42 protein-coding genes are annotated in these 56,064 nt (G+C 44.9%); 31 read left to right on the forward strand and 11 right to left on the reverse strand.

Annotated elements, in window-relative coordinates:
- Window positions 1–227: 227 nt before the first annotated feature.
- Together JGK11_RS08855 and JGK11_RS08860 are read left to right on the forward strand one after the other, a co-directional pair.
- Window positions 228–1,355: an ADP-ribosylglycohydrolase family protein gene (locus JGK11_RS08855; protein WP_293211294.1), complete on the forward strand. Its 1,128-nt coding sequence runs from the start codon at window positions 228–230 to the stop codon at window positions 1,353–1,355.
- A 436-nt stretch (window positions 1,356–1,791) separates the two neighbouring features.
- Window positions 1,792–4,344 (forward strand): HDIG domain-containing metalloprotein, encoded by a 2,553-nt coding sequence (locus JGK11_RS08860; protein WP_293211296.1) that lies wholly within the window; start codon window positions 1,792–1,794, stop codon window positions 4,342–4,344.
- 159 nt (window positions 4,345–4,503) lie between these two features.
- Here JGK11_RS08860 and JGK11_RS08865 read toward each other — a convergent pair whose 3' ends face one another.
- Window positions 4,504–4,854, reverse strand: a complete 351-nt coding sequence (locus JGK11_RS08865; RefSeq protein ID WP_366053535.1) for a hypothetical protein — start codon at window positions 4,852–4,854, stop codon at window positions 4,504–4,506.
- A 272-nt stretch (window positions 4,855–5,126) separates the two neighbouring features.
- Window positions 5,127–5,993 (reverse strand): carbohydrate ABC transporter permease, encoded by an 867-nt coding sequence (locus JGK11_RS08870; RefSeq protein ID WP_293205843.1) that lies wholly within the window; start codon window positions 5,991–5,993, stop codon window positions 5,127–5,129.
- Window positions 5,994–6,059: 66 nt separating this feature from the next.
- Here JGK11_RS08870 and rpsF point away from each other — a divergent pair, with 66 nt between their 5' ends.
- A complete protein-coding gene (rpsF, locus tag JGK11_RS08875; protein ID WP_293146945.1) occupies window positions 6,060–6,395 on the forward strand; it encodes a 30S ribosomal protein S6 in 336 nt (111 codons plus the stop codon).
- Window positions 6,396–6,614: 219 nt separating this feature from the next.
- On the opposite strand, the gene JGK11_RS08880 is transcribed toward rpsF, so the two are convergent.
- Window positions 6,615–7,361: a creatininase family protein gene (locus JGK11_RS08880; protein ID WP_293211299.1), complete on the reverse strand. Its 747-nt coding sequence runs from the start codon at window positions 7,359–7,361 to the stop codon at window positions 6,615–6,617.
- Window positions 7,362–7,786: 425 nt separating this feature from the next.
- Between JGK11_RS08880 and JGK11_RS08885 the strand changes: the two genes are divergently transcribed.
- The 8 genes from JGK11_RS08885 to JGK11_RS08920 all read left to right on the forward strand — a co-directional run bounded on the left by JGK11_RS08885 (window position 7,787) and on the right by JGK11_RS08920 (window position 19,074).
- Window positions 7,787–7,951, forward strand: coding sequence for a hypothetical protein (locus tag JGK11_RS08885; protein WP_293196678.1), 165 nt, complete (start codon window positions 7,787–7,789; stop codon window positions 7,949–7,951).
- 112 nt (window positions 7,952–8,063) lie between these two features.
- Complete coding sequence (locus JGK11_RS08890; RefSeq protein WP_293178035.1) at window positions 8,064–8,804, forward strand: response regulator transcription factor; 741 nt, start codon at window positions 8,064–8,066, stop codon at window positions 8,802–8,804.
- Window positions 8,805–9,190: 386 nt separating this feature from the next.
- On the forward strand, window positions 9,191–11,449 hold the full coding sequence (locus tag JGK11_RS08895; RefSeq protein ID WP_293178038.1) for an alkaline phosphatase PhoX: 2,259 nt from the start codon (window positions 9,191–9,193) through the stop codon (window positions 11,447–11,449).
- Between the two features lie 440 nt (window positions 11,450–11,889).
- The gene (locus JGK11_RS08900; RefSeq protein ID WP_293211302.1) at window positions 11,890–14,823 is read left to right on the forward strand and encodes an ATP-binding protein; all 2,934 of its coding nucleotides are present in this window, start codon (window positions 11,890–11,892) and stop codon (window positions 14,821–14,823) included.
- Window positions 14,824–14,843: 20 nt separating this feature from the next.
- The gene (locus JGK11_RS08905) at window positions 14,844–15,236 is read left to right on the forward strand and encodes a response regulator (protein WP_293146959.1); all 393 of its coding nucleotides are present in this window, start codon (window positions 14,844–14,846) and stop codon (window positions 15,234–15,236) included.
- Window positions 15,233–16,564, forward strand: coding sequence for an adenylate/guanylate cyclase domain-containing protein (locus JGK11_RS08910; protein ID WP_293178044.1), 1,332 nt, complete (start codon window positions 15,233–15,235; stop codon window positions 16,562–16,564). Before JGK11_RS08905 ends, JGK11_RS08910 begins: the two co-directional genes overlap by 4 nt.
- A gap of 440 nt (window positions 16,565–17,004) precedes the next feature.
- Window positions 17,005–18,450 carry a response regulator gene (locus JGK11_RS08915; protein ID WP_293178047.1) on the forward strand — a complete coding sequence of 482 codons (1,446 nt, stop codon included), beginning with the start codon at window positions 17,005–17,007 and terminating at the stop codon, window positions 18,448–18,450.
- Window positions 18,451–18,678: 228 nt separating this feature from the next.
- Window positions 18,679–19,074 carry a response regulator gene (locus JGK11_RS08920; protein WP_293178050.1) on the forward strand — a complete coding sequence of 132 codons (396 nt, stop codon included), beginning with the start codon at window positions 18,679–18,681 and terminating at the stop codon, window positions 19,072–19,074.
- A gap of 248 nt (window positions 19,075–19,322) precedes the next feature.
- Here the strand turns inward: JGK11_RS08920 and JGK11_RS08925 are convergent, their stop codons facing one another.
- On the reverse strand, window positions 19,323–20,078 hold the full coding sequence (locus JGK11_RS08925) for a 4'-phosphopantetheinyl transferase superfamily protein (protein ID WP_293211305.1): 756 nt from the start codon (window positions 20,076–20,078) through the stop codon (window positions 19,323–19,325).
- Between JGK11_RS08925 and JGK11_RS08930 the strand changes: the two genes are divergently transcribed.
- The 4 genes from JGK11_RS08930 to JGK11_RS08945 all read left to right on the forward strand — a co-directional run bounded on the left by JGK11_RS08930 (window position 20,077) and on the right by JGK11_RS08945 (window position 25,879).
- Window positions 20,077–20,310, forward strand: coding sequence for a hypothetical protein (locus JGK11_RS08930; protein WP_293211308.1), 234 nt, complete (start codon window positions 20,077–20,079; stop codon window positions 20,308–20,310). The genes JGK11_RS08925 and JGK11_RS08930 overlap by 2 nt on opposite strands.
- 932 nt (window positions 20,311–21,242) lie before the next feature.
- Window positions 21,243–24,020: an ATP-binding protein gene (locus JGK11_RS08935; protein ID WP_293178056.1), complete on the forward strand. Its 2,778-nt coding sequence runs from the start codon at window positions 21,243–21,245 to the stop codon at window positions 24,018–24,020.
- A gap of 132 nt (window positions 24,021–24,152) precedes the next feature.
- Window positions 24,153–24,545 carry a response regulator gene (locus JGK11_RS08940; protein WP_293178059.1) on the forward strand — a complete coding sequence of 131 codons (393 nt, stop codon included), beginning with the start codon at window positions 24,153–24,155 and terminating at the stop codon, window positions 24,543–24,545.
- Complete coding sequence (locus JGK11_RS08945) at window positions 24,542–25,879, forward strand: adenylate/guanylate cyclase domain-containing protein (protein ID WP_293178061.1); 1,338 nt, start codon at window positions 24,542–24,544, stop codon at window positions 25,877–25,879. Before JGK11_RS08940 ends, JGK11_RS08945 begins: the two co-directional genes overlap by 4 nt.
- A 167-nt stretch (window positions 25,880–26,046) precedes the next feature.
- Here JGK11_RS08945 and JGK11_RS08950 read toward each other — a convergent pair whose 3' ends face one another.
- Both JGK11_RS08950 and JGK11_RS08955 read right to left on the reverse strand, forming a co-directional pair.
- A complete protein-coding gene (locus JGK11_RS08950) occupies window positions 26,047–27,357 on the reverse strand; it encodes a dihydroorotase (protein WP_293196683.1) in 1,311 nt (436 codons plus the stop codon).
- A gap of 679 nt (window positions 27,358–28,036) precedes the next feature.
- Window positions 28,037–29,386, reverse strand: a complete 1,350-nt coding sequence (locus JGK11_RS08955) for a histidine phosphatase family protein (protein ID WP_293178066.1) — start codon at window positions 29,384–29,386, stop codon at window positions 28,037–28,039.
- 215 nt (window positions 29,387–29,601) lie between these two features.
- Here JGK11_RS08955 and JGK11_RS08960 point away from each other — a divergent pair, with 215 nt between their 5' ends.
- The 7 genes from JGK11_RS08960 to JGK11_RS08990 all read left to right on the forward strand — a co-directional run bounded on the left by JGK11_RS08960 (window position 29,602) and on the right by JGK11_RS08990 (window position 37,830).
- Complete coding sequence (locus JGK11_RS08960; protein ID WP_293191001.1) at window positions 29,602–31,194, forward strand: type II CAAX endopeptidase family protein; 1,593 nt, start codon at window positions 29,602–29,604, stop codon at window positions 31,192–31,194.
- Window positions 31,195–31,437: 243 nt separating this feature from the next.
- Window positions 31,438–31,650: a hypothetical protein gene (locus JGK11_RS08965; RefSeq protein WP_293178072.1), complete on the forward strand. Its 213-nt coding sequence runs from the start codon at window positions 31,438–31,440 to the stop codon at window positions 31,648–31,650.
- 89 nt (window positions 31,651–31,739) lie between these two features.
- On the forward strand, window positions 31,740–32,087 hold the full coding sequence (locus JGK11_RS08970) for an NINE protein (RefSeq protein WP_293178075.1): 348 nt from the start codon (window positions 31,740–31,742) through the stop codon (window positions 32,085–32,087).
- A 256-nt stretch (window positions 32,088–32,343) separates the two neighbouring features.
- On the forward strand, window positions 32,344–33,048 hold the full coding sequence (locus JGK11_RS08975) for a helix-hairpin-helix domain-containing protein (RefSeq protein WP_293211311.1): 705 nt from the start codon (window positions 32,344–32,346) through the stop codon (window positions 33,046–33,048).
- 217 nt (window positions 33,049–33,265) lie between these two features.
- On the forward strand, window positions 33,266–33,736 hold the full coding sequence (locus JGK11_RS08980; RefSeq protein ID WP_293211313.1) for a DUF29 domain-containing protein: 471 nt from the start codon (window positions 33,266–33,268) through the stop codon (window positions 33,734–33,736).
- Between the two features lie 197 nt (window positions 33,737–33,933).
- On the forward strand, window positions 33,934–34,944 hold the full coding sequence (gene chlG, locus JGK11_RS08985; protein WP_293211316.1) for a chlorophyll synthase ChlG: 1,011 nt from the start codon (window positions 33,934–33,936) through the stop codon (window positions 34,942–34,944).
- 156 nt (window positions 34,945–35,100) lie between these two features.
- The gene (locus JGK11_RS08990) at window positions 35,101–37,830 is read left to right on the forward strand and encodes a penicillin-binding protein 1A (protein ID WP_293211318.1); all 2,730 of its coding nucleotides are present in this window, start codon (window positions 35,101–35,103) and stop codon (window positions 37,828–37,830) included.
- A 217-nt stretch (window positions 37,831–38,047) separates the two neighbouring features.
- On the opposite strand, the gene JGK11_RS08995 is transcribed toward JGK11_RS08990, so the two are convergent.
- Window positions 38,048–39,388 (reverse strand): 16S rRNA (cytosine(967)-C(5))-methyltransferase, encoded by a 1,341-nt coding sequence (locus JGK11_RS08995; RefSeq protein WP_293211320.1) that lies wholly within the window; start codon window positions 39,386–39,388, stop codon window positions 38,048–38,050.
- A 167-nt stretch (window positions 39,389–39,555) separates the two neighbouring features.
- On the opposite strand from JGK11_RS08995, the gene JGK11_RS09000 reads away from it, so the two are divergent.
- On the forward strand, window positions 39,556–40,299 hold the full coding sequence (locus tag JGK11_RS09000; RefSeq protein WP_293211322.1) for a Uma2 family endonuclease: 744 nt from the start codon (window positions 39,556–39,558) through the stop codon (window positions 40,297–40,299).
- A gap of 32 nt (window positions 40,300–40,331) precedes the next feature.
- Here JGK11_RS09000 and JGK11_RS09005 read toward each other — a convergent pair whose 3' ends face one another.
- Both JGK11_RS09005 and JGK11_RS09010 read right to left on the reverse strand, forming a co-directional pair.
- Window positions 40,332–41,027, reverse strand: a complete 696-nt coding sequence (locus JGK11_RS09005; RefSeq protein ID WP_293211324.1) for a Uma2 family endonuclease — start codon at window positions 41,025–41,027, stop codon at window positions 40,332–40,334.
- A 234-nt stretch (window positions 41,028–41,261) separates the two neighbouring features.
- Window positions 41,262–46,562, reverse strand: coding sequence for a tetratricopeptide repeat protein (locus JGK11_RS09010; protein WP_293211326.1), 5,301 nt, complete (start codon window positions 46,560–46,562; stop codon window positions 41,262–41,264).
- Window positions 46,563–46,994: 432 nt separating this feature from the next.
- On the opposite strand from JGK11_RS09010, the gene JGK11_RS09015 reads away from it, so the two are divergent.
- Together JGK11_RS09015 and JGK11_RS09020 are read left to right on the forward strand one after the other, a co-directional pair.
- Window positions 46,995–47,264, forward strand: coding sequence for a hypothetical protein (locus tag JGK11_RS09015; RefSeq protein WP_293211328.1), 270 nt, complete (start codon window positions 46,995–46,997; stop codon window positions 47,262–47,264).
- A gap of 193 nt (window positions 47,265–47,457) precedes the next feature.
- Window positions 47,458–48,162, forward strand: a complete 705-nt coding sequence (locus JGK11_RS09020; protein ID WP_293211330.1) for a hypothetical protein — start codon at window positions 47,458–47,460, stop codon at window positions 48,160–48,162.
- A gap of 803 nt (window positions 48,163–48,965) precedes the next feature.
- On the opposite strand, the gene JGK11_RS09025 is transcribed toward JGK11_RS09020, so the two are convergent.
- Window positions 48,966–49,397, reverse strand: a complete 432-nt coding sequence (locus JGK11_RS09025) for an NADAR family protein (RefSeq protein WP_293211332.1) — start codon at window positions 49,395–49,397, stop codon at window positions 48,966–48,968.
- A 48-nt stretch (window positions 49,398–49,445) separates the two neighbouring features.
- Entirely contained in the window at window positions 49,446–50,159 is a 714-nt protein-coding gene (locus tag JGK11_RS09030) for a hypothetical protein (RefSeq protein WP_293178099.1), read from the reverse strand.
- 121 nt (window positions 50,160–50,280) lie between these two features.
- Between JGK11_RS09030 and JGK11_RS09035 the strand changes: the two genes are divergently transcribed.
- The 6 genes from JGK11_RS09035 (at window position 50,281) to JGK11_RS09060 (ending at window position 55,606) form a co-directional block, all read left to right on the forward strand.
- Window positions 50,281–51,360 carry a dipeptide epimerase gene (locus JGK11_RS09035; RefSeq protein ID WP_293211334.1) on the forward strand — a complete coding sequence of 360 codons (1,080 nt, stop codon included), beginning with the start codon at window positions 50,281–50,283 and terminating at the stop codon, window positions 51,358–51,360.
- A gap of 245 nt (window positions 51,361–51,605) precedes the next feature.
- Window positions 51,606–52,370: a Uma2 family endonuclease gene (locus JGK11_RS09040; protein WP_293192987.1), complete on the forward strand. Its 765-nt coding sequence runs from the start codon at window positions 51,606–51,608 to the stop codon at window positions 52,368–52,370.
- 485 nt (window positions 52,371–52,855) lie between these two features.
- Entirely contained in the window at window positions 52,856–53,905 is a 1,050-nt protein-coding gene (locus JGK11_RS09045) for a DUF1611 domain-containing protein (protein ID WP_293192973.1), read from the forward strand.
- 43 nt (window positions 53,906–53,948) lie between these two features.
- Window positions 53,949–54,584 carry a type I restriction endonuclease gene (locus JGK11_RS09050; protein WP_293192971.1) on the forward strand — a complete coding sequence of 212 codons (636 nt, stop codon included), beginning with the start codon at window positions 53,949–53,951 and terminating at the stop codon, window positions 54,582–54,584.
- Entirely contained in the window at window positions 54,581–55,048 is a 468-nt protein-coding gene (locus JGK11_RS09055; RefSeq protein ID WP_293192968.1) for a GNAT family N-acetyltransferase, read from the forward strand. Before JGK11_RS09050 ends, JGK11_RS09055 begins: the two co-directional genes overlap by 4 nt.
- Before the next feature lie 336 nt (window positions 55,049–55,384).
- Complete coding sequence (locus JGK11_RS09060) at window positions 55,385–55,606, forward strand: hypothetical protein (RefSeq protein WP_293178115.1); 222 nt, start codon at window positions 55,385–55,387, stop codon at window positions 55,604–55,606.
- The last annotated feature ends 458 nt before the right edge of the window (window positions 55,607–56,064 follow it).

Consider the following 56,064-nt stretch of genomic DNA (forward strand, 5'->3'; position numbering starts at 1 on the left):
CCAATAACCAATAACCAATAACCAATAACCAATAACCAATAACCAATAACCAATAACCAATAACCAATAACCAATAACCAATAACTAATAACTAATAACTAATAACTAATAACCACTGACCACTGACCACTGACCACTGACCACTGACCACTGACCACTGACCAATGACCACTGACAACTGACCAATTAGTAGCAACTTGAGTTAAATTCAAATGCGGCATTCCCTGTTGAGCAAGTTTCAAGGAACCATCCTGGGGGCAGTTTTAGGAGACTCTATAGGCCTGCAATACCAGAGGCAACTAGCGGGTATCCTCCCCCAAACCGAAGACTTGCAGCCGATTTTACAACTGACAAAACACCAACAATTTACCCTGAATGGCGCAATATTAGCCTTGAATTCTCCCAACACCAAAATACTCAGGGGCAAATATTCCGAATGCGGGAAACTTGCAGTAGCGTGCGCTCAAAGTTTAATTCGGTGTAACGGTTTAGATTTAAAAGATTGGCGCGATACTTGGGAAGTATTGGCAAAGTCGGAAATCTACCATTCTCCAAACACAGAGTTTCAAAGCCTGCTTAACCCTTGTGAAGCTGCGGTTGCTGCGCTGCCATGCGTGATGTTTTTTCACGAAAATAAGGCCAAGCTGCGAGAAAAAATCATGCTGGCGACAGATGTTTTGCCCAACGAAAATAAGGCACAGTTGCAGACAGCAGTGTTAGCTATAGGATATGCGATCGCCCGATCGCTCAAACAAAGACTTGACCCCGGGACAGCGATCGAACAAACCATTGCCTACCTAAACATAGATACTGCCTTAACCGAGTTGCTGCGGCAAGTGCAAATACTACTAGAACAGGGAGCCGATTTAGAAACAGCCACCACTCACCTGTGCAAAAGCGCCACAGCTTTGCGAGGAAAACCAGAAGAGGGCGAGAAACAATCAGAAACTCACTCAAATGTCAATCCAGGAAATTTTATTCCCATTGCCCTAGCTTTCTACTGCTTCTTGAGCACCCCAGAAGACTTACGCTTGTCAGTAGTGCGGGCCGCCCGTAGCGGGATAGCCGGACAACTCACCTGCGCTTTGACGGGAGCTTTGTCAGGAGCCTACAATGGCGCTGCTGCGATTCCTGTAGAATGGCGACAAGTATTGTCGGCGGTTGAATCGCAGCCGCTAGTCGAGGGCCGAGAACCCTCCCTGTGGGGAACGGGCAGCGATGCAAAAATTTTGGAGTTAGCAAGTAACCTGTTTGCAGTTTGGGCTGGAGTTTACAACCCTTCGGCGGGGCCCGATTCCGCAGCCCTAGCCCGCGCAGTGGCTGCACCTTATGTCATTAGACCTCGGAAAATATAAAGTTGGAAGCTTTGGAACAGGAGGGGAAACCCGAAACTAGCAATTAAGAATTAGCAGTTAACAATTAGCAATTAGCAAGTCACAAGTGACAGCGAAAGGAGAGCGACAATTAAAAATTAACAAGTAACAACTTAAATCGGAGGCGCTTGCTTCCTCAAACCCGATTTCTAGGAAAATATAGGATTGGGAAACTAGGAATCGACAGAGAAAGCGGGTTTTTAGCCACAGCGCACGAGAGCTGTTTGAGATAGACAAGGGGTAGTAACTGCTGGCGTTGTTGGCGACACTTAGGAAATCGAACGGCTGTCGAGAGTCCGGTAAATTAGCCTGCTTGTTTAGAATATTCAGGTACGGTAGTTCGGATAAACTCAATCAAGATGCACAGTCAGAATTTCTGACAAAGCTGCTGAGTAACAGTGATATATCTTCGACACAAATGAATACGCTCTCCTCATTAATGCGACAGATTGAGCAGCTAGGGGCTACGCGCTCGCTGCGCCAACACATTGCTCAAGTGCAAAATGGTGACAGTAAAACAGATGCCGATCGCCCTGGCGGGCCTCTCCTGAGCCGTTTTTTGCCCCAGAAATGGCCTGGGCCCGAGACTTTCATTAGATTGACAAGTAAAACCTCAAAATCTAGCCTCAAAAATCAGGCTCGTTCCCCGATGTTGGCCCTGGTAGCAGTAGTTTCGCTCAGCAGCACTCTTGGCCACCGCTTCTACAACCAGCCGAAATTGGATGTGGGGACGAAAGCTCCTCAGACGATTAAGGCTCCTGCTAGTGTTAGCATCCCCGATCACAAAACTACTGAAGAACACCGTTCATCAGCACGAATCGGGGCTGTACCGATATTAATGCTCGATCGCGCGGTCGATCGACAAATCGAGCGAGAATTGCAACAATTTTGGCAACAGGGGAGCCAACTCCGGCGGGCGGTAAGCCCGTTTCCATTTGCGCCGCCCTCGGCGCTCTCAAATGCGGCTCAGGTTTACTTGAGGGGGTGTCCGGAGTGGGAGTGGCGATCGATTTTGGCGCAAGCAGGGGACAACAGTGCAAATTTTGAGCGGTTGAATTTGAATTCCCCGGCAATTGCTGCACCGACGGATAACAAGTCTCAGCAAGATGCGATTGCTCAACTGCAAGCTTACAGCCGATCGGTCGGAGCAGCAGATTTTCAAAGCCTGACAGATAGTATTTCCGAGGCTCGCGGGCGCTATGCCAATGCTGTGGAGGCGCTTGAAAAACCGTCGGTTTCCGCGCTCCGACAGATTTATGATACTTCCCTGTTTGATTTGTCGGATGCAGCTTGGGAGAAAACCCAAACGGGTATGAGTCGGGTGGCAAAAATGATGCTGGCTCAAGGTATCCCGCAGGGGTTGCCAAAAGAGATTTTGAAAGAAGCTGTGAAGCTGCAAGTCGCAGACGAAGTGCCGTTAGAGTCCCAAGCTTTGGCGGTTGAGGCTTTAAGTGCGATTTTGCAGCCAAATCTGGTGAGAGATCCCGAGGAAACCAAACAGCTAGCGGAATTGGCGGCGCAAAAGGTGAAACCGGTGACGATCGCCGTAGAGAAGGGCGATATTATTGTTGCAGAAGGAAAACTTATCGCGCAGCAAGATTTTGTATTGCTGGACTATTTTGGTTTGAGCCGGCGGGGTGTAAATTGGTTGGGGCTGGCGGGTTTTGTTTGTTTAGTCGCGGGGGCTATTGCGATCGTGTTGCTGGTAGAAAGGCACTACCGCTTGCGCCGGAGAGATCATTTGCTGTTGCTGCTGCTGACTTTGAGCGCGCCGGTGCTGGTGAGTTTGGGGCTGCCTTGGACGACTTTGCCCGCGATCGGGATTTTAGCAGGCGGCTTCTACGGTTCGGCGGTGGGAGTGACTGTGGTGGGGCTGCTGTCGGCGCTGCTACCCATTGGCTTGGATGTAGAGTTGATTCATTTGGTGGCTAGCGCGGCGGGGGGATTGCTGGGCGCTTTTATGGCCGGGCGGTTGCGATCGCGCGAGGAATTGGCTCTTCTGGGCGTGGCTGTCGGCTTGACTCAGGGCAGCGTCTATCTGGTGGGGACTTTGATTGCTAGCGCTGCTGCCGGTGCGATTTGGTACGTCGTACTCGGTACGGTGGGTTGCCAAAGTTTGGCTGGTTTGGCTTGGAGCGTGGTGGCGATCGGCATCAGCCCTTATTTAGAACACGTTTTCGACTTGATTACCCCGATCCGGCTAGCGGAACTTGCCAATCCCAACCGCCCGCTGTTAAAGAGGTTGGCTGCCGAAGCTCCGGGGACTTTTCAGCACACGCTATTTGTGGCTAGTTTGGCGGAGGCTGCGGCGAGGGAACTCGGCTGCAATGTTGAGTTAGTTAGAGCTGGTACGCTATACCACGATATTGGAAAAATGCACGACCCAAGCGGATTTTGCGAAAATCAAATGGGCGGGGGCAACAAACACGATGAAATTAATAACCCTTGGGCGAGCGCCGAAATTATTAAAAAGCACGTTACTGAGGGGATGGTGATGGCGCGCAAGCATCGATTGCCGAAGGCGATTCAGGCGTTTATTCCTGAACATCAAGGCACAATGTTAATTGCTTATTTCTACCATCAAGCGCAGCAAATTGCTGCAAAAGAACCTGAAAATTTAAATATTACTTTGGCTGCTGCGGACAATTCAAAGTTAGCGATCGAAACCCGGGAAGTGAGGGAGCAGGATTTTCGCTACGACGGGCCGATTCCGCAGTCGCGGGAAACAGGAATTTTGATGTTGGCGGATTCTTGTGAAGCTGCTTTGCGATCGCTCAAGGATGCCACTCATGAGGAAGCTTTGAATATGGTTAATCGGATTTTGCGGGCGCGCTGGCAGGATAATCAGTTACTGGATTCGGGTTTGACTCGGGAGAATATGTCTTTAATTGCGGAGATTTTTGTGCGGGTTTGGGAACAGTTCAATCACAAGCGGATTGCTTATCCTAGTGCAGTTTTTACTCCGAGGTAGAGACTTGCAAGTTAGATTTTTGGAGAGATTTACTATAGTAAAAATACCGTTATTAGGTTCGTAGTGAGGACTTCAGTCCTCTGATTTTATGCGGACTGAAGTCCTCACTACGAACCTATTTAAGGTTAAATCATCCCCAAATCTAAAATCTAAAATGGTTTAATATGTAGCGCGAAGAGCACCGTGAACCTGAGGATTGCCGCTGACAATTACTACAGTTTGCTTGATTCCGTCAATCAGCCAATGTCCGTCTGTTGTTTGAATCAAAGAGTGAAAATAGTTTCCTGCTGTATCCAGCCGATTCTCTCCAGCTTGGCGACTGGGGTCAAGTCGATAAATTTGGTATGCAGACTGACATTTGGCTGTATTGTGATGAATAGTTACTTCATGATTCGTGCTGACGTGCAGCGTTAGCAAACCTGCAAGTCCCTCTACCCGCTGTTTTATATATTCTTCTGCGGTTATTCGTCTGGGATTTTCACCCCGAAAGTCAGAATAGTCGATATCTATTTCGTCCGCTAGGTGCGATCCTCTTCGAGGGCTTCGCTAACGCAATTTGTCCCAGTCTTTGGCATCGATCGCATTTGCAAAGCCTACGATCGCATCTATAACAGCAGCGCGCTCAACAATCAAGCGGATTTCAGGTAGTTCGTACATAACAAATAAATTTTGTGAGTTGTATGAAGAAGGAAGAAGGAAGAAGGAAGAAGGAAGAAGGAAGAATTTTAGACTAACAATGCCCAATGCCCAATGCCCAATGCCCAATGCCCAATTCCGTAATTCTATCCCTTGACTCCGGCGGCAGTTTCTGTCGGCACAATGTATTTTTGCAACAGCAAAAACAGTCCTAAAACAGGAATAATAGAAATAATGGAACCCGCCGCCACCAAACGCCAATCTAAAGAAAATGTCCCGGCTAAATTTGCTACGCCTAAAGGTAACGTATAATATTCCGGTCTGTCTAAAACTAGCAGCGGCCACAAAAAGTCGCTCCAAGAACCGATAAATACAAAAATTCCTAAAGTAACTAAAGCCGGCTTAATTGCCGGAATCATCACGTGCCACCAAATGCCTAATTCGGTGCAGCCGTCGATGCGGGCGGCTTCTTCTAATTCCTTGGGAACTGCTAGGAATGCTTGCCGCAATAAAAATATGCCGAAGGCTGAGGCTAGTCCGGGAAATATTACGCCTAAATAGCTATTTTTTAATCCGAGTTGTACTGTCAAAATGTACAGCGGAATCATGACTATTTGGAAGGGTATCATGATTGTGGAAATAATTGTAATTAAAATGGCTTCGCGGCCGCGAAAGTTAAGTCTGGCTAAGGGGTAAGCCGCAAGCGCGCAAAACAAAACATTGATGCTGACTGTGAGGCCTGCAATCAGGGTGCTGTTGAACAGGTAGCGCCCGAAGGGGTTGGTTTGCCACACTTTGATGAAGTTTTCGAGGGTTGGCTGTTGCGGCCACAGTTGCGGGGGATATTGAAAGATGTTTTCGCTGGGGGCTTTGAGGGATGTACTGAGCAGCCACAGCAAGGGGAAGAGCATTAAAAGTGCGATCGCACTCATCATCCCATAGATCCACAGCATCCTCCACGGCGATCGACTGCGGTTTGGGGAATTTGGTTTTTTAGTTTTGAGATTGTTCATAGTTGGGATATGATGATAAGTCCTTGCTTCATGAGAAGCCTTGTTGTCCATAAGGGAATTATTGCCATGAAACCGTTTATTTACGAAACAATGTACATTCTGCGCCCTGACTTGGGTGAAGAAATGACTGACCAGGCGATCGCGAAATATCAAACAATTTTGCGCGATCAAGGTGCTGAAAATATCGAAACTCAGCACCGCGGCAAGCGTCGCTTGGCTTACGAAATCGGCAAGCACCGCGACGGGGTATACGTTCAAATGAACTATACAGCTCCGGGCGCTGCAATTTTTCCTATGGAACGCGCGATGCGTCTGAGCGAAGAGGTGATTCGCTATTTGACGATCAAGCAAGATGTCCCAGATGCACCTGAAGCTGAAGCTGAAGAGGAAGCTGCTGCCTAGCATTCGTGTCTAAGGTATGTTGTTGGGCTTCAGCCCTCTTTAGACATATATATAAAGAGGGCTAAAGCCCAACAACGTACCTTTGGGCTAAAGCCCAACAACGTACCTTTGGGCTAAAGCCCAACAACGTACCTTCTATAAAACTGCCCTGCTTTTTAAGAGAGATTTAGGGATATCTGGCCTCGGATCGAAACCAGATTTATCAAGTTCACGCAATTGTTAATCTGAGTTCAAAAACTCCAAATAATTGTTAGTCAATTCTTTGACTGCTAAATCGTGAAATTGTTGGCCATGTTCGGGAGTTGCTAAGGCAGGATTTGAACCCATTCTCCCGTCGGGAAATCGGCGGCGGAAGTCAGCAGCACCGTAAATTTTGTGCCCAGATCCAACTTCTTCCGAAAGCGGAGCTTGCTTGATTGCTTCTGGATAAAGGTACTGGGTTAAGGCGATTTCGCTGGGGGTGGCGTGGGAACCTTCTTGGTTTCCGTACAATTCTTTGGCTAGTTTGTAGACTGAACCGCACATGAACCAGTTGCCGATTTGACACTGGATTCGATCGGCATTTGCTAGATTCAAATCAGACAAATGCGCGTATGTCTCGGAAAATGCTGCTTTCATCGTGGCAATATTGCCACCGTGACCGTTAATAAAGAAATATTTCTCAAATCCAGCTTTTGCTAAAGATGTGATATAATCTCTGATTACAAGAATTAGGGTCTGCGGTCGGAGGCTGATGCTACCGGGAAAGCTGGTGTGGTGCAAAGCCATACCGACATTAATTGTCGGGCCGACTAAGGCATTGGCAGCTTCTCCGACACTCTGGGCGATCGCACCAGCAGTAATCGCGTCAGTTCCGATTAAACCGGTGGGCCCGTGTTGTTCGGTGGAGCCGATCGGGATAATTATGCCTCGGGAGCTCTCAAGATAAGCTTCAACCTCGGGCCAGGTACTCAAATGCAGCAACATTATAGGCAATCTACAGAATTTTTACTTCGTATTGTCGATCGTAGCGGGCCTGGGTCAGTTGTAGGGCGATCTGCTTTTAGTGCGAGCGTCCCCGCTCGCGTCCAACCCACCAAGCTCGCGTCCAACCCACCAAGCTCGCGTCCAACCCACAAAACACTATTCCTCAAAAACCCGTCAGATTGCCAGATTAATCGTTAATTTAGCCCAATATTTTTCCAGTTACCAAGTTTTCGAGCGTAAATCCGATCGAGATTGTATCTTCAACCAAAGCTGTAGGGTTCGGTTAAACTTTAAGAACAACATTACTCATCTTTAATAAATTAACCATTTATTTACTAAAACTTTACCTTTTGATAACCTTTTGCCTGTACGATAAAGCCATCTCCCTATAGATTGGGTGTAACCTGGTCAATTAAAAGCGGGCAATGTTTTACCAAGTAATACCGACCCCGAACAATGACCAGGCTTCTAACGCCTGGACGGAGGCAGACAGCGCAGCTATCGCAACTGCTCAACGGCTATATTTCTTGCACGAGCAAGTAGAAATAGTCGAGCGTATGTCTGTCGGATGGACTGGCGAAAGATTATAAGTGATTGAATAGTCGATCGTTCATAAAAAGCGATCGCAGCGCTAGAGTGCCTCAGCTACTGAAGAAGGCACCTCCCGCTAGCCACATACAAACACAACTCCCACTGATATTTATGTCTTCTGCTGAATTAAGCGAAAGTCCTTCAAGGCTGGCTGTTGGACAAGCCGGCCGCATTTTGTTACTCGAAGGTGAAGACCTGTTGCGGGAAATGCTAGCTTTAGCTCTGAAAGAACAGGGCTATGAGGTGGTGGTTACTAGCGACGGGCGCAACGCTCTGCCTTCTGTGCAAGCTTCCTCGTCATACCACGGTGAATTCGGTTTCAACCTATTAATTATGGACTCAATTAATGGTTTAGATCTGTGTCGAATGTTACGACATCAAGGAAATCCCGTTCCTATTTTGATTATCGGTGCTAGAGGAAGTGCAAACAACTGCGCTTTTTATCTAGAAGCCGGATCGGATGATTATCTCACCAAGCCTTTTGGAATGCGGGAGTTTATCGCCCGGTGTCGGGCACTGATGCGGCGCCAGCGCCTCGGTCAGTTGCCACAACCGATGATGCTGCAATATAAGAACATAACTCTGTATCCTGAAGAGTGCCGCGTCTTGGTTCACGGTATTGAAGTAAAATTTTCTCCTAAACAGTTTCGCTTACTAGAACTATTTATGAGTAATCCCCGGCGAGTTTGGTCTCGCGATCAGTTGCTGGAAAAAATTTGGGGTCAAGATTTTATCGGAGACAGCAAAACAGTAGATGTTCACATCCGCTGGCTGCGCGAAAAGTTGGAAATCGATCCGGGTCAACCGGAATATATCATTACAGTACGGGGGTTCGGCTATCGATTTGGTTGATTGTTTTAATCTGTTGTATGGTTACAAGTTCGAGTTAAATATGACGTAGGTAGGGATACAACAATGTTGTGTCCTTATTTGTATGTATGGGGCAATTATTGATGAGGTACGTTGTTGGGCTTGGGCCCTCTTGAGACGTATAGATAAACGGGGCTAAAGCCCAACTACATACCTTTATTAAATTGGAATATATCCTTAAGTCCAGCAAATTGTGTTACAAAAAGCTAGAGATTAGTGTTCGAGTGCATAGGTACGTTGTTGGGCTTGGGCCCTCTTGAGACGTATAGATAAACGGGGCTAAAGCCCAACTACATACCTTTCAAAAAAATGACCGTCAATTGAGTTTATAGTCTGCGGATAATTAGTCCTTAACCATTTTTTTACCTATGACTATCAAGCGTCGAGAATTCCTACTTTTCTTGGGTGCAACGGGCGGTAGTGTTGCACTCAATTCTTGCCAACAAAAATTTGCCATGCCCTTCTCACCGCCAGTTAACTCTGCCAAGAGTGTGGATAATATGGCACGAGGCATAAACTTCCAACCAGTCAAAGGGCCGATGCCTTTACTAACCAGCAGCACCTTAACAGAAACTGGACAATTCATCCCCATTAGCAGTGCGTCCACCCAGCAGCAAATGCAAGCTTACAGCGCTTACGAAGTAGCCGACGACCTCCTGCTTCCAGAAGGCTTTACCTACGATATCGTAGCTGCTTGGGGAGACAAAGTGGGCGATTCTCACTTCGGCTACAACAATGACTATCTCTCCTTTGTAGAAACTGGCAAAAATCAGGGATTGCTAACTGTTAATTTCGAGTACATCAGTGCCAAGCCCTGGATACAAACTTATCAAAAAGTTATTGGGAAATCTCTGCCTTTTGCTAAGTTAGAAGCGGCAGCTACCTCCGCCGGAAAAGTGGGAGTCAATGCCTTTTCTGCGTCGGAAAAAGACCAGACAAAAAAAATGGTTGCGGAAGTGTCAAAAGCAGCTTTAATTGAGGTGGGAATCGGGGTAATTTCTATCAAAATAAATGATGATGGCAAATGGGTAAGAACGCATTCTCCAGCCGATCGCCGAATTACGGGTATTTCCGGCCTAGAAGACGGGCGCTACCTCAAATCCACCGGCCCGGCGGTAGCCGTGTTCAACAAAAAAGGTAAAGGCTACTCGGACAAGTTGGGCGCAAAAATCATCGGCACTTTTAATAACTGTGCGGGCGGGACTACGCCTTGGGGAACGGTTTTTAGTGCGGAAGAAAACATCCAGAATTTCGTACCGGAACCTGTGTTTGCAGACGGTACATCCTTCGATCCAAGCAATAAAAACTTCTACATCGATGCGGAAGAAATTGGCGGTTTGGGCAATGTCTTCGGCTTGGCGGGTAATAAATACGGCTGGATGGTAGAAGTAGATCCGGCTAACCCCAAGGACTACGGCACCAAACACACTTGGCTGGGACGCTGCCGCCACGAAGCTGTAGGCATTCGCGTAGTAGCCGGAAAACCATTAGCATTTTACTCGGGGTGCGATCGGCGCAGCGGACATATTTACAAATTCGTCAGCAAAAACGCAGTTAAAAACCCCAAAGATAAAGCTAATTCCCAGCTATTGACAGACGGAATGCTTTATGCTGCCAAGTTTAACGCTGACGGCACCGGTAGGTGGATTCCATTAAAAACTGACACGCCTGTCAATCCAGATTTGCCTAGCCTTCATGGAGGCGGAATGATTAATTTGCCGCTGCGTCCTGCAGGCGGTTTTGTCAAAGTCGAAAAAGATGCAGAAGCAGTTGCTTTTAAACAAAAATTCAAGACTTTAAATGACCTCTACGAAGGCACGGCTAAGGAAAAACAAGGTGCAATTTTAATTGATGCTCATTATGCCGCAAGTGCGGCAGGAGCTACTTGCACTGCTCGTCCCGAAGACACTGAAATTGCTCCTGATGGTTCTCTCTACATTACCTTTACTTCCGGTTCTGCCAGCGATAGCGACGGCGGGCCGGATTTGCGAATTTTTCAAGGGAAGGACGGCAAATCTTACGAATACGGCTGGATTATGCGCTTAGTTGAAGAGGGTAACGAGCCATCTGCAATGACTTTTCAGTGGAAAATGTTTGCGACGGGTGGCGAACCGGCTTCGGGCGGATTGGGTTTTTCTAATCCAGATAATTTACTGATTGACAAGGGTGGCAATGTTTGGATGGTAAATGATATGTCTTCTGACAAACTGAATGCACCTGTTGCTGCTGGCAGAGTTGATAAAGATGGGAAACCGATTAGCCAATCTAATTTGCGCGGTTTGTACGGTAACAATGCAATTTGGTTTTTGCCGGCTTCTGGCCCCAATGCTGGGGAGGCTTTTTTGTTTGGAATTGGGCCGATGGAGTGCGAAACTACTGGGCCGTTTTTTACTGAGGATGAAAAGACTTTGTTTTTGTCAATTCAGCATCCAGGAGAAATTAACGGAATGCGGCAGGATATGGCGGCAGACGATCGCAATTTTGCCATGAAGACTATTGATGGTAAGGAATTTTTGCAGACTCGAAAAGTGCCCGTAGGATCGAATTGGCCTCTTAAAACAGTTAATAATCCACCTAAACCTGCGGTGGTGGCAATTCGGCGGGTGAATTCGCAGCCGTTGACTTAGTTTCAATTTGAGCGCAAAGGGCGATCGTCCTTTGCGCTCAAATCCGTCAATCGAAAACCTAAGTATGTCGGGTGCTTGTGTCTGCACCTTACTGCTATTGGGCATCTTGCAGGCGATCGCTTATGGCTTATGGCTTATGGCTTCTGCTATGAATTTGTACGATCGATAAATTACCACCACAGCCCAAAGCTTGCACTCCCGGCACTTTGACTTAAAAAGTGCAACAAATGACCCAGCGCTCGCAATATTACCTCTATTTATTGTAGAATCGAAAGCAGGCGTTTGTATTTATTCATTCATGCACTAAAAAATGTTGTAGAGTCGAGCGGTGCACGCTTCTGTTCAAAAGTTGCACCTCAAAAATCAGCAGACTCTGGCAAGACGGAATAACCAGAATAAAACTTACGAAAAGAAACCGGGTTTTTACAACAAATCTTGGTTTGACAGCGACGAATCTGGTTGCTAAATCGGTTTCTCAACTCCTGTGCATCCCAAAGAGAGCGAAATACGGCATGGCGATTTGGGCGGGCCGTCAATTTTTTGCAGGTGGATGTCGCCCGCCTGCAAGTATTTCTGAACTCAAAACAATCCCGATCCTAATTAGATCCAGCACTAACGTTGTGAACAAAACCCCATCTACTGCCACCGAAGCCGCAAAAACTGCTCGCTCCCGAACCCTGCGAACAGTTCTGATAGTTCCCTTCGTCTTGCAACTGTTCGCGGCGGTGGGACTGGTAGGATATCTCTCATTTAAAAACGGACAGAAGGCAGTCAACGAAATTGCCGATCGACTAATGACAGAAGTAGGCAGCCGCGTCCAACAGAATCTCGGTGCTTACCTGACTGTACCCCATCAGGTCAACCAGATCAATGCTGTTGCGATCGAACTCGGCACCCTCAACCTGGAAGATGTACCTGTTTTACAGCGTCATTTTTGGCGGCAGCTTCAGATATTTGACACCCTCACTTTTACCGGTTTAGGATTAGAACAAAGAGACAACTTGGGGGCAGAAAGGCTCGACAATGGCTCGCTGACTTGGAGAGTATCGACAGCAGCAAGTAACTATGATTTCCGCACCTATGCCACCAATGAATCCGGCGAAATCGGCGCAGTATTAAACAACAAAATTAATTTTGACCCGCGCACTCGCCCCTGGTACAAAGCTGCGGTAGCTGCTGGTAAACCCACCTGGAGTCAGATTTATCCCAATACGGCTGGCATTACTGCCTATCTCGGCGCATCTATGCCTTTCTACGACAAACAAGGCAAATTGCAAGGGGTATTGCTAACTAATATTAATTTGTCCACCATTGGTAAGTTTTTGCAAAGCTTAAAAATCGGCGAAACTGGACAGGTTTTTATTGTCGAGCGATCCGGAATGTTAGTCGCAACTTCGACAGGAGAAAGACCGTTTCATACCATCAACAAAGAATACGGAGCCGAACGAGTTAAAGCAATTGACAGTAAAAATACTTTCACTCAAACCACGGCTAAATATTTACGAGCTAATTTTAACGAGTTTCAATCTCTGAAAACGGCGCAGTCACTAGAATTTGATGTTGAGGGGAAAAAACAATTTTTACAAGTTCTGCCTTGGCAAGATGACAAAGGATTGGATTGGTTAATTGTGGTGGTGGTTCCCGAAGCGGATTTTATGGCACAAATTAATGCCAACAATACTGCGACTATTTTGTTGTGCGCTGCTGCTTTTGTCATCGCGATAATTGTTGGCGTTGTTACGGCTAGATGGGTGACAAAACCAATTTTATCTTTGAACGAGGCTGCCAAAAATATTGCTAAAGGTGAATGGGGCAAAAGTGTAACGCTCAACCGATCCGATGAAGTCGGGGAACTTGCCAATTCATTTAATAGTATGGCGGCGCAACTTCAAGTATCTTTCACAGAAATGCAAGCTTTGAATGCCGAATTGTCTGAGAGTGAAAGTCGATTAAACCAAATTTTGGAAGCAGTGCCGGTGGGTATATTTGTCGCCGAGTCTAGTGGCAAACCTTACTATGTTAATTCTCGCGCTCAGGATTTATTAGGTACAGGCATCATCGCTAATACTGAGTCAGAACTTCGAGAGATTTATCAAGCTTATCTGGCAGGTACCAACGAACTTTATCCAGCAGACAAAGAACCCCTTGCTAATGCTTTTAAGAGAGCCAGCGTTAACGTTGATGATATGGAAATTCGCCAGTCTGACAGGATTATTCCGATCGAGGTTTGGGGAACGCCCATTTATGATGATAAAGGAAAGGTGAGTTATGCGATCGCAGCTTTTGCCGATATCACCCAGCGCAAACAAGCCGAGAAATTGGTAGCGGAATACAACCGCACTCTCGAAGTCCAAGTCACCGAAAGAACCCAAGAGCTCAAAACAGCCTTAGACAACCTGCAAACCACTCAAGAAGAGCTGATTCAATCGGAAAAAATGGCAGCTTTAGGTCAATTAGTCGCCGGAGTTGCCCACGAATTGAATACTCCTCTGGGCGCAATTCGATCGAGTGCCGGAAGTATGACTACTTTTTTAGAGCAAACCATCACCAATTTGCCCTCACTGTTTCAGTCGCTTTCCCCCGCAGAATCTGAAAGTTTTAACACACTACTGTATCGCTCGCTACAAAAAGATCTGACTTTAACAGCTAAAGAAGAAAGGAAGTTAAAGCGGACTTTGATTCGTCAACTCGAAGACGAAAATATTGACGAAGGGAATGCGATCGCCGACACTTTGGTAGATATGGGGATTTACGAGGCTGACGACTTTCTGTCTCTGCTGCAAAAGGTCGATCGCGATCGCATCTTAGAAATGGCTTACAAACTCTCCGAAATCCAGCGAGGAACCCAAACAATCAATACCGCAGCCGATCGCGCTTCTAAAGTCGTATTCGCCTTGAAAACCTATGGCCGTTACGACTCATCAGAAACGATGGCTGCATCTAATATAACCGAAGGCATAGAAACCGTACTCACCCTGTATCAAAATAACCTCAAACACAACGTCGAAGTCATCCGCAATTTCCAAACAATACCGCCCGTAATGTGCTATGCAGACCAACTCAATCAAGTATGGACAAATCTGATTCACAACGCCCTGCAAGCGATGGACAATCAAGGCACATTAACTCTGGATATCCTTCAGGAAGGCAACAATATCAAAGTCGGTGTTACAGATAGCGGCGCCGGAATTCCATCCGAAGTAATGCCCAAAATATTCGCTCCATTCTTCACCACAAAACCCCCCGGAGAAGGCAGCGGTCTGGGTCTCGATATAGTCAGAAAAATTATTGACAAACATCGCGGTAAAATAGAAGTTGAATCTGTTCCAGGCCAAACTACTTTTACAGTTGTTCTACCTGTCAATCTCTCCTAAAACTTAGTTAATTAGCAAAAATGTCTAAACCAATTATCCTGTGTGTTGATGACGAAAAAGTAGTTTTAAAAAGTCTGAAAACGCAACTAAAATCTGCCTTTGGGAATGCTTATCTTTACGAGATAGCAGAAAGTCCCGCCGATGCTCTAGAGTTAATTGATGAATTCACTGACGACGAAATCTCAGTTATCTTGATTGTATCGGATTGGTTAATGCCAGGAATGAAAGGAGATGAATTTCTGATTCGAGTTCATCAAAAATTTCCAAAAACAGTAAAAATTATGCTGACCGGTCAAGCCGATGAAGAGGCAGTCAAGAGGGCTTTTGACGAAGCCAACCTCCATCGGTGTTTGCAGAAACCTTGGTCGGAATCAGAGTTGATCGAAACCATTAAAACAGCCTTATCATTATGACCAAACAAGTCATTATTTGCGTTGACGATGAAAAAACAATTCTGAAAAGTCTTAAAACAGAATTAAAAGAAGCTTTAGGCAATACTTATGAGATTGAAATTGCCGAAGGAGGTAAAGATGCCCTAGAGTTAATTGCTGAATTGCTCGAAGACGGCTATGAAATCCCTTTGATTATCTCGGACTACGTGATGCCTGACATGAAAGGCGATGAATTGTTGCGGCTAGTTCACGAAATTTCCCCCAAAACTCTCAAGGTGATGCTGACCGGTCAGGCGACTATTGAAGCGGTAGGAAATGCCATCAAACAGGCAAAACTCTACCGCTACATCGGCAAACCTTGGCAAACTGAAGACTTAAGATTGACTGTGACAGAAGCCGTCCACAGCTACAGTCAGGATAAAAAACTAGCAGAACAAAATGCCGAACTTCGGAAAATCAATCAGGAGTTAGAAGTTGCTCTGTCACAGCAATTAAAATTAACAGAAGCTGCTAAACGCTTTGTGCCGAATGAATTTGTCTCGCTGCTAAGCCACGATAGCTTGAGCGACGTTCGACTCGGCGACAGCGTGGAAAAGGAAATGTCAATATTGTTTTCCGATATTCGGGATTTTACGGCTCTTTCTGAGAGCCTGACACCTCAAGAAAATTTCAATTTTATTAATTCCTATTTGAGTCGAATGGAGCCAAACATTATTAAAAATCACGGCTTTATTGATAAATATATTGGCGATGCAATTATGGCTTTATTCGGTCAGAGTGCCAGCGATGCCGTGAATGCTGCAATTTCTATGTTGCACAGTCTCGCTGAATACAATCAACATCGCATGAGTTGCAGTTACGCACCTATTAAAATTGGGATTGGCATCAATACAGGTTCATTGATGTTAGGAACAGTTGGGTCAACTAACAGGATGGACAGTACGGTGATTGGCGACGCTGTGAATTTAGCCTCGCGGCTGGAAACTATGACGAAAAGTTACGGGGTGTCGATGTTGATCGCTCAAAATACTTTTTTGCAGTTGACCGATCCCAAAAGTTACTCAATCCGAAATATCGGCTGTGTTCGAGTAAAAGGTAAATCGGATTTGATGACAATTTACGAAGTTTTTGATGCCGATCCACCTGAATTGAAAGAGCGTAAGTTAGCAACTTTACCCGTATTTGTCGAAGCACTGTATAATTACGCTGCTGCTAAACATCAAGAAGCGGCAGAACTGTTTGCGGATTGTGTACGCAAGAATCCCCTAGATAGGGTGGCGCAAAATTATCTGCAACGCTGTCACGAAATGCACGCAATATTGCCCCAAAGTAATTCTGACTTTATTTAATATAATAAATTGAATACATTCCGGTCATTACCAACTATAAATGAACCGGAAATAGGAAAGAAAGCTTTGGATTTGAGTCCATAATCTTATCTCAAGAACCCGGTTTTTTTACTCTCAGAGCGAGAAACCAGGTTCCTTTCAAAAATCCTGGGTTGAGCAACAAAAAATACAGTCATACAGCGGGTTGATGAGCGTCTAGTGCCTAGCAGCGTCCTCTCTTCAGAGAACAGTCTCATACGATTTTCCATTTTCCGATTTGAGATTTGAGATTCGTAATGACTGGCATGAGGGTTGGGATCCTGCATAGAGTCGCATTCTTTTTTTGAACTGGTATCAGTTGAGTGAAAGTCGCGACTATCTTGGCAAATCAGTTGAACTGCGGTAAAATAGTGATTTTAATTGACAGCTCTAAAAAATAACACAAGAGAGTTTAAGCGATCGTGAGCAGCCAGCAAATAGTCCCACCAACGGCGAATATTCTTGTAGTTGACGACACTCCAGCTAATTTGCGCCTTCTCGCTGGGATTTTGACAGAACAAGGGTACAATGTTAGACCCGCACGGGATGGAAACCAAGCTATATCAATTGCCCAAACCATTGCTTTGGATTTGATTTTGCTGGATATTAATATGCCGGTGATCGACGGCTATCAAGTATGCGAAAAGCTCAAAGCGGACGATCGCACTCGCGGCATACCCGTGATCTTCATCAGTGCCTTGAGCGATGTACTGGATAAAATCAAAGCTTTTGGCGTCGGCGGAGTAGACTACATTACCAAACCTTTTCAAGTAGAAGAAGTTTTGGCTCGTGTCGCAACTCACTTGAGTTTACAAAATCTGCAAAACAATTTGCAATCTAAAAATGATGAGCTAGCGGAAACTAATGAGAGATTGAATGCTACTTTGCTAGAATTAAAGTCTACTCAAAACGAACTAATTAATTCAGAAAAAATGGCTGCGTTGGGACAATTAATCGCAGGAATTGCTCACGAAATCAATACTCCATTGGGAGCAATTCGCTCTTCGGCGGGGAACATTTTTAAGTTTTTAGAGCAATCTCTACAGCAGTTGCCTGCACTATTTCAGTCTTTATCTATAGAAGAAGCGGAAATTTTTTTAGCATTAATCAATAGGTCGCTCCAAGAAAAACCCAGTTTCTCTGCCAAAGAAGACCGCAAAGTGAAAAGGCTTTTTATCAGTCAATTTAACTCCGAACAAGTTGCAAAACCCGAGGATTTGGCTGATACGATTGTGGACATGAGAATTTATGACAAAATAGAGCCTTTTTTGCCACTGTTAAAAAGATCTGATAGTTTGTATATCTTAGATAGTGCTTATAAAATATCCGGTATGCAAAGAGGTATGCAAACCATAGCAATAGCAGCAGATAGAGCGGCAAAAATAATATTTGCTCTCAAAGAATACACAGGAGGTCAACCGTCGAGCGATAAGAGTTTAGCCAAGATAGGTGATGGTATCGAAACGGTGTTGACTCTCTATCACAATCAAATCAAAAATCGAGTGAATATAGTGCTGAACCTTCCAGAACTACCCCCTGTACTTTGCTATCCTGACGAACTCAATCAGGTGTGGACAAATATCGTCCACAATGCTTTACAAGCTATGGACTATCAAGGTACTTTAACTATTGACGCGATTGAGGCAGGTGAGCAGATAAAGATTACTATTGCCGATACAGGCAAAGGTATACCGTTGGATATTCAAGAGAAAATATTTGAGCCTTTTTTTACAACAAAATCCTTAGGGGAAGGTAGTGGTTTAGGGTTGCATATTGTTAAACAAATAATTGACAAACATCAAGGTAAAATAGAAGTAAAATCACTTCCCAGACAAACCACGTTTACAGTTTATTTACCGAGGAATTAGTAGCACAAAACTGAAGTCATACCATTTGAGATTTGAGATTTGAGATTTGAGATTGGGAATGACTGATGACTATCAGGGTTTGAATCGCGGGCTTACATTTGCATTCTTTCTTGAAACTGGTATTACGGATCGACGGGTAGCTGTTTCTGCTTTCTTTTTCTCCCAATTCCCAATTCCCAATTTCCAATCTCCAATTCCCAAGTCACAATTTTTAGTGTAAAGAGTAAAATGCCTAAACCAGTAATTTTATGTGTTGATGATGAAATCGCTGTATTGGAGAGTCTCAAAGTGCAACTCAAGTCAGCTTTTGGTACTGAATATTCTTATGAACTGGCCGAAAATGCGATGGATGCTCTAGAAATGCTAGAGGAGCTTACTGAAGAGGAGTCTCAAGTTCTGGTGATTGTATCAGATTGGTTAATGCCCGGGATGAAGGGGGACGATCTGCTGATTTGCATCCACCAAAAATTCCCAAAAATCGTGAAAGTTATGCTAACAGGTCAAGCTGATGAAGCTGCTATTGCCAGGGTAAAAAAGGAAGCAAACCTTCATTCGTGCTTGTATAAGCCTTGGTTGGAATCGGAGTTAATTGAGATCATTAAATCTGGGCTTAAAAAAACTTGAACCCACAAGTAATTATAGGAGGTGATGGTGAGCAAACTACGATCGCAAGTCTGAATTAATATTCCGGGGAAGTATTACTACTTTGCGATCGCACGTCACATCCAAGTCTGGGTCAAACATTTAGGTATTGCACTAAATAACTGTTCGATCCTTCGGACTTCAGTCCTCTCTTTGAAGGTGAAGAAGGACTAAAGTCCTCACTGCGAACCTTTTTAGAAGGACTCGCATTGTTCACTACGAATCATAGCTCAAAACTTCGCTGTCCATTGCCAACAATGAAGTTTCGAGCAATCTCCTGCAACCGCAACAGCCCCGACGATATCTGAACAGGGAATTAATTCAATTAAAGACCATTTCGATGATTCTTCGGGGTTTTGTTCAACATTTAATAGTGCTGCGGGTTCTCCTGGTGTGAGGGTCACATCAAACTCATTCAGGGGAATAGATAATCCTTTTCCGACTGCTTTGATGTAGGCTTCTTTCCGAGTCCAGCAGGCAAAAAAAGCGTGGTTTTGGAGATTTTTGGATAGAGAACGCAGCACGGTGTTTTCTAATGGTGAAAAAAACTTTTCAGCAATCTCTAGACAGGGAAAGTTGGGATTTATTCGTTCAATATCGACGCCAATATCTCGATTTTTGGTAATGGCAATTAGCCCAAGTTCGTGAGAGTGAGACAAATTGAAACGCAGGGTATCTCCACTTTGGGCGACGATGAGAGAGGGTTTGCCGTAGGGGTTGTATTCAAAGCTTAGATGGCTGGGATTTATGTGCAGGTAGCGACTCAGAATTTCTCTCAGCGCACCGCGAGTCACAATAAATTGCGATCGATCTTTTGGAAAGTGAAAACGCTCTGCTTTTGTCTGTTCGTCGGTAGAGAGAGTCTCTGCTAAAGTCCGCACGCAAGATGCCGCTTGAGCCAGAGAGACGCGCCAAACATGAATTTCGTTGATGTCTAATGTCAGGTTTTCTGGTGGGGAATTCCACGAAGGAACAACAGCAGTCATGTATTTGCCCTTTTTTTGGGCTTGGTGGGTCAAAATATCGTCTCTGGCGATGAGACTATCGATCGAACTATGGGGGCTTTGGGCGGTGGAAGTTGTTTGCTTGGCGGATGTGTTTCCCGACGTGAAATCGCCAATTACAAAGGATTATACCATGAGATGTGCTAATTTTTTGCTTGAGTCTGGCGATCGCACTTGCACGCATCGCACGAGTCTCGATATTATTTTGTATTAGGTAGATTTCACGCCCAGAGCGATCGCACTTTTTTGTTGTCAGCGACCTGAAGAAGGAAAATTTAAGCCAATTGGCTTAAACAATTAAGACAAATTGCTAATGTATGTGTTCCCAAAGATGAATATCTTTATTTCAGCTCTCAGGTCAAAAATCCGGAATATTTAGTGTTTGTTTTGCACTAAAAATCCAGATATCCGCTCCCAAGTTCCCTTTTACATAATTACGTTTTTCCGGTTTTTATAGCAAAAATTGTAGCTTTAGGGGGGGGCAAGGATATATTTATTTTTCCTGCGAGCCATCGGGGGCAAAGCTGCCGATCAGCTCGTATTTACAATTTAATAACTTAGGACTCAGCCTAAAAAGTGATTTTACACGCTACTCATAGCCGCAAGTAAGGTGATGCACGCCACACCCTACATCTAGAAGTTCTGCGTCGAGGACTGGAACTGCAACAAATTCCCAAATAATCCGGATATTCACTCTATTTGGTTGTAAAATTAATTACAGTTGTTTTCCTTTGATTCGTTTTGTCAAATAAACTGCGATCGTGATAGCAAATCTAAAGGATGTCTGCTTTTTTCTGTATGCGCGATCGCCAGGATAACTGCCTGCGTATTTACAGCATCATTTTTTTGACAGCACTGAGGAAACAGGAAATACTGTCTGGCGATGCTTGCGAGTAGGCATCCAAATTTTTAAGGTGGATGTCGGCCACCTACAGTAGTACCTGTAACTAAAGTCAATCAAGAAGTATTAGATGGGGCGATCGCTGTTGCCGGACGATTTGCTTGCTATAATACAGCAAAAATCGCTTGCGTGCACTACAGCAAGGCCAAATTCACAATCAGGGTGCTGGGATAACAAATCATAACTTGTTGGGTGCAACTAATTAAATCCAGAAAGTGTTTTCTAAGCAACAAGTTTTTCCAAGCATGACTACTCCTTCAAACATCAAATTTTTACAACCAACCAAATCTGCTGGCAGATTAGTGGTAAAAGCAGTTCGCTCCCTCCCTTTGCGAACAGTTCTGGTAGTTCCATTCGTGGTGCAAATATTCGCAGCAGTCGGAGTTGTGGGGTATTTGTCATTTCGCAATGGACAGCAAGCTGTTAACGAAGTTGCTACCAAATTGCAGGAAGAAATTAGCGATCGCATCTCCGAAAGAATCCAAGCATACATGGCATTTCCCCACCAACTAAATCAATTCAAAGCCAATGCTTTTGAGCTGGGGGATCTCAACTTGCAAAACATTCCGCAAATACAGCGCCACTTCTGGAAGCAACTGCAAACTTTTGACACAGTAAGCGTTACGTATATTGCCACTCCAGGCGGAGATTTTATTGCCGCGAGGCGCACTAATGAGGGAAATTTTTTATTGCAAGAACGCACCGAGCTTACAGACGGCAACATGAATTATTATGCTGCTAACAACCGCGGCGAACCAACGAACTTAGTTAAAGTAAAACCTAAATTTGACCCGCGAGTTCGTCCCTGGTACACAGCAGCAACCGAAGCACAAACGGCAACTTGGAGCAAAATTTACGCCGACTTTACCAGCAAAGGATTGGGAATTACAGCGGCGCAACCGTTATACGACGAATCGGGGCAGTTGCAGGCAATTTTAGGCACTGACTTACTATTTTCGCGAGTTAACGAGTTCCTCCAAAAGTTAAAAATTGGCAAATCTGGTCAAACGTTTATTATTGAGCGATCGGGTGAATTAATTACAACATCAACGCAAGATCCAGTATATTTAATCAAAGGTGAAGAGACAGAAAGAATTCAGGCAACTGCCAGCCAAAACGCCACCATCAGCCTCACTACTAAATACCTGCAAGAGCATTTTGGTAACCTCAACAACATTCAGCAAAACCAACAGCTTAGGTTAAAGATTAAAGACCAGCTACAATTCATGCAAGTTACGCCCATAAAAGATGACAAAGGTTTGAACTGGCTGATTGTAGTAATTATTCCCGAATCTGATTTCTTGGAACAAATTAATACCAACAACAAAACTACTGTTTTGCTGTGTATTGCAGCTTTGGCGGCAGCTATAATTGTCGGTATACTAACAGCTAGATGGGTGACAAAACCAATTTTACACTTAAATGAAGCAGCAAAAAATATTACCAAAGGTCAGTGGGGAAAAACTGTAGAAATAAACCGGAATGATGAAGTTGGCGAACTTGCTAACTCATTTCAAACTATGGCACAACAACTGCAATTTTCTTTTGAGGAAATGCAAAGTTTGAATGCTGAATTATCCGAGAGTAAAAGCCGACTCAACCAAATTTTAGAAGCCGTGCCGGTGGGGATATTTGTAGCAGAACCCAGCGGTAAACCCTACTACGTTAATTCTCGGGCTCAATCCTTGCTTGGTAAAGACATGGTTGACGATATTAAATCTGCTGAAATTGGAGAGGTATATCAAATTTATCTCGCCGATAGCGGGGAAATATACCCTCAAGAAAAAGACCCGATAGTGTGTGCTTTTCGAGGGGCAAGTGTCAATGCTGACGATATAGAAATTCACCAGCCAAACAGGACTATTCCGCTCGAAGTTTGGGGAACGCCAATTTATGATGACAAAGGAAAGGTGAATTATGCAATCGCAGCTTTTACCGACATTACCCAACGCAAAGAATCCGAAAAATTAGTAGCCGAATACAACCGCACTCTCGAAGTTCAAGTTACCGAAAGAACCCAAGAACTTAGAACAGCATTAGAAGACCTACAAACCACCCAACAAGAGTTAGTTCATTCAGAAAAAATGGCTGCTTTAGGACAATTAGTAGCGGGAGTTGCCCACGAACTAAATACTCCGCTGGGTGCGATCCGTTCGAGTGCCGGAAATATGAGCAAATTCTTGGGACAAACCCTCTCCAACTTGCCCGAACTTTTTCAATCGTTTTCTCCCGAAGAAGCCGATAACTTCTTCATGTTATTAAATCAATCGCTGCAAAAAGATATAACTTTGACAGCCAAAGAAGAAAGGAAATTAAAGCGAACTTTGGTCGGTCAACTAGAAGATGAAAATATTGACGAAGCCGATGATATCGCGGACACCTTAGTAGATATGGGGATTTATGAAGCGGATGACTTTATGTCTCTGTTGCAAAAACCCGATCGCGAGCTAATCTTAGACATGGCTTACAAACTCACAGAAATCCAGCGAGGCACCCAAACAATTAATACCGCAACGGATCGAGCATCAAAAGTCGTCTTTGCTCTGAAAAATTATGCCCGACACGACTCTTCAGAAGTGATGATTCAATCGGATTTAGTTGACGGCATAGAAACCGTACTTACCCTTTATCAAAACAACTTGAAACACGGGGTAGAAGTATTGCGAAACTTCCAAGAAATTGAACCTGTACTCTGCTACCCCGATCAACTAAATCAGGTGTGGACAAATCTCATCCACAATGCCCTGCAAGCGATGGATAATAAAGGTACATTAACTCTGGATGTTTTTCAAGAAAGCAATCGTGTCAAAGTGGCTGTCACGGATAGCGGTAAGGGAATTCCTGAAGAAGTTATCTCGAAAATATTCCAGCCTTTCTTCACAACTAAGCCACCGGGAGAAGGCACAGGTTTAGGGCTTGATATTGTCAGAAAAATCATTGAAAAACATTGCGGTACAATCGAAGTTGCATCGGTTCCTGGCAAAACGACTTTTACCGTTTCTATACCCGTCAATCCCGGATAACCTCTTTGAGGGTAGGCATTGCTCTTATCGCTTCTGCAACTTGCGTTATGCGTTTTTTTGGGGACAGTGCCTGCCCAACAAACTAGAGGATACACTCAATGGCAAACAAAGAACGGCTGAGAATAAAAAAGTATGTCTAAACCTGTTATCCTGTGCGTTGACGACGAAAAAGTAGTTTTGAAAAGTCTCAAAACTCAACTCAAATCAGCTTTTGGCAATACCTACGTTTATGAATTAGCGGAAAATCCCGCCGATGCTTTAGAATTGATAGATGAATTTAATGATGATGATACAGCGATCATCTTGATTGTTTCTGATTGGTTGATGCCGGGAATGAAAGGAGATGAATTCCTAATTCGCGTTCATCAAAAATTTCCGAATATAGTTAAAGTGATGCTGACAGGTCAAGCAGATGAAGATGCTGTTCAAAGAGCATTTGACGAAGCTGATTTGCACCGTTGCTTGCACAAACCTTGGTCGGAAGAAGAGTTAATTGAAACCATTAAAACGGCTTTATCGCTATGAGCAAACAAGTGATTATTTGCGTCGATGACGAAACTACGGTTCTGAAAAGCCTCAAAGCTGAATTAAAAGATGCTTTAGGCAATACTTACCGGATTGAAATTGCGGAAGGAGGTGAGGATGCTCTAGAGTTAGTTGCCGAACTTATGGAAGACGGAGAAGAGATTCCTTTAATTATCTCCGACTACGTGATGCCTGATATGAAAGGAGATGAATTATTGAGGCGGGTTCATGAAATTTCTCCCAAAACTCTCAAGGTGATGCTAACAGGGCAGGCGACAATTGAAGCTGTGGGAAGTGCGATCAAGCACGCGAAACTCTACCGCTATATCGGCAAGCCTTGGCAAACTGAAGACTTGAAATTGACCGTGACAGAAGCCGTTCACAGCTACAGTCAGGATAAAAAACTAGCAGCACAAAATGCCGAACTGCGAAAAGTGAATGAGAGGTTAGAAATAGCCTTGGAACTGCAATCACAATTAACTAAGGCTGCCAGACGGTTTGTGCCGAATGAATTTGTCTCGCTACTAAGCCGTGAAAGCTTGGTTGATATCAAACTCGGCGACAGCGTGGAAAAGGAAATGTCTGTCTTGTTTTCTGATATTCGGGATTTTACGACTCTTTCTGAGGGAATGACTCCTCAGGAAAATTTCAAGTTTATTAATTCTTATTTGAGCCGCATGGAGCCAACGATTATTGAAAATAACGGTTTTATTGATAAATACATTGGCGATGCAATTATGGCTTTGTTCGGTCACAGTGCCAGCGATGCTGTGAATGCTGGAATTTCTATGCTACACCGTCTCGACGATTACAATCAACACCGCGTTAATGAGGGCTTTGCACCGATTAAAATTGGGATCGGTATCAATACGGGCAACCTGATGCTGGGAACTGTTGGGGGAACAACGAGGATGGATAGTACGGTGATTAGCGATGCGGTGAATTTAGCTTCCCGCGTGGAAACGATGACGAAAAGTTACGGGGTATCGATGTTAATTACTAACAATACTTTTTTACAGTTAAATGTAAGTGAATACCAAAAATATGCAATCAGAAATATTGGTCGAGTTAGAGTTAAAGGCAAATCTGAGTTGGTGACGATTCATGAAGTATTTGATGCCGATCCGCCGGAAGTTAAAGATGGCAAGTTAGCAACTTTTAATATATTTATAGAGGCTTTGTGGAACTATAGTGCGAGCAAACATAAGGAAGCGGCACAACTGTTTGCTGAGTGCGTTCGCAAAAATCCGCTCGATCGCGTAGCACAGAATTACCTGAAACGTTCTCAGGAAATGCAGTCACTATTAACTGAGGGTAAGTCGGATTTTTTTTGATTGTTTATTAGTCCTATCAAATGCGGTTTGATCGTTCGGAGTTTAGTCTTTAAATCCCAATACGCTTGGGATTATAAAGTCCGATCGGCAAAATGAGAGTGAAAAACAGATACGCTCGATTGCTTCGTTCCTCTCGAAGGACAAATCCTAAGCCAAGCGTATTGCCCTTAAACCCAAGTTTGTAGAACTTTTCCGGCTATTTGCTGTCCCAACCAAGGTGTGTTTGCCGATCGCGATTTCAGACTGCGCCCTTCAACCGTCCAAGTCATGAGCGGGTCGAACAAAATCAGCTCAGCAGAGGCTCCCAGCGCCACCTTCGCGGGGGTTTGACCGAGACAAACGGCGGGGCCTGTACTCAACACTCGCCACAGTTCTAAAGCGGAAAATTCACCAGTTTCTACGAGTCCGTGCCATAACAGAGGTAGCGCTAATTCCAAGCCGATCGCCCCTGGGGGACTATCCGCAAAAGCCACGGTTTTTTCTTCGTAAGTACGCGGATTGTGGTCGATCGCGATCGCATCAATCACCCCATCTTTCACAGCTTGAATTAAGGCTAATTGGTCGCTCAGATTGCCTAACGGCGGTTCGAGGTGTAAATTCGGATCGTAGGGAACCGAAGCAGTTAGAGCATTTTTGCCAGCGGAATCTTGAGAGTTTCCTGAGATTGCGCCGACATTTAACAGCAAGTGCATCCAAGTTACACTCGCAGTCACCGGTAAATCCCGCGCTTTGGCATCTCGAATCAATTCCACGCTTCGGGCGGTTGAAACGCGCATGATGTGCACTCTTGTTCCCCCAGATGCCACTAACTCCAGGATTGCCGCCAAAGCCGATGTTTCTGCACTTGCGGGAATTCCTGGTAAACCCAAGCGCACGGAGACTGCACCTTCCCGCGCGGCGCCATTTCCGGCTAAAGTGCGATCGCACGGCCACAAGGCGATCGACTTATGCAAGGGCTGGATATACTCAAGCAAACGCCTCACCAGAGCCGGATTAGACAGCGGGAAACCGTCCGCAAACCCTACTATTGGAGAGGAGGCCAGCTCCCCCAACTCGGCCATCTGCTGCCCTTTAACGCCCGCTGTCAGCGCGCCCCAAAAATACAAGCGGGGTAGGGAGGGCGATAAATTGCGGATGTGTTGTTGCAACAAGGCTAAACCGGCCAAGTTGTCCACAGGTGGGGATGTATCGGGCAAAATTGCTAGGCGGGTAAAACCGCCAGCCGCCGCCGCCTGCATTAAGGATTCTAGGGTTTCTCGTTCCTCAAAACCCGGTTCTCCGCTATGACTGTAGATATCGGCTAATCCTGGCCCTAAAATTAGGCCTCGGCAATCCCGGACTTCTGTGTCGGCGGGAATTTCGGTGATGTTTTCTTGGATTGCTGCGATCTGATTTTCGGTAATTAGAATGTCAGCGGTGCGATCGATCTTTGAAATTGGATCGATTACTCTTATGTTTTGTAGCAGTTCGCGATTCATATAGAAGGAAGAGGGAAGAAGGAAGAAGGAAGAAGGAAGAGGGAAGAGGGAAGAGGGAAGAGGGAAGAAGGAAGAGGGAAGAACGAACCGCGAAGACGCTAAGGACGCGAAGCAAGAGGGAAGAAAGGCAAGGGTTTCTGCAATTGATGTTTCGTGGTTGCTATTAAAATTCAGACTTTTGTCCGGCGAAGCGTGGGGGAGGGTATTGGTATTCGTGTTAACTTAAGCTTTAAACGTGCTATCAATCTACTGTTTGATAATTAGGCCTTCGATCCCCCCGCATTCTTGCCCCCTACTCCCTCTTAAGAAGCAGGGCGGTTTTATTGTCCGAAAAATAAATCTGAAACTACTGAAAGCATCGCTCAAACGTCGGGTGGCGTATTAGACGCAACTGTCATATTAATCAAGGTACGTAGTTGGGCTTGGGCCCTCTTTATAAATACGTCTAAAGAGGGCTGAAGCCCAACTACGTACCTATTTCTATGATGACTATAAAACCACCCTGCCTACTCCCCCTTAAGAAGGGGGGAACCGGAAGCACTCTTGCAGCCCCCGGATAGTCTGAGGACTTTGATAAGGCTCTTGTCCCCCCCCTTAAGAAGGGGGGTTAGGGGGGATCGAGACTACGCTAACAGCGAGATTTATCAAGGATTTTAGACTTAAGTTAACACCTCAAAAATTACAGTGCTCCGGCTGCTGTTTGATCGAAAACACCGCCACTTAAATGAGTTGTGATATTCATCGCCTGCAATACGGGCAAACCATCGGGGCCGTGGGGATAATCAATCACGCTAACCGCGCCGTTTCCTTGTTTGAATTTCCAGAAATGTTCGGGTTCTAAGTTGAATAGGTGGCAGAGAAGGGCTTTGTTGACGGCATCGTGGGCAACTACAATTCCTGTACCGCTAACTGATTTTACAATTTCTCGCCACGCTGCGATCGCCCTTGTCCAAACTTGCTCTAAATTTTCTCCTTCTGGCATTTGCACTTTTTCGGGAGATATTTTCCATTCTTCGAGCAAACCTGGATAGGATGCTTCTATTTCTGATTCAAATTTTCCTTCCCAAAGTCCGTGGCTAATTTCGCGCAATTCGTCGCGGAGTTCGAGTTGCAAATCGCCGTGATATTTGAGAATAATTTCGGCAGTTTCTTTCGGGCGCAGCATGGAACTGCTGATGGCAAAATCTAATTTTACATCCTTAAGAAATTCTGCGGCTTGTCGAGCTTGTTCGCGGCCGTTGTCGTTGAGTGGTACGTCTATTTGTCCTTGAAATTTACCTGCTCTATTCCAGTCTGTTTCGCCGTGACGCACTAGCAACAAGCGCGGGCCGCTGTGTCCGTCCCTCGGTTTGGGGAAGATTTCTCCGGTATGGGCGGTTAAATTCAGCGATTCTAATTGAACAGCAATTTTATTGTTGGACTCTGTTTGTTCATCGGCAGATCCCAAATTGATGACACTAATTCCGCAATTTGATTGTTGAATTGATTGATAGTAATCTGGGGCGATTTCTGAAGCTGTGGCGATTAGGGCGCGGTTGATTCCGTTGTGACCTACTACTAGAATTGTGCCAGAAGTGTGGCGTGATAAAAGTTCTTTCCAAAACTTGCGGGCGCTAGCAAAAACGGCTAGTACCGGAAAGTGTTCGATTTCTCCTTCGGGGGAGGGGATTTTCATGGAAAATTTGTCGGGATGTTGTTGCCATTGCTGATATGCTTCGGGGAATTGGTCGATCGCCTCTTGACGCAGCATTCCTTCCCACAATGGCAAATCGATTTCCATCAATTTATCAGTTGGCTGGAGTTGTGGCGGATTTGTCAAGCGCGACAGGATGATTTCGGCTGTTTCTTTGGCTCGTTGCAGGGGACTTGTATAGGCGGCATCAAAGGTGATACTGCTCAGGATGTCGCCTACTTGCTTTGCGCCGGCGCGGCCTGCTTCTGTCAAAATTGATTTATCAAGGCGGCCTTGGATGCGACGTTCTTGATTGTATGTGCTTTTGCCGTGACGGACTAAGATAATGCGGGTCATTCGATTTTAGATTTTAGATTTTAGATTTTAGATTTAGCCTGTTACTGAGTCCGTGGGTGCTGGTGCGTACCTTACCCAGTCTTCGGGTGCGAGGCGAGTCAAAAAGATTAACCAGTGAAATTTTACCAGGTGGCGGGATACTCTCGGCTGCAACGACCTATGATTAAAGATGGGAAAGAGTTAGACACAGATTTGCGCGGGACGGAAAACCAGGAATGACACTGAAGCGGATAATTTTAGGTATTTTAACGGCGATCGCGATCGCTCTGGTCGGTTTATCTTTACTTGCTAGTTGGAGTGAACCCCAAATCCAAAGCCGGCTGGAACTCTATCAGACAAATTTGCTGCTGCACGCCTCGGAGTGGCAAGGAGAAAATAATCAGGGTGCTAATTTAAGTTCGGCGCGCAACAATATTATCGGTTCCGATCCTCTAAATACGGCTTTAACGCAGTATAAAGACGCGCGAGATTCGACTCAAAAAACTCTCGAAACAACTCAAGCACAATTCAAACAAATTCCGCCGACTCTCGTCTCAAAGTCGGAAAATTCTGCTCTCAAATCGGCACAACAAAAGGCTGTGCAAGAGTTGACAAGCCAACAGTCAGCGCTGCTAAACGAACTTGACTTGCGATTGGGAGTTTTGCAGGCAAGCAGCGGCAAAACGAAGGAGGCGATCCAAACTTGGCAGGGTTTAGTTACGCGGTACAAAACTGAAATTGATGCCGATCCTTCCGTGGTAACTGCTCAGGTTTTAACGGGAATTTGGAGCAATCCGCCTCAACTTTTGCCGGATGCTGAGCCGCGCATTCAAAAGTCTTTGGATGGGTGGTTTCGCTATCGCGCTCTAGCACAACTTTACAAGCTGCAAGAACGTTCTAAAGAGCTGGTGGCGCTGCAAGCAGCAGAGCAAGTAACGGCTGAGCAAGCTATAGAAAAGTTGGCAATTGTTGTTGGCGTTCCGGCTATATCTCTTTGTATCGGCACGGTTTTGCTGGTTGGTTTGAGCGTGCAGTGGCTGTTGCAGCGCCAGCAGTTAGATAAGGCAGGTTCGGGGCCACTGTTGGCGCGCAATGCCAGCTTGACTTGGGATGTGCCTTGGGATGGCGAGATTGTTTGGCAGGTGCTGGTGGTCGGCTTTTTCTTTGTCGGGCAAATCTTGATTCCCTATTTTTTGCTGCCAGTTTCTCTAGCTGTTCTTAAGCTGAACCCTGCTACTTTTGACGGGCGCGAAAAGGCTTTTTATATCTTTGCTACTTATTTGTTGCTGTCGGCTGGCGGGCTTTCGGTACTCTATTTTTCGGTCAAGTCTTTTTTGCCTTTACCTGATGGTTGGTTTCGGATAGATTGGCGGGAAAATTGGTTTTTGTGGGGCTTTGGTGGCTATTTTGTAGCTTTGCCTTTGGTGGTTGTGGTGTCGCTGATCAATCAACAATTATGGCAGGGACAAGGCGGCAGCAATCCGATTTTGCCGATCGTCCTTGAAGGTAGGGACAACGTGGCTCTGGCGGTGTTTTTCGGCACTGCTGCGATCGCCGCTCCGGTTTTTGAGGAAATCGTGTTTCGGGGCTTTCTACTGCCTTCTCTGACTCGCTATTTGCCTGTTTCCGGGGCGATCGCAGCTTCGGCTTTTTTGTTTGCGGTGGCTCACTTGAGTGTCTCTGAGATTCTGCCTTTGGCGACTTTGGGCGCGGTGTTGGGGTTTGTGTACACGCGATCGCGCAATCTCCTCGCCCCCATGCTTCTCCACAGTCTTTGGAATAGCGGAACTCTCTTGAGTCTGTTTCTTTTGGGCGGCAGCGCGGGTTAATTCGGGCGGTTGTTAATAATTGTAAATAAACCGGGCTTTTGTGACATCTATCGGCATTGTCTGCTGAGGTGGAATTTGGCGATCGCCCGGTCGCTGACTTTAACGGAAAAACTTGCTTTAACATTGAAGTAATATCTTGTAGGTCGATCGATGCAAGGTTAGCCCGGGCGATCGCACCCAACCGAGCGTGACCATTCTGCTAATTTTTATGTTAAATTTAAGTAAGGATGAGGTTTCAAACCAATGAGCAATTTCAACAGCCACAAGTTAGAGAGAACGCCAAGTTGGATGCGTTTCGCACCCTACGCAGCCCTAGGCATTTTAATATTTTCTGTCAATTCCGGTAGCGAACTCAATTATTTCTTGAGAGGCTACTCAGTCATTCTACAGGCTCAAGCCGGTATAGTTCTGCTGTATTTTGCGATGTCCAAGTTTCGCAAAAACCCAAATAAATGAGTAAAAATTAGAATTAGTAATATTGCTTGCCTCGATCGCATTCGTTGTCTATCGCGTTCGTTAAAATAAAAAACTGGGGAAAGGGAAAAATGGTAAAAGATAAAACCGTAGCAGTTGTGTTAGCTTTCTTTATCGGAGGTTTCGGAGGCCACAAATTTTATTTGGGCAACAATGTAGCAGGAGTATTCTATTTGCTCTTTTCGTGGACATTAATTCCCTCACTGATCGCATTTTTCGATTTCATCGGGCTGCTGCTGATGTCGGAACCAGCTTTTAATGCACAGTACAATGGCGGAATGTTGCCGTCTGGGTATGCCCTCAGAGGAGCAAAAGATGTCACAGGGGCGATCGCAGAATTGAAAGGACTTTACGATATGGGCGCAATTACCGCCGAAGAATATGAAGAAAAACGCCAAAAACTGCTGCGGGAATTGTAGTTAAGAAGGAAGAAGGAAGAAGGAAGAAGGAAGAAGGGAAGCCACTATCAAAAGGCTGGGATTTACACAAGAGTCAAATATAAACCAATACGCTTCAGTTAAGCCCGGAGATCCCCCCTAACCCCCCTTGCAAAGGGGGGGACAAGATATTCTCTTTCGTCCCCCTTCTTAAGGGGGATTTAGGGGGATCTCCGGGGAAGAAACATTTTTAAGTGAACCGTATTGAAATCTAAAGTCGAGCGAGGATAGAACTAAAGTGTCTCAAGATTTATACTGGCTGCGTCAAACTCCAAACTGGGTGTGGTATTCTTTTATTCCGTATTTTGGCGGATTGGCGATCGCCTATGCAGGCCAAAAAACAAATATTCGCAGTTGGATGGGATGGGGTGTTTGCTTTACTTTAGCAGCACTAGCGCTATCTTCTTCAGCTAATTTCGGCACCCTCGTTTGGATAGCTCAAATTGTCACAGCCTTTGCTTTGAAAAAGCGCTATCTGATCAAAACCGCACCCAGAGGCTTGCTGGTTCCTGCAACTGCGACAAATGCCGAAGAACTAGCCAACGTGCGCGGCAAAATAGATATTAACGAGTGTACCAAAGATGATATGGTCAGAATCTTGGGTTTGCCGATCGTCTACGCTAACGATATTGAATCTTTGCAAAACGAAGGCTACCTTTTTACCCACGCCGAAGAGTTATCGGAAATCGCCGGAGTTCCCGAAAGTCACGTCAGACGCATCGCCCCGATGATTTGCTTTAGCTACAATTATCAAAAAGAATCGCAGTTTACTTGGAAACGGTTAAATGTTCTTTCGCCGTCAGAGTTGATCGAAAGCGGTTTAGATGGGGTTGTGGCTGAAAAAATAGTTAGAGAAAGGCAAAGCAAAGGCGCGTACAAATCAGTTGTTGATGTCAAGCGGCGGACGGGACTGCCTTTTGATTCCTACCGCCATATTTGTTGATTTGTTAATTGGTAGTTGTTAAGCTGTTGTGGATTTAATTTTTATTTTGAGGGCGGGCGAGAAGCCCACCCCACAAGAGTTTGATGCACGCAGACCTCAGAAACCCGGTTTCTGACTAGATTTCTTGTGACTCGACCCAAAACTCGTAGAAACCGGGTTTCTTGCTCCCCATGCGTCAGCAATGAAAGTGTCCAAATTGTTGAATTAGGAACAGCTTATGACAACAAAATTAGAAGTTGACCGACATAAATTGTATGATACCGATTACCTCAGATGGATTGAAACCACTGTGGAAAAGTTGCGGGCTCGCGACTACTCAAATATCGATTGGGAAAACTTGATTGAAGAAATAGAAGACATGGGCCGAAGTGAACGCAGGAGTTTGGAAAGTAATCTTGTGGTAATTATCCTGCACTTGCTGAAGTGGCAATTTCAACCCGATCGCAGAAGCGGTAGTTGGAAAGCTAGCATTGCTGAACACCGTAGACGTATTCGCAAAGCTGTGAAAGATTCCCCCAGTCTAAGACCATATCTGGAAGAGGTGTTAGCTGAATGTTATGCGGATGCAGTAGAACAAGCAAGTGCTGAAACTGGGTTGTCGATAGAGACGTTTCCGCAATTGTCCGTTTATACTTCTACTGAGGTTCTAGATTCCAACTTTTTGCCCGATGAAATAATCTCAAAGTAGCATCGTCTGAAAACCCGATCGCCAGATCGTAATTAATCCCATATCAAAAAATATAATACCCAGATTTCCGACAACTTCTCCCAAGTCAGGGATCTAAAAAATTGTGGACTAGACAATGCTTGGAATATTGGTGCTATTCTACAGAATTATTAAAATGCAAAACGACACAACAGCAGATTACCCCTAAAATCACACTTATGTCTGACTCTCCTCCATCCCAAACTCCCCCAGAAACCGCAGCAGACAGTCCTCAAGTAGACAGCCGCAGTGCCAAAACTCGGCAAATGTTGGGTATGAAAGGGGCTGCTAGCGGGGAAACTTCCATCTGGAAGATTCGCTTGCAACTGATGAAACCGATTACCTGGATTCCCCTGATGTGGGGCGTGGTGTGCGGGGCGGCTTCTTCGGGAAACTATGTTTGGAATTTAGAGAATTTTGCGATCGCCTCCGCTTGTATGTTGATGTCAGGGCCTTTGCTGGCTGGCTACACTCAAACTTTGAACGATTTTTACGATCGCGACATCGACGCCATTAACGAACCCTACCGCCCGATTCCCTCCGGTATCATCTCGATTCCCCAAGTAGTTACCCAAATTTTGGTATTATTAGCCGCAGGCATTGCGGTAGCCTATGCTCTAGACTTGTGGGCGGGTCATGAATTCCCCATCATGACTGTTTTGACTCTCGGCGGTGCATTTTTGGCTTACATCTACTCTGCACCACCGCTGAAACTCAAGCAGAATGGCTGGTTGGGAAATTATGCCCTAGGTGCTAGCTACATTGCTCTGCCTTGGTGGGCAGGTCAAGCTTTGTTTGGTACACTAGATCCCACCATTATGGTTTTGACGCTGTTTTACAGTTTGGCAGGACTGGGAATTGCGATCGTAAATGATTTCAAAAGTGTCGAGGGCGATCGCCAATTAGGGTTAAAATCTTTGCCAGTGATGTTTGGCATCGGCACCGCAGCCTGGATTTGCGTGTTGATGATCGACATATTTCAAGCAGGCATTGCAGGCTACCTGATCGGCATTCACCAAAACCTTTACGCTGTCATTCTCCTGCTGTTGATCGTTCCCCAAATCACTTTTCAGGATATGTACTTTTTGCGTAATCCCCTGGAAAATGATGTTAAATATCAGGCAAGTGCTCAGCCTTTCCTGGTACTGGGTATGCTGGTAGCGGGTTTGGCACTGGGCCATGCTGGTTGAGAAAAATTTTGAGTTGGCAATTTTGAGTTAAATATTTTTAACCAAAAATAAACAACTCAAGATTATGCACAGTTTTCTTGAAGAAAAAATGTCAAATTAAAAATTAAAAATTGAAGGGGGTTAGCCTTTTTAATTTTTAATTTTTAATTTAAATTGATGAGGTTTGAAGGTCTGAACGTGTCAGAATTTTTCTCAAATATCAAGGATAAATTGAGTAAAGTCACTAAGGGAGTAGGCGATAATTCCGATCTAGAATCGCCAAATGCTGCCAATAGCACCGGGCTAAACTCATCGCAATCCCCGCCTGAATTGTCGGGGCGGATAACTGGTGAGCGATCGGAGTATGTGATATCAGAAGATGCTGAACCTCCAGAAGAGTCAGAATTAGCATCAGAATATTCCTACTCAGAACAGGATGAATTTCCCATAGTCAAGCGCGATTGGGAAGGATTGAGGCGCTTAATCGTTTGGTTGGAAATTGAACCTCAAGTTAGCAGCTTGCAAGAAAAAGGCAAGAGATTGTTGGGGCCGGGCTTGAGTTTGCTGGGAAATAAATTACCAGAACAATCTCATAGTAGCGAGTTGCCGGAAAATAGCGCACCGCCAAATACCGAACTGCAAATAAATACCGAACTACAGGAAAATAGCGCACCGCCGAATACCGAACTGCAAATAAATACCGAACTACAGGAAAGTATTGCACCGCCGAACACCAAACTGCAAATAAATACCGAAGTACAGGAAAATAGCGCACCGCTAAATACCGAACTGCAAATAAATACCGAACTACAGGAAAGTATTGTACCGCCGGAAGATAGCGCACCGCAGAAAAATACTAAAAAACGGCTCTCCAGGCGCCCTAAATTTTGGATAGGTTTAGGTGTTCTCAGTATAGGAAGTGGCGCTTTAATCTACGGTTTGTGGATTTTATACACCTTAGACAAAGGTTTGCCGGATGTTAACGATTTGTCGGCTTTTAACCGCGACGGGACGCTGACAATTAAGGCGGCTGACAATACGATTTTGTTGCAGTCGGGGCCGGCAACTAGAGATAAGCTGAAACTTAAGGAAATTCCCGAACTGTTGACTAAAGCTTTTATTGCGATAGAAGACCGCCGTTTTTACGAACATCGCGGGGTGGATTATCAAGGTATTGTGCGATCGATCGCTTCTAATGTGATAGCCAGAGATTTGGTGCAGGGCGGCAGTACAATTACCCAACAATTGGCCCGCGTGGTTTTTCTCAATCAGGAAAGAAGCCTTAAGCGGAAGGTTCGGGAAGCTCTTTTAGCTCAAAAAATAGAGCGGGAGTTGACTAAAGAACAAGTCTTAGAAAGATATTTAAATCTGGTTTATTTGGGTTCAGATGCTTACGGAGTGGCGGATGCGGCTTGGGTTTTCTTTAGCAAACCCGTCGATAAATTAACTTTGGCAGAGATGGCAACTTTGGCGGGTTTGCCGCCTGCCCCGAGCGAATATTCGCCTTTAGTTAATCCGAATATTGCTAAGCAACGTCGCAATATTGTGCTGCAACAAATGCAGGAAGCGAAGGTAATTACAGAGGCCCAGGCGAAGGAAGCCCAGGCGGAACCGATAAAAGTGAAACAAAGTCAGCCGAAACGATTTAAAGTAGTCGCGCCTTATTTTGCTAGTTACATTCGCAAGGAATTGCCGCGCTATGTTTCTAAGGATGCTTTGGAATCTGGTGGTTTGACTGTCGAGACGACGGTGGATTTGAAGTGGCAGAAAATAGCGGAACAAGTTATTAAAGATGCGATCGATGTTGATGGCCGCCGTCAGGGTTTTGAACAGGCGGCTTTGGTTTCAATAGAAGCTAAAACTGGGGAAGTTAAGGCCCTGGTAGGTGGCGGAAGTTTTAAAGACAGTCAGTTTAATCGGGCTACGCAGGCTTTGCGGCAGCCCGGATCGACTTTTAAGGGGTTGGTTTATGCGGCGGCTATGGGGGCGGGTTTTTCGCCTTACGACAGCTATGAAGATGCGCCAATTATTATCGACGGCTATCAACCGAATAATTACGGGAAAAAGTTTAGCGGTTGGCGATCGATCTCTGATGCTTTGACGAGTTCGGTAAATGTCGTAGCTGTCAGAGTGTTGATGGATGTCGGGTTTGAACCGGCGATTAAATTAGCCCACGATATGGGAATTAAGTCTAAATTAAGTCCGATTTATTCCCTAGCTTTGGGCTCGTCTGAGGTTAATTTGCTGGAATTAACTAATGCTTACGGTACTTTAGCGTCGGAAGGTAATTTTATTGAAGCCCACGGAATTACTAAGGTGATCGATCAGCGGGGAGATGTGATTTATAAGGCTGATTTTAAACCGAAGCGGGTTTTGGATAAGGATAGTGCGGCAATTACTACTTGGATGTTGGAGGGTGTGGTGACTGGTGGTACGGGCGGGCCTGCTTCTTTGGGCGATCGGGCTGTGGCTGGTAAAACTGGCACTTCGGAAAAGGTGCGGGATTTGTGGTTTATCGGTTACATTCCGCAGGTAGTAACTGGGGTTTGGTTAGGGAATGATGACAATTATCCGACGGGGGGAACTAGCGGTACTGCTGCTTACAATTGGCGCGATTTTATGAGTAAAGCTGTGAAGGGAATGCCGGTGCAGGAGTTTCCCAAGTTGCCTAAGTTGGAGGGCCGCAAAGGCAGTATTAAGGCGAAACCCGTCGAACCGAAGGAGATTATTCGAGGGATGATTATGAATGACGATGGTGCGATCGTCCCTTACAATCCCAATCCCGAACCGAAGCATCGCGAACCAGCTTATCAAGAACCAGCTTACCAAGAACCAGCTTACAAAGAGCCGGCTTATCAAGAACCAGCTTATCAAGAACCAGAGCGTTATCAAGAACCGAGATATTAAGCAATAATTACAAGCAATTGCGATGTGTAGGGGCAGGTTCACCAATAATCCTTAATGAGTACCAACAATTGAAATAAACCTGCCCCCACCCAACCAACAATTTAAATGTACATTGGATTGATTGCAAGAATTGGAATTGGGAATTTTTAACCGCAGATTATGGCAGATTAACACGGATTAACGCAGATGTATTTGCGGACTTCAATCCGATCGCAATTTAATCTCGTTTCAGCCGCACCATAAAAAAGCCATCCATTTGATGCTTGTGCGGCCAAACTTTGACCCATCCTTCTGGTGATGGCTGGACTGGTAAATCAATGGTTGGCGGTTCGATTTGCCAGTCAGGATTGCTATCTAAGAACGATCGCACAACCTGTTCATTTTCCAAAGGATGAATCGTGCAAGTTGCGTAAACTAAGACGCCGCCGGACTTGACAAATGTCGCTGCATTTGCTAGTAATTCCGATTGCAGTTGCGATTGTTGTTGAATATTTTCGGGAGTGTGTCGCCAGCGGGCGTCGGCGCGGCGGTGGAGGGTTCCGAGGCCGGAACAAGGTGCGTCTAATAATACTCTGTCTGCTAGGTTGATAAATTCTGGGAAGTGGCGGCTGTCTCCGGTATGAATTTTAATAGATTTCATCTGGAGTCGATCGGCATTTTCAGCAAGTTTTTTGAGTCGGCTAGCGGTTTTGTCGCAGGCGTAAATAGTACCTGTATCCTGCATTAATTCAGCGCTGTGGGTGGTTTTCCCTCCCGGTGCAGCGCAGGCATCGATGATGGTTTCCCCCGGTTGCGGATCGAGTAAATGGGTGACTAATTGAGCGCTACTATCTTGAATTGTCCACCAACCTTCGCTATATCCGGGGAGATTTTGAATTGCGCCGGTGCTGCCATTTAGTCTTAATGCTTGGGGTAAATGGGGGATTCTGCTGGTTGAGATGTTCTGGGCTTGGAAGGCACTCTCGATTTGGGCGATCGAGCTTTTTAAGGGATTGATTCTCAGGTCAATTGTGGGAGATTGGTTGAACCATTCGCAGAGTTGTTCTGTTTCGGTTTCGCCTATTTGTTCGTTCCACAATTCTACTAGCCAGTCGGGGAAGCTGTGGAGAATTCCGAGGCGTTGGACTGATGATTTATAGTTAGTAACTGTTAATGGGTTTAAGTCGGTTTCTGTTAAACGGATATATTGCCGCAGCAAGCCGTTGACAAAACTGCTGAGTCCTGATAATTTGTTTTCTTTTGCTAGTTGAACGGTGGTGTTGACGGCGGCGGAGGGGGGAATGTGGTTGAGATATTGGAGTTGATATAAGCCTAAATGTAGGATTGTACGTAGATCGGGCGGTTGTTGGGAGGCTTTTTTGGTGGCTAGTTTGTCGATGATGAAGTCGATCGCGCGCATTCTCCTGACACTACCATAGACTAATTCTGTGACTAAACGGCGATCGAGGTCGTTGAGTTGGGAATTGCGAAAAGTGCGATCGAGGGCGGCGTCTGCGAATGCACCGCGACGGTGGACTTCGCGGAGTGCGAGAAAGGCTATTTGGCGGGGATTTTGCATGGCTGGTTGGTTATATGTCAAGTTATTATAGGTTGTCTGAGGATTGAAAGCATTGTTTTCACAAGATGAAATATGAAACTAAGTTGATGTTAAGTGTATAATATAAATAACTGCTTATTTATTTGACTATTTCGAGTTTCTCTACCTGTACTAAAAGGTGATTTCTGATGACTCAAATATCTGTAAAAAGTACAAAAAATATTGAGATACCAACTCCTGCTGAAGACGATGCGAGTATTCTGCCGCTCGAAAATGGCGATCGGCTTTCACAACCTGAATTTCACGATCGCTATCTCGCCATGCCGCACGTCAAGAAAGCCGAATTAATTGAAGGAATTGTGTATATGCCATCCCCAGTACGTCACAGAAGCCACGGTAAACCCCATGCTGCGATTACCGGATGGTTGTTGAATTACCAAGTGGCAACACCAGGGGTCGATTTAGGGATTGAAACTACTGTATTCTTAGATTTAGAAAATGAACCGCAGCCCGATGCTTTGCTGCGAATTGAGAATGGAGGAAATTCGCGAATTACTGATGATGATTACGTGCAAGGTGCGCCGGAATTGATTGTAGAAATAGCTGCGAGTACAGCATCTAAGGATTTGCATGATAAGAAAAATGCTTATCGGCGAAATGGGGTGCAGGAGTATATGGTTTGGCAGATTAACAAACAACGTTTGCATTGGTTTAGATTGGAAAAAGGCAAGTATATTTCTATCCCACCGGATGAGAATGGTGTTATTTGCAGTATAGTTTTTCCGGGTTTGTGGTTGGCTGTACCGGCTTTGTTGTCGGGAAATTTGGCGCAGGTGATGGCGGTTTTGCAGGAGGGGATTAATTCGTCGGAACACGCGGAGTTTGTTGGGATTTTGTCTGGAGAGTCGGGAAAGGGCGATTGCAATCAGTAGAGACGCGGTTTCAACCGCCCGGTTTTCTTTGTTCAAATTTCGTCGGGATTGATGCCCATTTCTCGCAATTTGTCGGAAAGGCGATCGGCTTTTTGTTGTACTAACTCTTTCTCCTGTCGTTCTTGTTCCATTTGTTGCTGTGCTAATTCTTTTTGTCTCGACAACTCCACATAAGACAAAAACTTCTGTCCATCAGGGCGATAAATTTCCAAGTCTCCCGATGCAGTTTGAAAACGTATCTGCAAACGCGGACTCACCCAACCATCCATTAATTCAATATAGTTGAGTTTTCCGTCACTTCTCACCCAACCTATTAACTTCTCATCCTTTAAATCGTAGAAATAGCATTCTTCAACTCCATAATCTTCGTAAAACTTAAACATCTTAAATATTTCTCCCAGTCTGTTTCCCGGCGATAGGATTTCAAAGACAACTTGCGGGGCGATATTATCTTCAAGCCACTGTTGGTAGGAACCTCTGTAACCTTTGGGTCTGCCAAACACTACCATCGTATCAGGTGCTTGGCGAGTTTTGTTGTCTCCTTCGACGGGATACCACAGCAAATCACCTGCTACAAAGACATTTTCGTTGTCTTTGTATAAGGCATCTATTCCACCTTGAATGGTGACAATTAATTCAAACTGTTGGGTATTGTCTGACATGGGTTTGCCGTCGCTGTCGGGGTAGATGATTTGTGGTGAGGTTTTAGTTGGAATTGTTGCTGTCATGGGGATGAGTCCTTTGCTAGTAAAAGTATGTCATTGCGAGCGTCTTAGCGAAGCAATCGCAAGGGTTATGATAGCTTTAAATTCTGTGACATGATAACGTTTATTTGCCCATACCTACTTATCATCAATTTATATTTTACTCTATTTTCTAAGGCAATACGTTTTGAGAAAAACGTATTTTAACCGTTCCATCTTCAACCTGCGGAGGCAGGTTTTGCTTGTATAGACGCGGTTTCAACCGCCGAGTCTTTCTGACACCAATGGTTCTAATAAATTGCGTTCTTCAATGGGAAGTTCTAGCAAAACTCGTCTGTCGCCCTTGGTGTCCTTATAGCGGACAGCCGCATTCAGCAGGCGCATGGGAATTTGGAATTGTTCGTAGTTGCTGGTTTGTTCTTGCCACAATTCTAACCAAGTGCGGGCGGCTTTGTCGCTGACCATTTCTGACATTAGCGCGGGGATATTTCGCACGATTCCCTGTCCTAAGATTGAGAGATATTTGTGTTTTTCGTAAAGTTCGATTAGGCTGGCGATGCGAGCTTTCCAGATTGCTACATCCTTGTTGGCGAAGAGGTTGAAGAAAATTAGTTTAACATCATTTAGGCTGGCGATCCGATTCTGACCTGTCGCTAGATTCTTTTTGGCGAAGAGGTTGCTGATAATTAATATTGTATTGTCTTCATCAGCTTCGCTATCAAGTTTAAGTCGTTGAAAGGCATCCTCTAAGGCGGTAATTCCTTCATCCCAACGATTCAAATCAAGAAGGAAAATAGCGCGTTTGAAGAAAACAGATAAATCTCGACAACCTAGTTTTATGGCTGTGTCATAAGATGCTAATGCTTCGCTGTAGCGATCGAGATGATCCAGAACCCAGCCTCGCTCGAACCAAGCATCTGTATAATCAGGGTCAATATCGATCGCTTTGTCATAAGATGCTAAGGCTTCTTCATAGCGATTGAGAGAAAATAGCAACCAACTTCTGTTCACCCAAACTAATTTTTCATTGGAGTCAATCTCGATCGCTTTATCATAGGATGCTAAAGCTTCTTCATAACGTTTTAGGTGGTTAAGTACAATTCCTCGATTGTTCCAAACCAACGCATAATTGAATTCAAGCTCGATCGCTTTGTCGCAGGATGCTAAGGCTTCTTCATAGCGTTCGAGCTTACCGAGTACATAGCCTCGAAGATGCCAAATGCTCGCATGATGGGGTTCAAGCTCGATCGCTTTGTCGCAGGATACTAAGGCTTCTTCATAGCGTTCGAGGTTGTTAAGTAGACCACCTCGGCTGTTCCAAACCGACAAATTATTAGGTTCAAGTTCGATCGCTTTGTCGTAAGATGCTAAGGCTTCTTCATGGCGTTCAAAGTTGTTGAGCAGATCGCCTCGCAGCTCCCAAATGCTCGCATGATTGGGTTCAATTTCGATCGCTTTTTCGCAGGATGCTAAGGCTTCTTCGTAGCGATCGAGCATACCGAGTACAAAAGCTCGGTTAACCCAAACCCAGTTATAACTTGGTTCAAGCTCGCTCGCTTTGTCGTAAGATGCTAAGGCTTCTTCGTAGCGTTTGAGGCTGTTGAGTACATGGCCTCGTCGAATATACCAAACGCTCGCACGATCGGATTCAAGATCGATCGTTTTGTCCCAAGATGCTAAGGCTTCTTCATAGCGTTTGAGGCTGTTGAGTACATCGCTTCGGAAAATCCAAGCTGACAAATTATTGGGTTCAAGCTCGATCGCTTTTTCGCAGGATGCTAAGGCTTCTTCATCGCGTTCAAGATTGTTGAGTGCATAGCCTCGCAGATGCCAAATGTTCGCAAGATTAGGATCAAGCTCGATCGTTTTGTCATAAGATGCTAAGGCTTCTTCATAGCGTTCAAGGTTGTTGAGTACATAGCTTCGGAAAGCCCAACCAGACAAATTATTGGGTTCAAGCTCGATAGCTTTATCATAGGATGCTAAAGCTTCATCGTAACGTTTTATTTTTTTTAATACATTACCTCGACTGTTCCAAACGAACGCATAATTGAGGTCAAGAGCGATCGCTTTGTTGTAAGATATTAAGGCTTCTTCATACCGTTCGAGGTTGTCGAGTATATCGCCTCGACTATCCCAAACTAACGCATAATTAGGATCAAAGTCGATGGCTTTGTCGTAAGATGCTAAGGCTTCTTCATACAGTTCTAGGCTATTAAGTACATCACCTCGGTTAACCCAGACTAACGCATCATTAGGGTCAAGGTCGATCTCTTTGTCATAAGATGCTAAGGCTTCTTCATAGCGTTCGAGACTTTTGAGTACATTGCCTCGAAGATACCAAATGTTCGCACGATCTGGGTCAAGCTCAATCCCTCTGTCATAGGATGCTAAGGCTGCTTCATAGCGTTCGACACAGTTGAGTACATAGCCTCGACTGCTCCAAACCCACAAATTATTGGGTTCAAGTTCGATCGCCCTATCAAATGATGCTAAAGCTTCTTCATAGCGTTCGAGACGGTTGAGTACATAGCCTCGAATATGCCAAATACTCGCATCATTGGGTTCAAGCTCGATCGCTTTGTTATAGGCTTCTAAAGCTTCTTCATAGCGTTCGAGACGGTTGAGTACATGACCGCAAGTATACCAAATGCTCCATTCATTGGGTTCAAGTTCGATCGCTTTTTTATAGGATCCTAAAGCTTCATCGTAATGTTCGAGGCTGTTAAGTACATGACCCCGAATAAACCAAATGCTCCATTCATTTGGTTTAAGCTCGATCGTTTTGTCGTAAGCTGCTAAAGCTTCATCGTAACGTTCAAGGTCGTTAAGTAAACTGCCTCGGCTACTCCAGAACAACACATTATTGGGGTCAAGTTCAATGGCTTTGTCATAGGATGCTAAAGCTTCTTCATAGCATTCGAGGTTTTCAAGTACACTACCACGACGGTTCCAAGCCGACGCATTATTAGAGTCAAGTTCGATCGCTTTATTGCATGATGCTAAGGCTTCTTCGTAGCGTTCGAGGTTTTCAAGTACATCGCCTAGGCTCTCCCAAACCGACGCATAATTAGGGTCAAGTTCGATCGTTTTTTTATAGGATGCTAAAGCTTCATCGTAATGTTCGATGTTGTTGAGTACCTTGCCTCGACTCTCCCAAACTGACCCATTATTAGGATCAAGTTCGATCGCTTTATTGCAGGATGCTAAAGCTTCTTCATAGCGTCCGAGGCAGTTGAGTATATAACTTCGTATAACCCAAATAATTGCATGATTGGGATCGACCTCGATCGCTTTGTCCCAAGATGCTAAAGCTTCTTCAAAGCGTCCGAGGTAGCTGAATACATAGCCTCGACTGTTCCAAATCCACGCATTATTGGGTTCAAGCTCAATCGCTTTGTCCAAAGATGCTAAGGCTTCTTCATACCGTTCAAGGTTGCTGAGTAGATGACCCCGAAGATACCAACTGCTCGCACCATCGGACTCAAGCTCGATCGCTTTGTCGTAAGATGCTAAGGCTTCTTCGTCGCGTTTAAGGTTGCCTAGTACATTGCCTCGAAGATGCCAAATACTCGCATGATTGGGGTCAAGGTCGATCGCTTTGTCGCAGGATGCTAAAGCTTCTCCATAACATTCAAGATTATTGAGTACATAGCCTCGACCATACCAAAGACTCGCATGATTGGACTCAATCTCGATCGCTTTGTCGCAGGATGCTAAGGCTTCTTCATAGCGTCCGAGGTTGTTGAGTACAGAGCCTCGAAAATGCCAAACGTTCGCATAATTGAATTCAAGCTCGATCATTTTATCGTAAGATACTAAGGCTTCTTCGTAGCGTTTAAGGCACTTAAGTACATGACTTCGAGCATACCAAAGGCTCGGACTATTGGGTTCAATCTCGATCGTTTTGTTGAATGATGTTAAAGCTTCTTCGTAGCGTTCGAGTTTGTAGAATACACCGCCTTGCATCATCCAAGCTTGCCAATCTTTGGGTTCTAGGTCAATCGCTCTATCAAAGGATTCTAATGCTTCATCATAGCGTTCGAGATTGTGCAAGCAATTTGCTTTTTCCAACCAGTCCTGTGCCTGACCGCGAATTACCACCAGTTTATTTGCTAGATTCAAAATAGAAACATAGTCCTTCTTCTCCTTGCAATTTTCAATTTCCTGCACGCAAGCTGCTACTCGAAGGTTTTCATAATCATCTGTTTCCCTTGCCTGAAGTGCACGCAGTAGATATTCTCGCTCAAATACAGCATTAGGCGGTAGTGTTTCCAGACTTATATGATACTTCAAATGACTTTTTTCAGAGCTATTATAAAGTTGCTCTTTCCCGAGTGCAGTAAATCTTACCCCCAAGCGCTCCAATCGCTGTTTTAACTCTTGTGGAGTGTACCACAGTCGCAAAAAATCCACAATCAAACTAATCGGCCCGCCCCGATACTTCTTCACATCCATGCAAAAGCGCATCAGCACTTCTTTAATTTCATAATACGACTCGCGCCCACTCGACTCACTCGTTACATAACCCATTCCCGACAGTTGCTTAAGTTGGCTGGATGCTGTCTGATGCGTTATAAAACAGCGTTGGGCAATCTCTTTAACCATGACAGCCCCGCGCCGATCGCACAAAAATTCAACTATCTTGCGTTGCTGTGGCGAAAGCCATGCCATCCGCGCCTGATAGTACGGTGTCAATTCATCCAGAGTTTGCAAAAATGATTTCACCAGTTGATCGAGCGAATCGCGAGTTAGAAATTCCGCAAAAATCATATAAACTCGGTGGTTGCCGCCAGCCAATTGATGGATTGCTTCAATTCGAGAACGTCCGGTTGGTGTTTCTATGAATAATTCTAGTTCTTTGTTGCCCTCTAATTTAGCGATATTTTTCAACAAGCAGACAACTTCATCTAAATTTAGCTTTTCTAAAGAGTGGAGATTGAAAAAATGGTAGAAGGGCGCTTTTTTATTATCAATTCCTTTGAATGAATGCTGCGAGGTTGCAAAAATCGTACAGAAATGATAACTTTCTAAATAGTCTCGAAATTGCTGCTGCCCGCTGTCGCCCAACCCTTCAAACAAATCATCCAGGTTTTCTGCAAGTAAAAGCAGAGTGCGATCGCCCACAAAATCTTTCAGCAATTCTGCTGCTATTTGTTGAGCGGTATCAGCCGATTCACTGTAAAGCGCTTCAACCCGATCGCAAAGTTGAGCATTGTATTGGCCCGGATATTCTTTTTGGAGCGATCGCAAAATTCGCAGCAGCAAATCGAGAAACGACGTGACGCCCCACTCTTCCTCCCGCAACCAAGCAATCAGCACTTTTTCCCGCAAATCCTCCATTTTGGAGACGCGGTGATACATGAGCGAGACTAAGTGCGTCTTCCCAATACCTCGCATCCCGATCGACAGGTGATGCTGCTCGCTCTGCTTGAGGATGCTCTGGCGGATTGACTCGACTAGCTCGGAAGCCAAATCATGACGCTGCACCAACATCTCCTCTAAATCTTCGTGCTTCATCAGACTCGGCGTGAAGCGAGAGAGAAGTGTACCTTTCATACTGTCAACCTCCTGGATAATAACTGGTTCCCAAGAAGAGCCTGGGAACGAGAAATTTTTGTTGATACGTTTTCCATGAAATGCTTCTTATACAGTCCTGGACGCACGAGTGGTCAGAAACCGGGTTTTTTACCGAATCTTCGGGCTACAACCAAGGATTTTCGTAAAAAAACCCGGTTTCTCGGGCCCCATGCCTAAGTCCTATTATACAAGGCTTTTTGGGTTAATACGTCTAATTTACCATAGGTTTAAAGAAAGTACGTTATTTCTATTGTATATTTCTAAAAGCAGTGTTAAACTGCCTTTAACAAGCAAACAAGCGCCCCTAGGTGGTACTAGAGACGCTTTCGATCGCTTGTTTTGACGAGGCACTGGCTGCAACCAGTAGCACAAGAAATGTAGTTTTTGGTCTATTTAGACCGAGGAATTCTCATGACTAATTATAACAGCGAACAGCTCAATCTGTTCACCCAGCCGATCGCAGTTTTGGTGGAAATTGACTGCACTGTTGAACGTGCCGCCGAATTAGTACAACGCTCAAAAAGCTCAATCTACGAGCCGCTCAGGAAAAATAAACCGTATCTGCGGAAGGTTGCCACAGGTACGTGGCAAATTTCCCATACAGGAAAAAAAGATGGCTCAATTCTTGTGAATGTTGCCTTCATTTTTTCTCCAAAAGATGAGTATTGGAGACTTACTTAAACCCAAACCTCAAGGCTGCGTTAGTCCAAGCTTAACGCAGCCTTCTGCCTCACTTGTTGGGAATCGAGGCAGAGCCGAGGGATCTACCTCCCCAGGCAGAGCCGGAGAACGAGAAAAAAGGATATAAAAATCTGCAAAATCTTCTTGACGTTTTGTTACAATACGCAAAACTTGATATTTTAAACTATACGGAATGACCTTCTTCAACCCCTGTGAACCTCTAATCCGCTCCAAACAAGAACATCTCGACGTACAAGATCTCGCTGGCCTCTTGCGCCTCCGCTGGCAAGTCGGAAATATTACTCTTTTCTCAGGATTTTATACCCGCATTGACCAAACTTTTCTGCTTTGGGCTTTGGTGACGGCGGGGATTTTTTTCACGGCTCAGTTTGTCCCGCTTAGTTGGAGCTTTCAGGCGATTCTGTGGTCAACAGTGACTCTAATTGGCACTGGGGTAATGGCGGTTTTGACTTTGTTTTGGGTAAAGGTTGAGCGGGTTAGCTGGATTCTTTACTCTTGGGCGATTTTGATGATTTCTGGTTTGATTTTGACGGATTGCAGTATTTTTGCGGGTTGGGGATTTTGGTTGCTGCATCTGTGCGATTTGTGGTTGGGGTTGAGCGCGATCGGCTATTTTTGTACTGGACTCGGTTTGCGATCGCGCACTTTTATCCTCATCGGGCTAACTCATTTATTTAGCATACCTCTATTAACATTCGTTGCCCCTTGGCAATATCTAACCACAGGGATAATTATGGCGGGATGTTTGCTGTTACTCTCAGAGTTGCAGTGGGATATGCGATCGCCGATCGACAATACGTTGCTGTGCGAAGAACAAAAAGAATTCAACCGAATTCAACAGCAACGGCGGCAGTTGGGCGCGAATGCAGCCAAATAACTCAAAAATCTTAACAGTCCGCAATCTTATAATTCGCTGAAAACTCACTTAAGCTGCGATCCCCGAACCTAAGTCTGAGAGAGGATTCCAAAAGTGCGATCGATCTCTTAATCAAAACAAAAACAGCATCTTTTAGATCGAAAAAGTGTAAAGAATTCTGTACAACAGGTCACAATTTAGAGAAATCGCAGAGAATAGAAACATACAGCATAAATAAAAAATAAACCTTAACCAGAACAGGAGTTTTGTTGTTTTACCTGTGAATCGCCAACCTAAGGAGAACGGTGTCCGGGAGGCGACTGGCGAAAAATGCTGTACTTACCACGATAAAAGTTAATTCTGGTTGACAGTAGTTGTCAAAACCAAAAAGTGGTGCAGGGTTTTTACCGTTTCCCCTGCTTTGCAGTCTCTGAGGAGAGGCTAAACCCTCTACTAGAACAGCCTGAGGAGATTGGCACACAATTTGACAGGTGGTCAGGCGGATGTTTGAGTTACCTTGTTTAATAAAATTGAGGAAATGCTCGCTTAGCAGCATTGCAGGACTTAGGATTAAATAAGTCCTGCTTTATCATAGGTTCGTAGTAAGGACTTTAGTCCTCCCTCTTGAATTTAGAAAGAAAGGACTGAAGTCCTGACTACAAACTTGTAGGTTATGTTTTACTCGCTACGTGGATTTTCGCAAAAGGGTGCATCTGGTTTTGGAAGAGGGCGAAGCATGACCGTATATAAGTTATTAGTTCTAATCTCATATTGACTGCGGTCATGCTTCGCCCCTACAGATATATTTGTCAAACCCAGATACACTATCGCAAAATTTCTCGCACTTCCATTAAAATCTGTCCCAACATATTTTTGCCACTGCCATCTTTCCCACAACCCCAATAGTAATCTCCAGGTGCGTTTTCGACTATTTCTTCATCCCCGGTAGCGAGTAAAATTTCGCGGATATCGGCATGAGTTTCAAATTTGCGTAATACGCATTTTCGCATGATATCATCTTTGACTTGTTCCCAATCTTGGCGCAGGGGACGAGAGCGTTCGCGCCCCATTTTTGCTGCATCTTTCGGCGTTTTTGCTTGGCGAATTTGCTCGCAGTGTTCCGTTTTGGGAAACTTTTGTGCTTGAAAATAATGTTCGGTAGTCGGCCAGTATTCTCCGTCTAACTTGAATCCGTGACGGGAAAAGTTAGAGAAACTACCGTATTCGCTGCGAGTGCTGTAAAAGTAGATAGTCATAATCTCTCCGATTTCAACCGCCATAATAACTTGGGTCTACGGCCAGCTTTACCTATCTTGATTCTCCACTATCTTAAACTGCAAATCAATATTTTCAAGATGGGAACCAATGTAAGACAACAAAGCGTAGATAAATACAATCGTTCCCACCATTTCCAAAATTTCCTCAACCGAAGCCAGCAAACCGTAGATCAAAGTTCGCTGACCTACCGCATCTGCATAATAACCGCAAACCATTTCCATGCCAAGCGCTCCACCTACATATATACTGCCTGCGAGTAGAAATAAATCCCTGGTTTTTCGGGGTAAGTGCCAGAGAAACTTGAGATAAGTCAGCCCAGTAACTGCAACAAAAATCGCCCCCGGAATTACCCAAATGAAGTAAAAAAATCCCCCTAAATTCAGTGACTCTCGCAAGTCGTTAATAATTAATATTTCATGCAGGCTCAAGATTTCATCTAAAGAGAATAATACAAAGATGAACCCTAGTGCCTTCCAATGCCGAAAATATCGATCGCCCTGCTTCTGCTTGGCAGCAGCAATAATACCTAGCAAAATCCCGCAAAACAGTAAAGTAAATGACGAGTACCACGAGGGATAATTTATTTCTCTGTCTAAATTAAACAAATGAATCCAGCGTTCGCGATAGTTAAAACCGTAGCGCAGAACTTGTACGGTGAAACCAGCAACAGCAAAGAAGAGCACCCAAATGCTAAGAGAGAAGGCAACTCTCTTTGGCGAAACAGAAATAATGAATTTCATCGACTTTTTGGTAAACTAGAACAAGCAAAATAAAACTATAAAGTAAAAAATAAAAAATGCAAACATCCGCGCTATCCGTCTCTGCTGATTGTTCTGTATAAAAAAATACTAATAACTGAAAATGCGCGTTCAAATTCAAACCTTCACTGTCCGCAAGCGGTTTGCACTTACCATCAGCCGCGGTACAACAGCCCAAAGTACCAATTTGTGGGTAAAATTAACACACGAAGGTATCGAAGGTTGGGGAGAAGCATCGCCCTTTTCCACAGGTTCTAAGCCCCAAACTACCGAGAGTCTGCTAGCAGCATTGCAGGAAGTTGCACCGCTACTAGAAAAGTTTACTCCGTGCGATCGCCAAAAAGTCGAACAAATTTTCACAGAAGTCGAGTTACCCTCGGCCGCCCGCGCCGGCATCGACATGGCAATGCACGACTGGCTGGGCAAAAAAGCAGGCTTCCCGCTGTGGAAAATGTGGGGATTAGATCGATCGCGCATTGTCCCCACATCAGTCACCATCGGCATAAATTCGCCGAGGAGTGCGAGAGACAGAGTGCGCGATTGGTTTGGCAAAGATGGGACAAATCCCGCCAGCATCAAATACCGCGCTGTCAAAATCAAGTTGGGAAATCCCGCAGGAATTGAAGCCGACAAAGCTATGTTAATCGCAGTATTAGACGAAGCACCACCCAACATTCAAATTAGTGTTGATGCTAACGGCGGTTGGAGTTTAAAAGAAGCAGTAGAAATGTGTCGCTGGCTGGAAAAATATAACATAAATTATGTCGAACAACCGCTATCACCAGTCGCGGATATGGCTGAATTCTCGGAACTTTACCGTCAATCGCCCTTGCCAATTTTTGCTGATGAAAGTTGCTTTAATAGTTCTGATATACCCAAGTTAGCACAGTGCGTCCACGGCATCAATATCAAAATGATGAAATCCGGCGGATTGAGCGAAGCTATGCGGATGATTCACACAGCCAAAGCCTGCAATCTGCAAGTGATGTTCGGCTGCTATTCCGATAGTGCGATCGCAAATACCGCAGCAGCACAACTTTCTCCCCTCGCTGATTACTTGGATTTGGACAGTCACTTGAATTTACTAGACGATCCTTTCAGCGGCGCAGTCGTTGAAAATGGGTGTTTGCTGCCAAATGGGCGATCGGGATTGGGAGTGCAGCGAATTGACCTTGTAGAATAGAAATATCGTTAAACAGTTGACAGTTGACAGTTGACAGTTGACAGTTGTAGCGTGCGTCGCCACCAACCATCACAAATAAAAATCGACCATTGATGAGCGACGCACCTTACTTACAGTTGACAGTTGATAGAGGAAGCACGAGGTTTTCAGGATGGGGATTTACAGCCAACCCTAAAAATATTCCACCTAAAGACGAGCGTTTTAAAACCATGAATTTCGATCAAAACAAATCTGGAGATACTATGATGCCAGTAGAATCAATAGGACAGGGAATTGATAGAGAAGCCAAGCTTTTTTTTGAAGAACACAAGCCGCCCACTGATTTAATCTTTGATGATGGTGCAGAAATGGAAAGCAACCGCCACCGCATAGCAATGACCGTTTTAATCCGTTCGGCAGAACAAGGTTTAGCTAACCGGAACGATTTTTTTGTCGGTGGCAATATGTTTATCTACTTCAGTGCCCAACAGGTTCGCAATCGGGATTATCGAGGCCCAGATTTTTTCGCTGTGTTGGGTGTTGACGGCAATACTTCCCGACAAGGCTGGGTAGTTTGGGATGAAAACGGACGTTACCCGGATATCATTGTGGAACTGCTTTCACCATCAACGGCTAATGAGGATATAGGCAAAAAAAAGGATATTTACGAGCAGGTTTTCAGAACACCTGATTATTTTGTATTCGATCCTTTCGATGCGAATTCTTTGCAGGGATGGCGTTTAGATAACAATCAACGCTATCAGCCGTTAGTCCCCGACGATCGGGGTTGGCTGTGGAGCCAAAGTTTGGGCTTTTGGTTGGGGACTTGGGACGGAATTGTCGATCGAGAAACAGCAACTTGGGTGCGTTTCTACGACGAATCTGGCAATCTAATTCTGTTACCTGAGGAAGCTGCTCAACAACAAGCAGAAGCTGCTCAACAACAAGCAGAAGCTGCTCAACAGCGAGCCTCGCGACTAGAAGCCAGATTGCGAGAATTGGGAGAAGATCCGAATGCTTTGAACCAGTAATCGCCAATCAGAAACCCGGTTTCTTCCTAGATTTATCGTTACTAAACGCAAAATTCTAAGAAACCGGGTTTCTAGCCCCCGTCGCCCGGATATGTAATCCGTGAAACTGTCCGCAGTGTTGATATAATGTCCGGTAAATTAACCACAATACTTGTAGGAGCGGGTTTCACCAACAATCTTTGATTCACATCCACAATATCGGGAGTATCTCAGTTTTGCAAGAATCATTTTTTTAAGAGCGGACTGAAGTCCGTACTACGAACCTTTTTTGAGCGGAACGAATCATTTTTTTAAGAGCGGACTGAAGTCCGTACTACGAATCCGTACTACGAACCTTTTTTGAGCGGAATGAATCATTTTTTTAAGAGCGGACTGAAGTCCGTACTACGAACCTTTTTTGAGCGGAACACTGTAAATGCAAAAATGAGATGCTCCCACAATCTCTATAAACACGCCCTCACTCACGAGGCGACTACACTGAATCAATGACTGAAAACTATCCTATCAAAAATGGCAAAGTTGCTATCTTGCTGCACGAGGGAATTCTCGGCACTTCCGGCAAAACAGGCTTAGCATTTTTGCGCTACAGTGAAGCACAAATTGTAGCAGTAATTGACCGCCAATGTCCGGGAAAATCTTTATCTGAATTAACTGGTATTCCTCAACAATTACCGATCGTTGCTTCCGTTGCAGAAGCACTGCAATTTGCGCCGGATATTCTGCTAATTGGTATTGCTCCATCCGGCGGTGTTTTGCCGCCGGAATGGCTGCCAGAAATTAATCAAGCGGTAGCAGCAGGTTTGTCGGTTGTCAACGGTTTGCACGCGAAACTTGCACCTTTGATAACGGTTCCGTTAACCGAAAATCAATGGATTTGGGACGTGCGTCAGGAACCGAAGTCTGTTGGGGCGATCGCCTCTGCCGCCGCTGCTAAATTAAGCTGTCGCCGCGTGTTAACTGTCGGTACAGATATGAGCGTTGGCAAAATGTCAACCAGTTTGGAACTCAATCGCACTTGTTTGCAGCGGGGTTGGCGTTCCAAATTTTTAGCAACCGGACAAACGGGTTTAATGATCGGAAATGAAGGCCTTGCATTGGATGCAGTTCGAGTTGATTTCGCCGCCGGTGCTGTCGAACAAATGGTATTGAAATTAGGTTCTGACTGCGATATTCTGCACGTAGAAGGGCAAGGTTCGCTATTGCATCCGGGTTCGACGGCGACTCTGCCGCTGTTGCGGGGCGCGCAGCCAACTCACTTAATTTTAGCGCACCGAGCCGGACAAATTCACATTCGCAATCACCCGCACGTATCGATTCCGAGTTTGTTGAAAGTGGTTGAATTGTACGAAATGGTGGCCCCTGCTGCGGGTGCTTTTGTTGGGGCAAAAGTCAGTGCTATCGCTCTCAATACTCATCACTTAACTGATGCAGAAGCGCTGTTAGCAATAGCAGGAATTCAAGCAGAAACGCGATTGCCTTGTACCGATCCGGTGCGGTTTGGCGCTGACGTGTTGCTGGGGGCGATCGCCAATTGATATGCTACAATAAGTTACAAATAGCTCTGAGCTACAGAAAACTATGACACAAAGCATTCAAGCAAAAGCACTGACACTCGGTGATGTCCAAACAAAATTTAATCTACAGTTGTCTGAAGACGAGCAATTTTTCCGAGAATGGATTGATGATTTGCCAGAAATTAGTGAGGTCGAAAAGCGATCGCTCGACAAGGTAAAAGCAGGCTATATCAATAGTACCTCATACCCTTTCCTAGAAGATACTGTAAAAATGGTGGTACTAGCTCCTTTGCTATTTGTAGCAGATTTTTTCCTAACTCCCTTTCACATAGAATGTGAAAAATCTGTTGAACTGATTGTCGAAGATGAAGATATAATTGTTAGGGGCAGCATAGATGTCCTATTATTGCTGCAATCTTTTTGGGTTGTGGCGATCGAAGCCAAGCGATCCCAATATTCCGTTGAAGCTGGACTTCCTCAATTGCTATTTTATATGCTGAATGACCCAAATTCAGAACAACCAACGTTTGGGCTGCTGACTAATGGCAGCAGTTTCCGATTCATTAAAGTGACTAAACAAGATACACCGCAGTATGCTTTATCTAAGTTGTTTGATATTCAGAATCCCGGCAACGAACTTTACGAAGTTTTTCGCATTTTCAAACGAATCGCTGCTGTAGTTTCCAGCTATAACTCATGATTGCAAGTTCTGTTTCCTTACCATCTGGATGCACAATCCGCCAAGCGTCGGAGCGAGATATCAAATCAATTAGAATGTTAGTTTGGAGTGCGAAACTCGATCCGACTCAGTTGCGCTGGGAGCAATTCTGGGTGATCGAATGTGAGGGGAAATTGGCTGCTTGCGGACAATTGCGGAAGTTTACGGGCGCGGAAGAGTTGGGTAGTTTGGTGGTGGCGAAGGATTGGCGCGATCGCGGTTTGGGCATTTACCTGACAAAACATTTAATTCAACAGGCTACAGAACCGCTATATTTAGAATGTTTGGGAAAGCGGCTCGCATCATTTTATACCCGCTTTGGCTTCGTAGAAGTTTCCGTGCAAGATTTGCCGCAGTCCCTGAAATTCAAGTTCGGTTTGTCTCAGTTAGGTAAAACTTTATTCAGACTTCCGGTAACAATTATGCAGTATCAAGCAGGTTCTTGATAATTATGACTTTTATGAATTTGAGATTCTGAATTTATGAATTGATTTTAAGTTCGATCTGTTCAATAATTGGGATTACAGGCTCGGTTCGTAGTGAGGACTTCAGTCCTCATCAGATGAGAGAGGACTGAAGTCCTCACTACGAACTTAAAATCGGTTCGTAGTGAGGACTTCAGTCCTCATCAGACGAGAGAGGACTGAAGTCCTCACTACGAACCTCTGACTCACGCACTAGATATGTATGGATGTTCCGGATTGCCCGATCGACTTTGCGTAAACTCAGGATTCACAGCCTGCGGTAGTCCAGTTGCCTAAATTGGCACAGCTACCAGTCAGATGAGTAGGCTGAAACTATTGATAAATCGTTGTTTGCAGGCTGACGAGTGTCCTGTGCCAGTACCAGACGATAAAAGTGTCAGGGCGATCGCACCAAACACATTCGATTCCTGGGAAATTAGTAAGTGTCAAGCAAACGAGTCACAGCCCAATCACAAAAAAGCAACCCCAAAAATAAAACATCTTCACAGCAGCAGTAATGCGGAATCAGCCAATCCCTAGTGTAGATAACCACATCTACCCTTGAGGTAAATCCCACCCACGGCTCAACCACTAAATCGTTAATTCAATACCTCGGAATTACCGAAGTTAAACTCCCGCAACCGCTTCTCAAATCCCTTCTAAATTTCAAAAATTCTTGGGCTTCGATCCGGATAAAAGAAGGAAAGACAAGAACAATGAAATATCAGGACAATCAATCAATCTCAACCGAGGAAATGCAGCCTCTCAAATAGCATAAAGCGACAATTACACATCCATATATTGTAACACAACAGGAGTAAATATTATGTTCAACGTAGTAAAAGCTTTCGGCTCTATCTTCTCCACTCAAGGATACAGCACAGCCAACAATCTGTTAATCAAAAATTACGTCAACACCAACTTTAACTATTTCAACGAAGAAGCAGTCGTCGATGAATCGATTTACCCGAATCAAACAGGTCGCGTCCGCTTCCAAG

The organism is Microcoleus sp. PH2017_34_RAT_O_A (assembly GCF_020737885.1).
GTDB lineage: Bacteria > Cyanobacteriota > Cyanobacteriia > Cyanobacteriales > Microcoleaceae > Microcoleus.

Bases quoted from the DNA above. Each gene is read 5' to 3' on its own strand.
- JGK11_RS08920 (WP_293178050.1), top strand. From the start codon at position 18,679: ATGCCTAAACCAGTAATTTTATGTGTTGATGATGAAATCGCTGTATTG.
- JGK11_RS09005 (WP_293211324.1), bottom strand. From the start codon at position 41,027: ATGACAGCAACAATTCCAACTAAAACCTCACCACAAATCATCTACCCC.
- JGK11_RS08990 (WP_293211318.1), top strand. From the start codon at position 35,101: ATGAGGTTTGAAGGTCTGAACGTGTCAGAATTTTTCTCAAATATCAAG.
- JGK11_RS08950 (WP_293196683.1), bottom strand. From the start codon at position 27,357: ATGAATCGCGAACTGCTACAAAACATAAGAGTAATCGATCCAATTTCA.
- JGK11_RS08960 (WP_293191001.1), top strand. From the start codon at position 29,602: ATGACACTGAAGCGGATAATTTTAGGTATTTTAACGGCGATCGCGATC.
- JGK11_RS09055 (WP_293192968.1), top strand. From the start codon at position 54,581: ATGATTGCAAGTTCTGTTTCCTTACCATCTGGATGCACAATCCGCCAA.
- rpsF (WP_293146945.1), top strand. From the start codon at position 6,060: ATGAAACCGTTTATTTACGAAACAATGTACATTCTGCGCCCTGACTTG.
- JGK11_RS08935 (WP_293178056.1), top strand. From the start codon at position 21,243: ATGACTACTCCTTCAAACATCAAATTTTTACAACCAACCAAATCTGCT.
- JGK11_RS08970 (WP_293178075.1), top strand. From the start codon at position 31,740: ATGGTAAAAGATAAAACCGTAGCAGTTGTGTTAGCTTTCTTTATCGGA.
- JGK11_RS08870 (WP_293205843.1), bottom strand. From the start codon at position 5,993: ATGAACAATCTCAAAACTAAAAAACCAAATTCCCCAAACCGCAGTCGA.
- JGK11_RS09060 (WP_293178115.1), top strand. From the start codon at position 55,385: ATGAGTAGGCTGAAACTATTGATAAATCGTTGTTTGCAGGCTGACGAG.
- JGK11_RS08890 (WP_293178035.1), top strand. From the start codon at position 8,064: ATGTCTTCTGCTGAATTAAGCGAAAGTCCTTCAAGGCTGGCTGTTGGA.
- JGK11_RS08965 (WP_293178072.1), top strand. From the start codon at position 31,438: ATGAGCAATTTCAACAGCCACAAGTTAGAGAGAACGCCAAGTTGGATG.
- JGK11_RS09025 (WP_293211332.1), bottom strand. From the start codon at position 49,397: ATGACTATCTACTTTTACAGCACTCGCAGCGAATACGGTAGTTTCTCT.
- chlG (WP_293211316.1), top strand. From the start codon at position 33,934: ATGTCTGACTCTCCTCCATCCCAAACTCCCCCAGAAACCGCAGCAGAC.
- JGK11_RS08860 (WP_293211296.1), top strand. From the start codon at position 1,792: ATGAATACGCTCTCCTCATTAATGCGACAGATTGAGCAGCTAGGGGCT.
- JGK11_RS08880 (WP_293211299.1), bottom strand. From the start codon at position 7,361: ATGTTGCTGCATTTGAGTACCTGGCCCGAGGTTGAAGCTTATCTTGAG.
- JGK11_RS09000 (WP_293211322.1), top strand. From the start codon at position 39,556: ATGACTCAAATATCTGTAAAAAGTACAAAAAATATTGAGATACCAACT.
- JGK11_RS09030 (WP_293178099.1), bottom strand. From the start codon at position 50,159: ATGAAATTCATTATTTCTGTTTCGCCAAAGAGAGTTGCCTTCTCTCTT.
- JGK11_RS08930 (WP_293211308.1), top strand. From the start codon at position 20,077: ATGTATTTGCCCTTTTTTTGGGCTTGGTGGGTCAAAATATCGTCTCTG.
- JGK11_RS08910 (WP_293178044.1), top strand. From the start codon at position 15,233: ATGACCAAACAAGTCATTATTTGCGTTGACGATGAAAAAACAATTCTG.
- JGK11_RS09035 (WP_293211334.1), top strand. From the start codon at position 50,281: ATGCGCGTTCAAATTCAAACCTTCACTGTCCGCAAGCGGTTTGCACTT.
- JGK11_RS09045 (WP_293192973.1), top strand. From the start codon at position 52,856: ATGACTGAAAACTATCCTATCAAAAATGGCAAAGTTGCTATCTTGCTG.
- JGK11_RS08940 (WP_293178059.1), top strand. From the start codon at position 24,153: ATGTCTAAACCTGTTATCCTGTGCGTTGACGACGAAAAAGTAGTTTTG.
- JGK11_RS08885 (WP_293196678.1), top strand. From the start codon at position 7,787: ATGTTTTACCAAGTAATACCGACCCCGAACAATGACCAGGCTTCTAAC.
- JGK11_RS09015 (WP_293211328.1), top strand. From the start codon at position 46,995: ATGACTAATTATAACAGCGAACAGCTCAATCTGTTCACCCAGCCGATC.
- JGK11_RS09050 (WP_293192971.1), top strand. From the start codon at position 53,949: ATGACACAAAGCATTCAAGCAAAAGCACTGACACTCGGTGATGTCCAA.
- JGK11_RS08895 (WP_293178038.1), top strand. From the start codon at position 9,191: ATGACTATCAAGCGTCGAGAATTCCTACTTTTCTTGGGTGCAACGGGC.
- JGK11_RS09040 (WP_293192987.1), top strand. From the start codon at position 51,606: ATGCCAGTAGAATCAATAGGACAGGGAATTGATAGAGAAGCCAAGCTT.
- JGK11_RS08980 (WP_293211313.1), top strand. From the start codon at position 33,266: ATGACAACAAAATTAGAAGTTGACCGACATAAATTGTATGATACCGAT.
- JGK11_RS08945 (WP_293178061.1), top strand. From the start codon at position 24,542: ATGAGCAAACAAGTGATTATTTGCGTCGATGACGAAACTACGGTTCTG.
- JGK11_RS09010 (WP_293211326.1), bottom strand. From the start codon at position 46,562: ATGAAAGGTACACTTCTCTCTCGCTTCACGCCGAGTCTGATGAAGCAC.
- JGK11_RS08955 (WP_293178066.1), bottom strand. From the start codon at position 29,386: ATGACCCGCATTATCTTAGTCCGTCACGGCAAAAGCACATACAATCAA.
- JGK11_RS08925 (WP_293211305.1), bottom strand. From the start codon at position 20,078: ATGACTGCTGTTGTTCCTTCGTGGAATTCCCCACCAGAAAACCTGACA.
- JGK11_RS08905 (WP_293146959.1), top strand. From the start codon at position 14,844: ATGTCTAAACCAATTATCCTGTGTGTTGATGACGAAAAAGTAGTTTTA.
- JGK11_RS09020 (WP_293211330.1), top strand. From the start codon at position 47,458: ATGACCTTCTTCAACCCCTGTGAACCTCTAATCCGCTCCAAACAAGAA.
- JGK11_RS08995 (WP_293211320.1), bottom strand. From the start codon at position 39,388: ATGCAAAATCCCCGCCAAATAGCCTTTCTCGCACTCCGCGAAGTCCAC.